Below are 57,671 nucleotides of genomic sequence, written 5' to 3' on the forward strand. Positions count from 1 at the left end.
TGTAAGCATTCTTTGCTGCATCCTGCGTCTTGCGGTCGCCGCCGTTTTTGACGAGGGCATCCGAATCCGTGATATCCAGCGTTGCCGTATCGCCATTGACCCCCGTGAAGGTTGCCTTACCGAACGCAGCCTGCTCGCCATAGATTGTCTTGTACGAAGAATTGATATATTTCTTGTACTGATCCTCATCAATCGTGAATGGCGTAATATTAACGTAGTTCCATTCCGTATCATTGAGGACATAGTTGCGCAGGACATTGCTGGCACTGTTCAGCGTGGATCTGTACGAATACTTGCCAACATTATTGGTTCTCTTGTTGCCATCAAGATAAGCATTGCCATAGCTGCCATTGTCATAAGTAATATCGTCGATATCACCATTAACAAGAGCCGAATGGCTCGTCATCTTGCCGTCATCCAGCTTGACCGTACCATAGACCGTATCGATACCGCTGCGGTTAATCGTCAGAGGTGCTTTATTGACACGGATCATGCCAGTTTTTACAGATGCAACATGGTAGTTATTCGCAATATCAGAATACTTCGTGGAGATGGAATATCCCCTTGCATCATTCGTATAACGATGACCCTCGCTGTCTGTTACGATATTGCCATTTGCATCCAGCTTGTAAGGAGACACATTTCCCTGAATCGTAGTATATGCCTTGAGAGCCTTCAAAATATCATTTTCCGAATCCCAAGAAACAAGACCATCGAGATGAAGCAGATTTCCTGCTGCAAGACCATTATAAATGGTATCGCCATCACCATAGGTGGTATTAATATCATCCGTAAGAATCTGGATGTCTTTTTTCGTGATGACAGCATTGCCACCAGTTTTCTCTACTTCATAATTCTTATTGATTGTATCCTGAAGCGACCCCAGATTAGCAGTGATCTCATAGCCGCCTTTTTTGACATCATTCGTACGCTCTTCACCATTGACCGTAATCAAAGCTTCCGATGTACCATTCACTGTTTCGGTGGCAGGACCGTCGCCATTGATCAGGCCGCTGATTGTAACGGCATTCTCCAGGTCTTTCTTGACCGTATCAACATCGCCATACGTGGCTTCAAAGCCCTTCGTGTTGACGGTCAGCTTAGCCTTCGTGACACTCGCCGTATCAGCAAACTCTTTGCTCGCTGCGCCGCCCTCGAACTGATAGTTCTTAGCCAGGGCATCGTTGAGTTCAACTGTCGTGCTGTAGTTGTCACCAACATCCTTTGTCACTTTGCCAGTCGTTTCGCCTGTCAGAGCAGTCGTATCCGTGATGGCAAGATCATACGTGCCATCGCCGTTGACACCGTGGAATGTGGCCGTGCCGAGGTCTTTTTTCGTGCCGTAGGTCGTCGTGTAGAGCGGCTTGCCGTCAATGCCAAGTTCATCTTTCTGGATTGTTTTCTTATCGACCGTAACGTCGCCATTACCCGTGAACGTGTAGTTGGCATCCATGTTAGTCGTGCCATTTACAGCATGAACATTGCTGAACTCAAGCTCATCTGCGTACGTGCCGGCATCGGCCGTCACGCGGCTGCCTTTGTTTGCTTCATATTTGCCCGTCGTGCTGATGGCATATTCCACTTTGTCCGTATCGAGCTTGTCATTGCCGTAAAGGCCCGTATCTCCAGAGCCAGACTCCGCATAAACGGTCTTGTTGTTCAGAGTGGCATCGCCATACGTCTGCGCTGCGCTGCCGTTCAGGTTTACCGTACGGCGGTTGATTTCAAGATTACCATTGATGAATTCAGCTGCACCATAGCCGTCTTTACTTTCCAGATTGCCGCTGACCGCAATGTCATAAATGGCCTTGTTGTTGTCATCTGCTGTACGCACACCGCCCGTACGGGTAGCTGCAGCAGCTGCACCGGCGCTCTCTGCATTGATCGTGCCCGTGTAATGGCTCATGACGTCGCCTTCCTGGAAGGCATTTTCATAATTATGAACGTCAATGTCGGTGCCATTCTGACCTTTGAACGCTGCCGCTTTCTTAACGGTCAGGTCGTTCTCGGAAAGTTCAACACCATATGTTTTTTCCTTATCGTCAGCCGCAACGTTCATCTTCGGCTGTACCTGGAAGATGTATTTGTTGCCGTCATTTGCTGCCGAATACGTGGAGCTCGTCGCATTCCACTGTGCATTCGTATTGCTGTTGAGGTTCGTGCCAAATTCGTCGCGGTCCGGCGAAGCGGAATAGACCTTCCAGTTGCCGTCCGTGCCCGTCGTGATAGCAGACGCGCCCGTCGTATTATTATGGAAGGAACCGTTCGCGCCGCGGGCGTCGATGATGACAGCATCATTGGCATTCGACGAAGTAATCAGAGCACCATTGCCGTCCGTGTTGTCAGCCAGCGTAATGGCACCATTGCCGTTTGCATCCGTAGAAACAAGACGAATCTTATCTGCATTCTGGATACCGTGTACGGTGATATCATCTGCAGATTCAATCGAAACCAGTCCATCCGTGGCAATATTGCCATTGACGTTGACATGTTTTTCTGCGCCCGTGGACGAAATCTCGACTTTTTTGTCTGCTGTAATCTTCCCTACATCAACATTGCCCTGTGTCGTAATTTTGACATTGCCGTTTGCCAGATCCGCTGCAGCGTTCGTATTGTTGTCGTGAACATAAATGGAATCGAGGACTTTGACATCGCCTGCAGTCGTTTCAATCGAGACGTTGCGCAGGCCTGTACCTACGCCGCTGCCCAGTTTTCCTGTATTGGCAGTCCCCTCTGTACCGACCGTAACATTACCAGCACCGCTGTTGATAGCAAGAGCGGAGTTTGGCAGTTCTGTCTCACGGATAAAGCCGTGAATCGTGCTTGCCCCATTGTGGACATCATCCCAGCCATTCTCATCGGTCCAGCCAATGGCAACGTAAGGCTGTTTCGTTAAGCCGTTGTTATTATTCGGTTCGCTATAGCCATTGCCGCCCTGTACCCAGTTGGTATACATACCATTCTGGTCGCTGCCCTGGCCAATGCCCGAAGAAATGTAGAACGTCGTGCCTTTTTCCGGACCCGTAACCCAGGCAAATTTACGTCCACTTGTACGGTTTGCCGACATATTGGTTGTCTCTTTGCCGCCGGTGAAGTATTCCAGAACTGCCCCACTCTTTTTGACCGCATTGGCCATTGCCGCCGAATTCTCATACTTGTCCGTAATCGTGACAAGATGGGTTCCATTCAGCTGCTTGCCATCTGGGTCCGCCGCGCTATTGCCCTGTGTTGCTGCAAGGTTAGCAAGTTCCCAAGTTTGGGCCAGCGCATTGCTAAGCTGAACTTTTTCAGCAGGTTTTAAGTCGCTATAATTAGCAACTACTTGCTGCCCATAACCATAATATGTCTGCCGGGCGATAGCAAACTTCTTCGTAACACCATTGCTATCCGTATATGTCTTGCCATAGATAGACTGCAGTATATTATCCCAATTCCGCGCTTGCTCCGTCCAATCACTAATTTTCCCTTCATAATAATCAACAAAGTCATGGTCCATGAATGCTTCGTATTTATTCATGGAAGCAACATTCTTGGCAAACGTCACATTGCCGCCCGACGTATTGATACTCAGAGTACCGCCATTCAGCTGCAGACGCGCTTCATTCTGGATATTGACTGCACCGCCCGCCGTTTCAATGACGCGGTTCGCCTCGCCTTCCTGCGTGCTGCCAAAGAAAGTAGCGCCGTTTTTCCCTGTAGTCAGGGAGCCGCCGCCCGTTCTGATGTCCGCATTGATGTTGACACCGCCTTTGTCGTTGCCATCCGAATCTGCATTCAGGACAACGTTCAACGGGCTTGTTGCTTTGATATCCGCATTAATATTGACGTCACCCTGCGACTCCAAGGTAAAAGTATTTTTACCCGTTGTCGTCTGATTGACGTTCAGTGCCGAATCCAGCGTGATATCAGCATTGCCATACTCTCTATCTACGGCCTGAATCTTGACATTATTATTCTGCAATGCCTTGATAATAGACGATGTTTTTAAGTATGTTGTGCCACTAGTGTACTGATTGTCTCCACTTGCAACTTTGGAACTTCCTGTATCATTGATAACAACATTCGTCGGATCGAGCAGCCACTCGCCGGCACTGCCTGTCCCGCCTGCTGCGTCGATGTTTGCTTTATCGCTGATTTCGAGGTAGTCGCCCGACGTTTCAATCAGACCGCCGTCAACATTGCCTTTTGCGAGGAGATTTGCGTCATCTCCTACGTGCGTTTCTGCGCCGATGGCCTTGATCGAGCCTGCACTCTGCCCGGCCTCCATGCCGGATGCATCAATCGTGCCGCCTAGCTCGACAACGCCGTGATCGCCGCCGTCCAGTAAAATTTCGCCTTTTTCATTCTGGCGAAGGGTCTTTGCTTCCATCGTGCCCGTGTTGTTCACAACGGTGCTCATGACATCGCCGGCACTCCTTGCCGTCATGACGAGATAACCGCCATTTGCCGAGAGCGTGCCGCTGTTTAGGGCTTTGGCCTGTGCCAATTTGCCGTCCACGGTGAAGTTAATCTTGCCTGCCGTATCAGCAGAAATACTGAGGTTCTTCGCAGCTGCCAGAGCTGTCGTGCCGCCCGGATTCGTGATTGTGCCGGTGTTTCGGGCATCGGCTGCATGCAGAACGACAAGGCCGCCTTCCGCGCGAATCGTGCCGGCGTTGATGACCTTGGCCTGCGAATCTTCCGGAACTGCCATTGAGATGGCACCGTCACTCGTGCCAAAGTTCATCATATCGGCATCCGAGATTTTCGCGGTCGAAGCCACGAGCGAGCCGACATCGACGCTTGCCCCCTTGCCGAAGAGCACGCCGTTCGGGTTGACGACATAGACATGGCCGTTGCCCGCAAGCGTACCATCGATGACCGAAGCGGCATTTCCTACCACGCGGTTCAGCGCCACGGCGTCCTTACCGGGCTGCTGGAATGTAACTCTTTCATCATTGGCAATGTCAAATCCGGCCCAATCGATAGCCAGGCGCTTGGAATCCTGGTTGATCGTCATATCCTTGTCCTGACGGGTAATTTCCCCTTTACCGGAACGGATATTCTCACCCTGTGGCATTGCGTAGGCGATACCGCCGACCGACATAGCCATTAAAGCAGCGGTAATCGCCGCTGTCTGGCGCTGCCATTCCTTTCTTTTACGCATCGCTGTTTTCATTTTGGTTCCCCTCTTTCGTTATATAGTAAGCATCTTCTTCCTTTCAATAAGCTGGATAAAAAACAGTATGATATAGGCAAAGTCAGACTGTTCCTTCCAAAAAATGATATGGGACAATAGTGAAGACGTCCGCCAAGCTGCAATCGCTTTTCTAAAGCGTTTTGCATGTTTATGCACCAACCAGAACATTTTGTTTTCACTATTCTATTTATATTATAGCACATAATCGAGAATACACAATAACGGATAATAATTTTTAATCATATATATTCTAAATGATATAGACTGAATTTATTAATATAAATAATGCATCATCAAACATAAACAAAGCTATTTTTACGATTTTTCCATTGATTTTTAGGTTATTTTATGCCATTTAATGCTATTATATGTAATTTCAAGACACGAATCTTCAAAAAACAAAAACCGTGTTCAATTCCCAAAAAGACCTTTTGCAGGAGTCTGTTCCGCCTATTAGTTCCTCTTTTTTCCAAGAAAAAAGCAGAGTGTCTGTTATACACTCTGCTTAAATTTTTATGTAATTCTATGCACGTTCATGACGCTATATGCAGTTTTATGCTGCGTATTTCTTAGAAATAGACACCGCCGCGGATCCAGAAATGGCCGCCCGAATGGTTTGTGTCGCTCGTCGGCTCTTCCGAACCGAGTTTCCAAGCGTAATCGGCACGCAGGAACCAGTCTTCATAGCGCGACCAGATGAGGCCGAGGCCGACGCCCTGCAGATTGCGGTGATTCTTGTAGCCATTGCTCAGGCTGCTGTCCTTGTTAAGCCAGATACCGCCGTGTTCGAGATAAGTCGCGAGGTGGAGCTGCTGGTCTTTGGCACCGAGTGGCAGGAGCCAGCGGAGCTCGGCGCGCGTCAGATAGCCCGTATCGCCGGAAGCCTCGCTTGTCGGATAAGCACGCACGCCGTACGGGCCGCCGAGGGCAAAATGCTCCGAAGAATCGAGATTGTTGAACGCGTACTGGCCGCGGGCCGAGAGCAGCAGATACGTGCGGTCGTTGAAATTTTGACGGCGAAGAATGTTCGCGCGAATCTTGTTGTACGTGCCATCCGTTGCACGGTCGCCAGCCAGCCATCGCGTAACCATATCGCTGGAATCAAAAGCCGAGTTCGTGATATGCCCAAATTTATACTCGAAACGCCAATCCGTTGCGCCCTTGCGGTCCTGCTCATCGCCATAAAGGGACCAGACAGCGGCATTGCCTTTCTTGTCCGCATACGTAGAATCCCAAAGACGGTACTCATCCTTGATATCGCTGTGCTCATAGCGCAGGCCCGTGTAGAGGTTGTGGCGCTGGCTGCGCTGGATCGCATAATCGAGACCAAGCGAAGCGATACGGGAATGTCCGACACCGTCGAGCGGTTCAAAAGTATCGCCGAGCTGATACGTCAGGACATTATAGCCAGCTGAAAGCTTCAGACCATCGCGGATGACCGGGATCGTGTAATTTGCACCCCAGTTGAAGAGTTCATTGCCCGTCGTCGTGATGCCTACGGCCAGATGGTCGCCCTCACGGGCAAGGTTCAGAAAGTCGTAGTCAAGGCCGTATTCATTGTAGCCCGTCGAACGGTTGCCGTAATTATCGATGGAAAAAAGGCCCTGCTTGCCGTTATGCGGGTTGAGGTCGAGTGTCACATGGACCGTTCCCGGGGTGTCACCCGTCGTCAGCACAGCCTTGGCGTCCGCACCGGCAAGATCCGAAAGCAGCCAAACCGCACGTTCGAGATTCGTGCGCGTCAAATAATCACCTTTTTTCAAGAAGGCGGTCTCGCGTTTGATGACGCTGTCATGGATTTTCGTGTTGTTCGTGATCGTGATGCCATCGAAACGTCCGACAACAACGGCATATTCGACCACACCGTTTTCGATTTTCTGGACCGGCAGATAGGCGTGGGCCGCGATATAGCCCTTATCGCGGAAATAACGCGAAAGCGTATCCGCTCCGTCCTGCAGGTCTTTAAACGTCAGCAGTTTGCCTTTTTTATCGGCCAAAAGAGCCTTGAGTGAATCCTCGCTGCAGATGTCCTGTCCCGTAATCTTAAAGTCATTGACCTGTACCTTCAGGGATTCCGGCAGATTCAGGCTTGGACGTTCTGCCTCTTCTACCTTCAGGTCTGCATTGCCAAGAGATACTCCGGCCTGATCCAATTCTTTTTTCGTCTGCTGCTCTTCCTGCAGTTTGCCAGCATTTACCAAGACATCACGATGACTGTCAATTTCCTGCTTCTGTGCCTCAGTCGGTACCGGTGCAGCCGAGGCCCAGCCCATATTCATAAAGCCAAAAGCTGCTGCGGCGGCCAGCATGCCAATTTTCTTATTCATACCCGTTTTTGCGTGTCTGCCATGTCTGCAGTGTTTCATATACAACACTCCTCTTTTTGTAAATTCTCTTCATTTGAATGGGAATCACTTTGCTTGCAACAGCAGACTTTGCCTATATTCAAGTACATATTCTCTATGTAAGGCAGAATTTCCTGCTCCTTTATATGAATACATAAAAGAATAAAAACAATCCGCATTCCGCGCAGGACAGACACTCCTGAAAAGCACAAAAAATAAGCTGTCTCCCGCAGGAAACAGCTCAATATTATATATGTAGGATATTAATAGATAGGCAAATTTTGTACATCCATCCGCCTTTCATCAGTCTTTGATATTCGTGATGATGCGGCCGAGACGCGTACCCGAGAAGAGGTTCCACGTCCATTTGATGGCAACGGTGAAGTTGGCATGCGCGCCGGCGAGGCGCAGGAGATGAACGAACATCCATGCGCACCAGGCGAGGAAGCCCGTCATCTGCGGGTTGATCTTCGTCTTGTCGACAACGGCTTCACCGCGGCCAATCGTGGCCATCGAGCCGAGATCTTTATAATGGAAGGTAGCGAGGTCATTCTGACCATGGATGAGTTTCATGATATTGTCATGAGCCGTCTGTGCCTGCTGCATGGCAACCGGAGCAACGGTCGGCAGCGGGCGCTCCGTACCGTGCTGATAATGCGCGCAGTCGCCGATGGCAAAGACGCAGTCGCTGCCTTCTACCTGCAGTTTCTCATTGACGATGATGCGGCCGCCGCGGTCGACTTCGCCGCCGCAGTCCTTGATGAACGGCACGGCCTTGACACCAGCTGCCCAGATAACCGTAGATGTTGGAATCGTGCTGCCATCCTTGAGCTTGAGTTCCTGACCATCGTAATCGACAACCTGCGTGTTCAGCATGACATCGACGCCCTTCTTGCGCAGGACTTTGACAGCATGCTCGCGCAGATTCGGAGCAACCATCGGCAGAACATTCGGCGTAGCTTCGATGAGTTTGACGGAAACTTCATCGAAATCGAGGTGATGGAACTCTTTTTTCTGAATGCCGAAGAGTTCTGTCAACGCACCGGATTCCTCAATGCCCGTCGGGCCACCGCCAACGACGACGAACGTCAGCATGCGGCGGCGGACTGCAGGATCCTTTTCCTTATTGGCACGCTCAAACATATGCAGAACATGATTGCGAATATGCAGGGCTTCCTGCAGGGTCTTCATGCCATAGGAATTTTCCTCAACAGACTTCATGCCAAAGTAATTTGTCGTAGCACCGGCAGCCAGAATCAGATAATCATAAGAAATTTCTCCGTGATTCGTCAGCAGGACCTTGCGTGCCTGGTCAACGCCTTCCGCCTTAGCCATGAAGAATTCAACATTCTGATTCTTGCGGAAAAAAGTACGAACCGGATAAGCGATCTCATCCGTATCGAGAACAGCCGTCGATACCTGATAAAGAAGCGGCTGAAACAGTTGAAAATTATGGCGGTCCACTAACGTTACGTCAACATCTTCCTTAGCAAAAAGCTTGGCCAGCTTAACGCCGCCAAAACCTGCACCGACAATGACAATACGTGGTTTTTTCTGATCTGCCATGATAAGTCCTCCCCTAAGACAAGCTTACGAATAATTGCACAATTGTAGTGAAAGTGAAAAAATTAACTTTATTTGACGAAAAAAGGTATTATAAATGTGCTCTCACTTCACATATCCCTTGCTCCCAATAATAATAATCCGTGAGAACGTGCTTTTTTTAACTTATCTATCTATACAACATTCCGTCGGATCATCTGATTTCTATAATAGCACGTTCCTTATAGAATGCAAGCTATTTTGCGTATTTTTTCACAAAGTTATTATTTCCTTTTATTTCGGCGGTATTTTCTATTTTGTTTTTACTTCTTATTTCTTGTGTATGTCTATTTCATATAGCAGCTATAAAATAAAAAACCTGCCCCAGAGGGCAGGCTGGCAAATCAGTACCGCTTTCGTTTCACCGAGGAATCATAGCCGAGCTGTTCACTGTATTTCATGACTGTACGGCGGGAAAGGATGATATTCTGCTCCTTCAGGAGTCCGCAGATTTTCTGGTCCGAAAGGGGTTTGCGCGGATTTTCTGCAAGAATCAGTTTGGCAATGGCCGCTTTTGCCTGAGCAGCAGCAACCTCCTCTCCACTCTCCGACTTGACACTGCGTGACGTAAAGAAACTTCGCAACGCAGCAATGCCATTTGGCAGTTCCGCATATTTATTGGCCACGGCACGGCTGACCGTCGATTCGTGCACGCCAATCGCATCTGCCACTTCTTTCATCGTCATCGGCTGCAGATAAGCCGGTCCTTTGGCCAGAAACTCCGGCTGCCGGCGCACGATTTCCTCAACGACATGACGGATGGTCGTGCGCCGCTGTTCAATACTGCTGATCAGCCAGGATGCAGCATGCAGACGACTTGTAATGTATTTTTTCGTTTTTTTATCAAAAGCATCTGCCTGACGGTACAGCGCTGAAATATGAAGCTGCGGTACATCGCCGTCCTCGAGTTCCACACGATAGCCGCCTTCCACGCGGCGCACAATGACATCCGGTGTAATATAGGCTGGTTCATCACTGCCGTAAGCAGCACCAGGCTTCGGATTGAAGCGTTTGACGATATCGACGGCCATCTGCACGTCGGCAGGACTTGCCTGCTCCGCAGCAGCAATTTCTTTAATATGGTGCAAAGCCACATCATCGAGGTGGCGGTCAATGACCGCGGCGACCAGGCCATTATAAAGGCCCTGACGCTCGGCCTGCAGGCGCAGACATTCCGAGAGATTGCGCGCGCCCACGCCGGCCGGGTCAAAATTTTGGATAACAGCGAGAACACGGGCGGCCTCCGGCATCTCGATCTGTGCAGCGCGGGCAATTTCTGCCAGCGGTACGGTCAAATAACCGCGGCCGTCAAGAGAACCGACGAGAAAGACGGCAGCCGCCTTTTCCCGTTCATCCTGAAATGTAAAATTAACCTGTTCCAGAAGTTCTTCTTCCAATGTCATATGCAGCGGGGCTGCTGCCTCGACGTGTTTTTCACTATCTTCAGCAAAATAGGCAGGCTGCTTGCCACCGCCATCGAGATAATCTGCCAGAGCTGCGGCATTGCCAGCCTGCAATACTTCCTGCATTCTCTCACCATGTTCTGCCGCATAAGAAGAGGGCTCGTCCATCTCCAGCACCGGATTCTCCAAATATTCTTTTTCAACCACTGCACGCAGATCCTGTGCTGAAAGCTGCAGAATCTGAATGGCCTGCTGCATCTGCATCGTCATGCTCAGATGCTGGGTCATGGTCATATTAAGTGACTGTTCGATGGCAAACGCCCCCTTTCCCCGATTTCTCTCATATTGATTTTTTTATTATATCACGAATAAGGTGTCATTTATATAAAAATCCACTGCCATCTCCAGGAGACAGCAGTGGCTTCTTTATTCAGTATTATTTTTTTGCTTAGGAAATCACGCCTGCTTCTGCGACATGGCAGCGGCGATAGCAGCACCGAGGCCAGAACCGCCGTTTTCAAGGACCGTATCGACATTGGCAGCAGCCTCACCGAGAAGTTCGGAAAGCGCACGCATGATGTTTTCCTTGGCCAGAGGCATCTTCTCGTAAACGGAACCATCGATGGCAATGTGCTGCTTCTTGACGGCTTCATCACCGGCAAGCTGCCAGATGATGCCGACATACGTAGCCGTTACGAGGCGTGCTGAACGCACGACGATGGCCGAGGCGAGTTCCTGCAGGCGCTGCAGGTCGACTTCTTCAAGTTCATGACCTGTCTTGGCCTTGACAATGCGACCAACTTCTGTAAGGCCAGCCGTTTCATCGAGGATGATGTTCGACATATCGATGCTTGTGAAGCCGTATTTTTTGCCCTTTTCACCGAGGAGCTCCGCAATGGCCATGCCGAAGAGCTCGCCCATGTAACGGCCCGAAACCATTTTCTCGAGACGCTGCTCACCCGGTTTTTCCGAAGCGGCATCAAATTCGGCATCAAAACGGTTCGGCGCGAGTTTCATGAAGCCGCCCGACTCGAGATTCAGGATCATCGGCTGCTCTGCCTTGCCCTTGAACGGCTCAAAGTAGCAGGTATTATGGCCCGTCGCGTAAATCGAGCCGATGTACGTATCGGCCTGCTTGTAAGCAGCGGCTAGGAGAACGGCAACCGTATCGTTGATGACGGCCGTCGGCTCAACATTGTCGATGCCCTGACGATGCAGAGCTTCTTTGAGGAGGTCGTTGACGACCTTGCCCTCAACGCCCTTCGTTGCAAATTCCTTCGTCCAGATAATCAGTTTGGCATTATAAAGATTCGTCTGCTCCGACGGGAAGGAGAACGTATGGCCGAGCAGATACTTCGTCTTATGGTCGCCCTCAATGGCTTCATCGACGAGCTCGGCAATGAAATCGAACTGCTCCTCTGCCATCGAGCCCTCACCGACGAAATCATAGACACCCTCGACGCGCAGCGGTTTGGCAACTTTCTTCAGGATTTCAAATTTGCCGTGGCCGTCAAGGCGGATGCGCAGGACACGCACGTTCGTGCCGCCAAAGTCAAGTGCGAGGTATTCGCCCGTTTCTTCGCCAGTCGGCAGGCCGACGTACGATTTGAGCATGCGCAGCGACGATTCATTCGGGTCCTCAAGACCTTTGCGCAGGTCATAGCGGAAGTCAGCCGCGACTTCATGAAGGCGCGTGCCGTCTACCTTGAACTCCTCGACGATGTCTGCAAACTGGTTCTTGTCAAATGCCATGGTTACCTTCCCCTTTATATGTAGATAGAATAAATGATTGACTGTTTAATCCTGATTTTCCGCGATTTCCTCGAGGTAAGCCCAGCGTTCCATCAAATGGTCGAGTTCCGCGGCAAGGCGTGTTTCCTCACGGCCGAGTTCGGCAAGGCGCGTGTAGTCTGTCGCTGCCTGCTGCATCTCGAGCCGCACGACCTTGAGCTCTCCTTCTTTGCTCGCGATGACGCCCTCAATTTCCGCATATTCCTTCTGTTCGCCAAAGCTCAGACGCTTTTTAGTCTGACGCTGCGGACGTTCCGCGGTCTTAGGCTTTTCGCGTACTTCCGCTTTCTGCGGTGCAGGTTCTGCTGCGGCTTTGGCTGCTTCTTCCTCGCGTTCCTTTTCCTTGTAATAACTGTAGCCGCCCGCGTACATGCGCAGGCTGCCGTCCGGCTGATAGACAAAGACTTTATCAGCCAAGCGGTCGACAAAGAAACGGTCATGCGAGACGAAGATAATCGCGCCGCGGAAATCATCGATGAAGGATTCGAGCACGGACATCGTCTCGAGGTCGAGGTCGTTTGTCGGCTCATCGAGCAAAAGAACATTCGGCTCTTCCATAAGGATGCGAAGCAGGAAAAGTCTGCGCTTCTCACCGCCCGAAAGTCTCGCAATCGGCGTCCACTGCAGCTCTCCCGGAAAAAGAAAGCGTTCCATGAGCTCGCTGGCCGAAATGCGCGAGCCGTCCGCCAGTGTAATGGACCTTGCGGCTTCCTGAATGTATTCGATGGCCCGCAGGCGTTCATCCATTTCTACAGCACGCTGCGTGAAATAGCCGATCTTGACCGTCTGACCGATGGTCACGGTACCATGCGTCGGCTGCAGACGTCCGGCAAAAATGTTCAGGAGTGTGGATTTTCCCGTGCCATTGCGGCCGAGAATGGCCACGCGGTCATTGCGCAGGACGGTGTAGGAAAAATCCTTGATGATCGTGCGGCCGCCGACTTCATAGCCGACATGGTTGAGCTCGATGACCGTACGGCCGAGGCGGCTGCCCGCGAGTCCGATTTCCACGGTGCTGCGGTCGAGGTCAACCTTCTTGTTTTTGACTTCCTCATACCGCTCGATGCGCGCACGCTGCTTCGTCGAACGCGCCTGAGCGCCGCGGCGCAGCCACTTGAGCTCGTTGCGCAGGAAATTCTGGCGTTTCTGTTCGCTGGCTTCCTCACGCTCGATGCGCGCTTCCTTCTGTTCGAGGAAAGACGAGTAATTGCCTGTATAGGTGTAGGCACTGCCTTTATCGAGCTCAAGGATTTTTGTCGCCGTGTTGTCGAGAAAATAGCGGTCATGTGTGACCATCAAAAGGGCGCCTTTCTGCCCTTTGAGGTATTCCTCGAGCCATGCGATGGTCTCACTGTCGAGATGGTTGGTCGGCTCGTCAAGCAGCAGCAGGTCACAGGGCTGAATCAGCGCTGTCGCAAGGGCCAGACGCTTCTGCTGACCGCCGGAAAGCGTGCCGGCCTTGGCTGTATAATCGCCGATGCCGAGCTTCTGCAGGACCGTTTTAGCCGTGCTCTCGACCTGCCAGCCATCGAGTTCATCGATTTTTTCCGCATACTTCATGATGCGCTGCTGGATTTTCGGGTCATCCGGAGTCTTCTGCGACTCAGAGAGGGCCAGTTCATATCCGCGCAGGGCGTCCATAAGCGGCGTCATGCCGCGGAAGACTTCCATGAGCACGGTATTTTCCGGATTGAATACCTTGTCCTGTGCGAGATACTCGATGCGCAGGCCGCGCATCGTGACCATCGTGCCTTCATCGACAGGCACGAGTCCCGCAATCGCCTTGAGAAACGTCGATTTGCCCGTGCCGTTGACCCCGACGATACCGACTTTGTCGCCTGCATCCATACTGAGGTTCACACCGGCAAAAAGCTGCTTTTCGCCATAACTCTTTGTGAAATTTTCGAGTGTAATGATCATCTATTATCTTCCTGTTTCCATCAGATACGTCTTTATTATACCGTTTTCATCCTGAAAAGCCTAGTACAGGAAATGAAACGAAATTCTTATCCTTTCTTGTCTTTATGGGGCACTTACTGCGGCATATCGACAATCTCATCGTGCTCCTTCTGGAGATCTTCGGCACAGTGAATCAGGACGCGCGTGATGCGCACGCCGTCAACTTCCTCAACATAGAAGGTATTGCCGCCCGAGGCTGCCATCTGCCCGACGCGCGGCGTCTGGCCAATCTGGTCGTAGAGCCAGCCGCCAATCGTATCGACGTCTTCATCCTCAATGCGGATTTCCAGAATGTCCTCGAGTTCCTCCAAGAGCATCTTGGCATCGACCGAGAAAATGCGCTTGCCGCGGCGTTCAGCCGTCGGACGCTCCTCGTCGAATTCATCCTGAATATCGCCGACAATTTCCTCAACAATATCCTCAATTGTCACCATGCCGGCCGTGCCGCCGTATTCATCGACGACAATGGCCATCTGCGAACGCTGCTTCTGCATGGTCTTAAGAAGAACGCTGACGTCCATGCTCTCCGGCACAATCAGGGCCTTGCGCGCGAGGCGGCGCAGATTCGGCTTGCGTCCTTCCGCCATGACGCGCATGAGGTCTTTGACGTGCAGGAAACCGACGATGTGGTCTTTATCCTCGCGGCAGATTGGGTAACGCGTGAGCTGCTCCTCGAGGATAACATTGAGATTTTCCTCCATGCTGTCCTCAAGATAGAGGCAAATCATATCTGTACGCGGCGTCATGATTTCGCGGACATTGAGGTCGGTGAAATCAAAGACGTTGTCGACAAAATCGACTTCCGTATCATCAATGAGGCCCTGACGGTGGCTTTCCTCCATGAGCAGGCGGATTTCCTCTTCGGTATGAGCATCATCGCCCTCCGAGGCCGTATGAAAGCCCAGACGATGTGCCACCCAGTTGGCCACATGATTGAGCAGCCAGACAAAGGGGTACATCACGCGCTGGAAAATCAGCATGGGCAGTGCAACATTCAGCATGATTTTCTCGACATTCTGGATGGCCATCGTCTTTGGCGTGAGTTCGCCGAGCACGATATGCATGCCCGTGATGATGGAAAAGGCCAAAGCAAGGGAAATCGTATGGCCGATGACATCATCGAGCCCGAGCATATGCGTGACGGGCAGGATGAGCGTGGCCACGGCAGGTTCACCGACCCAGCCTAAACCAAGGGAGGCCAGCGTGATGCCGAGCTGCGTCACGGAAAGCGACGCATCGAGATGGTCCGTGAGCTTCTTGGCATACTTTGCCTGACGGCTGCCTTCCTGAATCAGCGTCTCAAGGCGCGACGGACGTATCTTGACACACGAAAACTCCGCCGCGACAAAGAAACCATTCATCGCGATGAGAAAGAGAACGAGCAATAACTGAAATAATATGGGCACAATGTCCACGTTTAAAGAACCTCCTAGTTCTGATGCAAAAACCTATCCTGTCCGGTCTATCGAGTCTTGCCTATTGATATCGACAGGAACCTTATTTCTGCTTGAAAAATGATTTTTTAGCAAGTGACTTTGACGACTTTTCCGGCTTGCCGCTGCTTGCCGCCCTGACTGGTCTTTTCTTTCTGCCGGCAATCTCCCCATGAGCTTTTGGCAGACGCTCGAAGTGGATGCCAAGTTTTTTCTCGAGCTTCTCGAGTTTTAAGGACTCTTTGACGTCAATCAGCGTGATGACGGCTCCCTTGTGCCCTGCACGGGCCGTACGGCCGGCACGGTGTTTGTAGACCTGCGCACTCTCGGGAAAGTCGAGATTGATAACGTAATCGACATCGGGAATGTCGAGTCCGCGGGCGGCAAGGTCCGTCGAAAGCAGCAGATTGGCACGGCCGCCCTTGATGGCAGCCATGGCCGACTGGCGCGACTGTTTGGCGTCTTTGCCGAGCAGGGATTCGGCGCGGATGCCCTCATAGCAGAGTTTAGAGAGTGTCTGTTCTGCCGCAAATGTCTTATTGATAAAGACAAGGCCCCGTTTGATGGGCAGGGAACGCGTGAGTCTCCGCACGCGCTCGATTTTTTCGCGGAACGGCACCATGACAAAGTAATGGCGGCAGGCCGCAATTTCCTCCGCCGACTGCTCAATTTCGATGAGTTCCGGCTGACCGAGGAACGAGGCCCGCTCTCTGGCTTTTTTCGGGTCCGTTGCCGAAAACATCAGGGCCTGACGGTCCTCCGGCAGGAGTTTCACGACATCGGCCGTCGTCATGTCGTTCTGGTCGTCGAGCAGTCGGTCAAATTCGTCGAGGACGAGCATCCTGACGCCGTGCAGCTTAAGCTTGCCCTTGCGGTTAAGTTCGATGATGCGTCCGGCAGAACCGACGATGAGCTGCGGTTTTTCCTTGAGCTTGTCCATCTGACGCGCAATATTGGCGCCGCCGATGAGGCCCTGCACACGGATGCCGAGACTGGCCTGTTGGCTGAGTTCGCGCGCTTCGCCGGCAATCTGCATGGCGAGTTCATACGTCGGTGCAAGCACGACAGCCTGCACTTCGCGGCGTTCTGGCTCGATTTTCATCAGCAGCGGCAAAAGATACGCAAGGGTCTTGCCTGTGCCCGTCGGCGCCACGCCGAGAATGTCCGTACCCGCAAGAATTTTAGGGATGGTCTGCAGCTGGATGGGCGTTGGGGCCGTGATATTTCTTTTGGCCAGAGCCTCGCAGAGTGTCTCGCTGACACCTAAATCACGAAATGTTGTCATGTTTTCTCCTTATATTATCCTATCTATTTTCTATTTTTATTTCCTGCTTTATTTCAAAAGCGGCCTGCCGTGGTCGTCGTCAAAGGTGGCCGTGCAGCGCGGATAATTCGAGCATCCCCAGAAGACACCGTTGCGGCCATGCAGACTGCGCAGATGGCCCTCGCGGCAGCGCGGGCAGAGATAGGTCTTATCCTGCTCCTTTTGTCCGTCCGGCTCCTGCATATGCTCCATGGGGCTGGCCGAGTACTTCGGCTTGTCCGCCCAATTTTGCCATGCAGACTGCTGCTGGGATTCGTAGCTTTTGCGGTCTTCTTCCATTCTGGCCGCATAATCTGCGGGTGAAAACAGGGAATTCAGTGCTTCAATATCGGCCGCTGTCTCCTGATACCGGCCGGATGCCGCATAATCTGCTGACAGATAAGACGTTCCCGCCGCGTTCATTGCTGCAGGAATCTGCCGCGAAGCTGAACGCTGCTGCCGCGCCAGCGCTGAGGCCGAGACGGCCGCGGGCGCCATATCGCGCGGCGTACGCGCGAGACGTGCTTTCGCGTCTTCAAGGTCAGGTTTGCCGTTCTTATCGTTGCAGGTCATGCGGCATTTCGGGTAATTCGAGCAGCCCCAGAAGACACCGTTGCGCCCCTTGCGCTGAATGAGCACGCCCTGATGGCAGCGCGGGCAAACATTTTCGCCCTTGACTTCCATATGAATATCCTCGGCCTTTTGGCAGAGTTTGCGCGTAAAGTCAATCTGTCCCTGCAGAAATTCCGCAAGGGTTCCTTCGCCTTCTGACATTGAGTGGAGTTTGTCCTCCCAGATGGCCGTGGCATCCGGATACGTCAAATCATCGGGCAGGGCGTCGACTAAGAGATACGCCGCCGGCGTCGGCACGAGGTATTTCTTTTTGCCCTGTGCCTTCAGAAATTTGCGGCGGATTAGGTCATCGATGATGGTCGCACGCGTGGCTTCGGTGCCGATGCCGTAGACATCCTTGAGCTGCTTCTTCGCTTCCGGATTCTTGACGTATTTATGAATTTCCTTCATACCGGCCAGCAGCGTCGAGGCTGTAAAACGAACCGGCGGCTTCGTCATTTTTTCAAGCAGACGGCCGCGCTGCCAGTTGACGATGTCCTTTTTCCTCATGGCTGGCAGCGTTTTTGTGCTCTCATCCTCGTCTTTGCCTTCTTTGCCTTCCTCTTCGGACTCATCGGCAGACGCGGATTTTTTCTTCATGGACTGATACATGACCTTCCAGCCAAGGTCCCGCTCCGTGCGGCCGCTGGCCGTGAAGAGTTCATCCTTATATTGGACCTCAATTTTCGTCTGGTCATACGTGTGGACCGGATAGAACTGGGCCAGATAGCCGCGGGCAATCAAATGATAGAGATTGCGTTCCTCGGCCGTCATCTTCGTGACATCGGCCTGTACCGTCGTCGGGATGATGGCATGATGCGCCGAAATCTTCTTATCGTTCCACGCGCGGCTCTTCTGCTGCGGATTGGCCGCCGGCACCCACGAAGAGACGAGCCCGTCGCCGGCTTTTGCAAGATGCGACAAAATCGTCTTAGCATCGCCAAACTGATTTGTCGGCAGATATTCGCAGTCCGAACGCGGATACGTCGTGAGCTTTTTTTCGTAGAGCTTCTGCGCCGTATCGAGCACAAGCTGCGGCGCATAGCCAAAGCGCTTGCCTGCGAGAACCTGCAGCGTGGAAAGTGAAAACGGCAGGGGCTGCGGCTCCTGCTTCTTTGTCTTCTGATACGAAGAAATCACGGCCTCGTGCGGCTCATCCTTGAAAAAAGCCAATTTCTCATCGGCGATTTTCTTATCGATCAGACGATTCTCGCTGTCGAGCCCCGCCATCGTGTCCTTCGGCTTCCACTGCGCCTCGAATGAACCGTTTTCATGGCGGAACGTGCCTTTGATGAGATAATACGTCACGGGTTTGAAATGCTCAATCTCACGCTCACGGCGCACGACAAGCGAAAGCGTCGGCGTCTTGACGCGGCCCACAGGCAGCACGAGCCCTTCATGACCGGCGCGGCGCGCCGCGAGCGTGTAAGCCCGCGAAAGATTCATGCCGATGAGCCAGTCCGCTCTTGCCCGCGCAAGGGCTGACTGTTTTAAATTGAAGAAATCGCGGTTGTCACGCAGGCTCGCATTGGCCTTTTTGATGCTTTTTTCATCCAAGGCGTTCAGAAGAATGCGTTTCACCGGCTTCTTGTTGCCCAGATAGTCGAGCACCTCGTCGACGAGCAGCTGTCCCTCGCGGTCCGGGTCGCCGCCGTGTACAATCTCATCGGCCTTGTCAATCAAAGATTTGACGATGGCAAACTGCTTCTCACAGTCCTTATCGACAAAGAGCTTCCACTGCTGGGGGATGATGGGCAGGTCCTCTGCGCGCCAGCGCTTGTACTTCTCGTCGTACTCCTCCGGTTCGGCCTGACGCAGGATATGACCAAACAGCCACGTCACGATGCCGTCTTTCGTCATGAGATAGCCATCACGGCGCGCGATGGGTCCCCGCAGACATTTCGCGAGTTCACGCCCCACGCTTGGTTTCTCGGCAATATATAAACGCAACGGTCAAGCAGCCTCCTTTCTCATATTTCCATTATAGATAACACGCTTCCCAATTATTACAATTCATTTTTTACGATAGCAGCTTGTAAATTCCCCAGATTAACACACCGGCCCATAAAAGGACAAAAAGGCTCAAAAAGGCCGCGGCCAGTTTCCCATGCCTCAGAATATAATCGGCCTGCCCCTCACAATCATAACGGACCTGCGGCGGCAGAAAATGCATGAGCGCCGCGATGACGGTCGGCACAATGACGGCATCATCGAGAAGCCCTGCCACCGGAATGGCATCGGGAATCAGGTCAATCGGGCTTAAAAGATAGAGAATCGCAAAAAGCATCATGCCCTTGACCTTGCGCGGCGTCTGCCGGCTCTTGAGCGAGAGCAGCATGACAAGGATATCGTGCCGGAAAAGTCTCAGCACGCCAAATATTCTTCCCATATTTATTTTACTCCTAAAAAAGAATAAACCTTCTATTATTATATACGGTATACGATTTATTTTACCACACAATGGACCAGGCTGCCTGTAAGGCATCTGAATTTACTAGAAATCTTTCCCCGATACAGTGATTTTATTATACAATTATAACATAGGAATTGACAGCAGTATTCCTGTTTGTTATAATAAATTAACAATTTTATAGATAATAATTCTCTTTGGTTCTTTTATCGTTTCACAGGAGGACAATTTTATGAGCAAAAAGACTTTCCCGCTCACGAAGGATGAACTTGAAGAAGTCATCAAAAAGTATCCGACCCCTTTTCACATCTACGACGAACACGCTATCCGCGAGAACATCCGCAATCTGCAGAAAGCATTCGCCTGGGCACCGCGCTTCCGCGAGCAGTTTGCCGTCAAGGCCCTGCCAAACCCGCGCATCGTTCAGATTCTGCATGAAGAAGGTGCCGGCACGGACTGCAGCAGCCTCGCCGAACTCATCATCTCCGATGTCTCGGGTGTCAAGGGAGAGGAGATTCTCCTGACCTCCAACGACACGCCGGCCGATGAATTCCAGAAGGCCATCGAACTCGGCGCCATCATCAACCTCGATGATATCAGCCATATTGAATACCTCGAGAAAAATGCCGGCCTGCCAAAAGTCATCTGCTTCCGCTACAATCCGGGCGACCTTATGGAAGGCAACGACATCATCGGCAAACCGACCGAGGCCAAATACGGCCTGACGCGCGACCAGCTCTTCGAAGCCTACAAAATCGTCAAGGAAAAAGGCGTCAAACGCTTTGGCCTGCACACGATGGTCGCTTCGAACGAGCGCCGCACGGAAGCATTCCTCTTCACGGCCAAGCTCATGTTCACGCTGGCCCGCGAGCTCAAGGAAAAACTCGATATCCATGTCGAATTCGTCAACCTCGGCGGCGGCTTCGGCATCCCATACCGTCCGGAGGAAGAACCTCTGAATCTGCAGGAAATCGGCGAAGGCATCCACAAGCTCTACGATGAGCTCATGGTACCCTATGGCCTCGGCGACGTCGCCATCCTGACCGAGAGCGGCCGCGCCATGACGGGCCCTGCCGGCTGGCTCGTCTCCACGGCCATCCACGAGAAAAAGACGTACAAGGATTACATCGGCCTCGATTCCTGCATGGCCAACCTCATGCGTCCGGCCATGTACGGTGCTTACCATCACATCACGATTGCCGGCAAGGAAAACGAACCGTGCGACCACGTCTACGACGTCACGGGCTCGCTCTGTGAAAACAACGATAAATTTGCCATCGACCGCAAGCTGCCGAAAATCGACATCGGCGACCGCGTCATCATTCACGATACAGGCGCGCACGGCAGTGCCATGGGCTTCAATTACAACGGCAAACTCTGGTGCGCCGAACTCCTGCTGCGTGAAGACGGCAGTATCGAGCTCATCCGCCGTGCTGAGACTCTTGATGATTATTTCGCCACGCTCAAATATCCGGGCAGCATCATGTAAGTTCTTACTTGTGAATACGAAATACATACAAAAAAATCTGGTCTGCAAATGCGGACCAGATTTTTTATTGCGGATTTTTAAATCAGGCAAGCACGCGTGCAAGGCGTACGAGTTCCGGATTCAGGGTCTTCGTGTTGTTGACCGACTCGAAGAGGTTGACGGCTACGACCTTGCCTTCGTTGAAGCCGAAGACGACGTCGGATGCACCCGAGATGATCGCGAGAGCTGCCTTTTCGCCGAGCATCGAAGCCTTCATGCGGTCTTCGACCGTCGGCGAACCGCCGCGCTGGATGTGGCCGAGAACCGATACACGCGTATCGATGCCCGTCTTTTCCTCAACGGCCTTGCCGATCTCGATGGCCGAGCCGGCACCTTCAGCAACGACGATGATGCTGTAGCGTTTGCCGGCATCATACATCTCTTTAATTTCTTCGCACATCGTGTCGATGTTGAATTTAACTTCTGGTACGAGGATGAACTCAGCACCGCCGGCAATGCCGGACATCATGGCGAGCCAGCCCGAGTTGCGGCCCATGACCTCGACGAGCATGATACGGCGGTGAGCCGATGCCGTGTCGCGCAGTTTGTTGATGGCATCGACAATCGTGTTGGCAGCCGTATCGCAGCCAATCGTGTAATCCATGCCCCAGACATCGTTATCAATCGTGCCCGGCAGACCGACAATCGGCATGCCCGTTTCCTTCGAGAGCAGCGAACCGCCCGTCAGGCTGCCGTCACCGCCGATGATGACAAGGCCTTCAATCCCACGCTTTACGAGGTTGTCATAGCCCTTGCGGCGGCCTTCCGGCGTCTTGAACTCCGGGCAGCGGGCCGTGCCGAGGAACGTACCGCCGCGCTGAATGAGGTCGCTGACGCTGCGGCTCGTGAGCTCCACGATGTCGTCATCGAGCATGCCCTGGTAGCCGTTGTTGATACCATAGACTTTTACACCCTCATAAAGTGCCGTGCGGACAACGGCGCGTGCCGCGGCATTCATGCCCGGGCTGTCGCCACCGGATGTCATTACAGCAATCGCTTTTTTGATCATGGGAACATCTCTCCTATTCCATACTTATCCCATTATGCCAGGTCTTTGGCATAACCAAATAGCTTGCTTACTATATCTTTCTTTATTTTACGGAATTCCCCCACAAATGTAAAGGGTTTCATACAAAACAACGCCCCTTCCCGAGGGAAAAGGCGTTGCAAATTACGGATTTTGTTCCTTAATCAGACGGATTGGACTTATTTGACATTCATGATGCCAAGTGCATAGCAGACAATGCCGAGTGCGAACAGACCAAAGATGATCCAGATCGGATTGACCTTGCGTTTCATCAGGGCCATGCAGGCAAATGTCATTAAGAGTGGAATAAGGCCAGGCATCAACTGGTCGAGGATGGACTGAACCGTCGTCGTGACGACTTCACCCTTCGCATTCGTGATCTGCGAGACAACGACCGGGATATTGACGCTTGTCCATTTGTTAACGAGAGCACCCATGACGAACAGGCCGAGGATGGAAGCACCTTCCGTGAGTTTCTGCAGGCGGTTGCCGGCAACATCCTGAACGATATCCGTACCTTTGGAATAGCCGTATTTAATGCCGTACCAGCGTACCCAGAGGCGGACAAAGTTGAAGAGCACGAAGAAGATAATTGGGCCGAGGATGCTGCCGGAAATCGCAAACGAAGCGCCGAGAGCTGCCGTGATTGGACGCAGCGTGCCCCAGAAAATCGGGTCGCCGACGCCTGCAAGAGGGCCCATCATGCCGACTTTGATACCGTTGATAACACCGTCCGGGATATCGGCACCGTTGGCTTTCTTTTCTTCCAAGGCTGCCGTGATGCCGATGATCGGTGCCGTGACGAATGGCTGTGTGTTGTAAAATTCAAGGTGGCGTTTCATGGCCTTTTTGAGTTCCTCACCCGTGTAAAGACGTTTGAGGATTGGCACCATGCCAAAAGCAAAGCCGAGGGCCTGCATACGTTCCATGTTCCACGAGCCCTGCAGGAAATTCGAGCGAATGAACGCCCAGAAAAAATCACTTTTTGTCAGTTTCTTCTCCATCGTATTTTCCCCCATTCGTCAATCAAGTTCATCGTCGAGATCATCATCTGCATCCGAAGAGGATGAAGACGAAGCTGCCGGAGCTGCAGAGAGCTGCGCGTATTTCGGGTTGAGCTGGATGTAAACAATTGCGCAGACAAGGCCGATAACGCCAAGTGCAACGAGGTTGAACGTCGTAAAGGCCGCAATGACAAAACCGAGGAAGAAGAACGGCATGAGGTATTTCGCACCCATCATGTTGATGACCATCGCATAACCTACGACGACGATGAAGCCGCCGGCTACCTGCAGGCCGCCCGTGATAACTGGCGGAATAGCAGCGAGCATGGCTTCAACAGCACCCGTGCCAATGTACATGGCAACGAGCGTCGACGGGATGGCTACGCGCAGAGCCTGAATGAGCAGAGCGCCGAGATGGCAGGCATCGATGCCGCGCAGCTCGCCTTTTTCGGCGAAGCCGTCAGCCCAGTGCTGGAACACGACGGTGAGCGTACGGCAGAGGATGGTGAGCACCTGACCGGCAGCGGCAAGCGGCATGGCAATGGCGATGCCGGCACCGATGGTCTGATGACCGGCGATGACCAGAATCGTCGAAATGACGGAGGCCAGTGCAGCGTCCGGCGCCATGGCAGCGCCGATGTTCATCCAGCCGAGTGCAATCATTTCAAGTGTACCGCCGATGATGATGCCAGTTGTCATATCACCGAGAATGAGACCTGTGATCGTGCAGGCAATGAGCGGTCGATGAGTCTGCAGCTCATCGAGTACGGAGCCCATGCCGGCAACAGCAGATACGATGAAAATCGCGAGAATCTGTAAACTGCTAATTTCCATGATTTACCCCTCCATATTTTGTTACATAAATATTTAAGCGATGTGCTAATAGCCTTTCTTTATCTAATCTTTATCCATGTCGGTCCATGCCGGAAAAGCCCCCTATCTTGTTTTTCCGGCATGTCATGACCGCTGCATGTTTATTTCAGCACATCCATCAGGTTCTGTTTCTTATCTGTATCAACCTTGCGGATTTCGAGCTCAATTCCCATATCATTGAGTTTCTTGAAGGCCGCAATATCCTCATCATCGACCGAGACAGCACTCGTGATCTGATGCTTGCCTTCATGGAAGCTCATGCCGCCGATATTGACGCTCTTGATGGGTACGCCGTGCTCCACAAGATACAGCACGCTCGACGGATTTGTAAAGAGCAGCAGGCAGCGGTCGTTTTCATACTTCGGGTTGTTGTAAACGCGAACGGCCTTCGCGAGGTCAACGACATGGCTCTTGATGCCGGCCGGTGCGACCTGTTTTAAAAGCGTCGAACGAATCTTATCCTTGGCAACTTCATCATCGCAGACAATGATGCGCTGGCAGTTCGTGGCTTTCGACCATACCGTTGCGACCTGCCCGTGAATCAGGCGGTCATCAATTCTTGCTAATACGATTTTCATTAGAGATCCTCCTCCTCTTCATCATCGGCAATCTGGCTGGCATGGAAAAACTGCATACCGCTCTTGCCGGCTTCTGCTGCTTTCTGCATGAGCTCCTGAATGCTGAGACCTTCGTCCATCATCTGCGCACTGCACATCTCGATGAGCATCGGCAGATTGACGCCCGTTACGATGCCATACGCTTCGTTGCCAATGACGAGCCGGCAGGCTGCGTTATACGGGCTGCCGCCAAAAAGATCATTGAGGAACAGCACACCGCCTGAGCAATCCAGCTCCTTGATGGCTTCCTCATACTTCTTGACAACATCGTCAGGTCCTTCGCCCGGCACGAGCGTGACGGCGCGGACATTCTTCTGTTCCCCGCAGATCATCTCACAGGATTTCACCAGTTCTTTTGCAAAAAGTCCATGCGTACCAACTATGATAGCAAACATTTAGCATAACCTCCCCTTATAATAACTCCTTACGATTTTCCCGACCTAATACAATGCAAGATGCGTGCCAACTTTGTGTATCAAAGACTTGATCATCTTTCAGGCCTATGTTTCGTAACTTTTTCCTTTCAGTAGCGTCAAATCAATACTATATCGTTCAAATTAGATACTCTACCTGCCGTGTTTTATCGTGTTTTGATACTGTACTATAAAAAATTGCGCAAAAATAATACACTGCTGTCTATAAAACCAGCAGTGTACTTAGTGTATCGATTTGTTAAATCATCTCAGCCATAAAATAAATTTCATCATCTGCCAAATGCAGCTGCAGTGAGGCCTCAAAAACCGCGGCGGCCTGATGCAGGACTTTGATTTTTTCAGCGGTCAGACTGCCAGCCGTCTTATCATAATGCAGGGGCTTATGCATGACGGCACGTTCCAGAGCACAGCCGCAGTGTACGAGCAGGCGGATGCGCAGGGGATTTGTCAGGGGCTTAGGCAAATTCTCCATCAGCCTATGATCAAATTCCAGCAGCAGCGGCATGACTTTGTCGGGATTCAGATACGTCAGGAACTTGCGCAGAGACTCCTCACAGAGCTTGCGCACGACGGGAGCCCCTTGACTGTGCTCCGGCAGATTGGCGATGCCGCCGACAATTTCCATCAGCGTATTTTCGCCATTCCCATCGATGAGCGCCTCCAAAGGGATAAACGGGATTTCCATTTGCGGCTTTTTGACGCCGACTGCTGCAACAATGTGATGCTCCTCGGCAATTTCCCGCAGATGCTCCTCGAGTTTGACAAGCCCCACGGGAATCACCGTGAGCGGATGGCCGGACTGACCGAGAATATCCTCCACCAGAGCCTTAAGCTTCAGTGCTGTGCCCTGCCCCGTTGAGCAAATAGTAACGATGACGCCATCATCATTTTCTGCCATATCTTCCTCTTTGGTAATGTCACTTGTCTCATAGCCATGGAAACTCAAAAGGGCATCATAGAGCCCTTCAAGGTCCATCCCCGCCAGCTCCGCCTTGCGCATAGCTTCAAGAATCAACGGCGTTGAGACCATATCAATAGTTCTTACCGGCACCTCAAGACGTTCCGCGAGAATCGGACCGAGATTGCACAGAGAGCCCATATCCGCAAGAATCAGGACGCCTTTAAGGCAGCGCATGGCCCGCAGCATCACAAACATTTTGTCGAGGACTTCCTGCGGTTTGACTTCAAGCGGCATATCCACAGCGAGTACGCTGACGTCCGTCGTACCGAACAGACGCTGTGCGACCTCGACCATCGATGTGGCCGTACTCTGTCCATGCGTAGCCACCACGATGACGACGCGGTCTTCCATATCATCGTCCTCAGCCGACTCCAAGAGCAGCGCAATGTACTCAATCTCCACGCGCGGCACTTCCAAATGATAATGCTTGCTGATGAAGCCGCCAATTTCCATTGCGACTTCAAGACACAGAGAATCCTGCGGCACAGCACCTTCAATTTCCGTATAAGAGATGGTATCCTTTGACTTGACGCGCTTGAGAAAAGCCGAAAGGTGCAGGCTGAAGGCATAGAGAAAGCGGTCGTGATAACTGCGGTTCATGCGTTTCTGCACATAAAGTGCCACCTGTTCCGAAAAATCAATCAGGGATTCATCGACAATCTTCAAAAGACGTTCCCGCGTCGTCATGTTGACGGAATTCTTCTTATTATATAGGGTGCGCACGTAGACATTGACATCGGTCGCCACAATCTGCTTGATGAGGTCGCTGCTGATGCCCTCGCCCTTCAGCAGTTCGACTTTTTCTTCAACAACCTGATAGAGATTGAAGGGTTCCACATCATTTTCTTCATTTTCAAGGTGAAAGTCGGGTCCCGGCGGCACGATGATGCACGAGTCACTGCCGAGTTCCTTCGTGACTTCGGTCAGGGCCTGGCGATTGGCCGACAAAGTCAAAAGGCCATTTCGGATCTGCTGCGGCAGCATCTTGAAGTCGACTTCCATATAGTCGGGGCTGTCAATGCCATTTAAGAAAGCCTGTGCACAGAGCAGCTTGATATTGGACTTGAGCTGACCGACATTGCCATTGCCGATGCTGCCGACGAGGGCCTTGATGGATTCCACCCCGACGCGTATCGGCTTCTTGACGCGCTGTGCCTCGTCCTGAAACATCAGCTTGATGATATCGAGCTTCTCAGCCAGCGTGCGTTCGACAAGCGGCGGGATTTTCATGATGTTCGGGATGCGGCGCACAAACGTCTTCGTAAGAGCCGAGTCCGGGTCTTCCGTCGTCGCGCCGATAATAAGGACTTTCGCCCTGCGGTCGCGCCGCGTTTCGCCGAGGCGGTTGAACGTGCCTGTATCCATGAAGTAGAAAATCATTTCCTGCCCTTCCGGCGGCAGACGGTGAATTTCGTCAAGAAAGAGTACGCCGCCGTCCGCTTCTTCAACAAGACCCGCTTTCGACTGCTCGGCTCCCGTAAACGCCCCTTTGACATAGCCAAAGACATGTGAAATCAGGAGCTGCGGATTGTTGTAATAATCCGCACAGTTGAACGTCACAAACGGCGCATCCTCGGCAAAACGGTGCATGGCCTTGCCATATTCAAACATCATATGGGCAAACAGGGTCTTGCCGACGCCGGTCTGACCGACAATCAGCGTGTGCAGGCCGTCGGGCGGGTAAAGAATGGCCGCTTTGGCCTGCTCAACCTGACGTTTGAGGCTGCGGTCCGCGCCAATCAGCCGCGCAAATGGATTTTCAGGAACTTTGGGCTCCTGTTCCTGCACAATTGACTCGACATCCTCAAATTGACAGGGGCCGTGTCCAAGCCCGACCTGCAGTACTTTTTCGAGAGTCTCCCTGTCAAAATAACGGACCGGACGCCCTGCAAACTTCACGATTTTCCCCTGACGGTGCAGTTCATTGAGCTCCTTCGAGACATTATTGCGCAGAATGCCGAGCTCTTCGGCAATCTCCTGTGCATCAAAGCCAACGCGTCCTTTTATCTCATTCTCCGGCAATGCCGCAGATTTTTCCTGAATATACGCATAGATACGTTCCCCTCGTTTCATCTGCTATTTCCCCTTCACATCGCTGCATCATTTCCATATCACATATGTTCCTTTCCATTATAACAGATATCGAAAATTTCACATCCGCCAATTCCGCAAAATCACAATATGACAAATGTCATATTACCATTGCGTCATATTGTGACGCATATCAGCTGATTTTATCTTTGTTTTATCGTATTATAAGAACTGTCAGATAGATAAACAGCCCGCCACGTCAGGGGCTGTAACGAGTGAAAGAGAGGTACTATCATGGAAATCGCATTCTGCCGTATTGATGACCGCCTGATTCACGGCCAGGTCGCAACCGTTTGGACAAAGGTAACGGGCTGCAACCGCATCATGTGCTGCAACGACGATGTTGCACAGGACACGCTGCGCAAAAAACTCTTGCTGCAGGTCGCTCCTCCGGGCATCAAGGCTTATGTTGTGCCAGTCGAGAAAGCTGTCGCAGCCTACAAAAACCCGAAATACGCTCCTTTTAAGACGCTCTTCCTGTTCACGAATCCGCGCGATGTCGTGCGCGCTGTCAAAGGCGGCATTCCGTTTAAATCCGTTAACCTTGGCGGCATGACGTATAAAGACGGCGATACGCTGATTTCGCAGGCTGTCGCGGTCAACAAAGAAGACGCCGCTGCCATCAAGGAACTCGTCGACATGGGCATCGAAGTCGAGATCCGCAAGCTCGCGAACGAGCCGAAAAAAGACGCCATCGAAGCACTCAAAGCAAAAAATCTGCTCTAATGGGGGAAACAGGGCGGCAGTGATACCAGATAATAGATAACAGAGACAAAAAGCTGCCGCTCTCAAATATAAGGGGGAACAAAGAAAATGACGACAATTCAGTTCATTCTTCTCATCCTCGTCGCGGCCGTAGCCGGCATGGGCTCGGTCCTCGACGAATGCCAATTCCATCGTCCGCTTGTCGCCTGCACGCTCGTCGGCCTTGTGCTCGGTGACATCACAACCGGTATTATCCTCGGCGGTACACTTGAAATGCTCGCACTCGGCTGGATGAACGTCGGCGCTGCCATGGCACCTGACGCCGCACTTGCGTCCGTTATCTCCGCCATCCTCGTCATCGTCGGCCACCAGAGCATCGGTGCCGGCATCGCCATTGCCGTGCCGCTCGCTGCTGCCGGCCAGGTCCTGACTATTTTCGTTCGTACGATCACCGTCTTCTTCCAGCACCTCGCCGATAAATTTGCCCTCGATGCCAACGGATTCGGCATCGAGATGTGCCATATCGGCGGCCTCTTACTGCAGGCTATCCGCGTAGCAGTTCCGGCTGCCCTCGTCGCTGCCATTGCCGGCACGGACACGGTCAACGCCCTGCTCGCTTCGATTCCTGAGGTCATCACGCGCGGCCTGCAGGTTTCCGGCGGTTTCATCGTCGTCGTAGGTTATGCAATGGTCATCAACATGATGAATGCAAAATCCCTCATGCCGTTCTTCTTCCTCGGCTTCCTCATCGCCGTATTCACGAATGTCAACCTCATCGGCTTTGGCGCCATCGGCCTCATCGCTGCTTATTTCCACATCAAGGGTCTGCAGCGTGACATCGCCATCGAGCAGGCAGCCCAGACGGGCGGTCCGGCAGCTGGCGGCGACGGCCTCGATGATATCGACGATTCGGATCTCATGTAAGGAGGGGCAGCATCATGGAAAAATCACTCAGCAAAAAAGATCTCGTCAACATCTTTATCCGTTCAAACTTCCTGCTCGGCTCCTTCAACTTCGAGCGCATGCAGGCCATCGGCTTCTGCGTCTCGCTGCTGCCGGCCCTGCGCAAAGTCTATAAGGGCGACAAACCGGCCATGGCCGCAGCCATGAAGCGTCACCTCGAGTTCTTCAACACGCAGCCGTTCCTCGCCACCCCGATCATGGGCATCACGGCCGCCATGGAAGAAAAGAAGGCCAACGGCGCGGACATCAGCGATCAGACGATCTCCGGCGTCAAGGTCGGCCTCATGGGCCCGCTCGCCGGCGTCGGCGACCCGATTTTCTGGGGCACGCTGCGTCCGGTGCTCGCCGCCCTCGGTGCCGGCATTGCCCTGACGGGCAGCATTATGGGCCCGCTGATTTTCTTCCTCGTCTTTAACGCCATCCGCCTTGCCACGAACTGGTACGGCGTCATGTACGGCTACAGCAAAGGCACAGAACTCGTCGATGAAATGGGCGGCAACAAGATGCGCTTCCTCACGGAAGGTTCTTCCGTCCTCGGACTTCTCGTCATGGGCGCTCTCGTCGCCAAGTGGACGACCGTCAATATGCCGCTCGTGCTCTCAAGCTACACGAACAGCGCCGGTGAGCAGGTCACGACGACCGTACAGACCATTCTCGACAGCCTGATGCCTGGCATCGTCCCGCTTCTCATGACGTTTGCCTGCATGTGGCTGCTGAAGAAAAATGTCAATCCGCTCATCATCATCCTCGGCCTCTTTGCTCTCGGCATTGTCGGCTATGCGATTGGCCTCTTCGCTTAAAAAATAGTATCTCTCCATATTTTATATAAGCCCTCAGCAGATCCCTATCCCTGCTGAGGGCTGTTGCTTTCTCATAAAACATTGACTTTTAGCCTTTGCTTCTATTACTATGGAAACAAATATTCAAATACTATGGAAGCAAAGCAATGCTTCAACAGACAATCCCTATCGAGAGGAAGTGAACCAGCCTGTGCAAAGTCCCCACCATCCGCATATCATGACACGGGCCCGCGAGAAACAATGTATCGCCATCCTGCTTGCCGTCATCATCGTCGCCATCACGTTAGGAGGGCTGTACTCCCAGAATCACGACTTCAGTCTCAGACAGGACGAACACCGCCGAAAATTCGGCGCCGTCTACATGACGCTGAACAATCCGTTCTACGAAATTATAGATGAGGAAATCCGCACGGTCGTAGAGGACCACGGCGATGTCCTGCTCTCAAGAGACCCTGCCCTTTCTGTCGAGAAGCAGACCGAAGAAGTCAAAGACCTCATCGCCGACGGCGTTTCCGTCATTTTTCTGAATCCGGTGGATTTTGAACGCATGGGGCCGGCCCTTGAATCCGCCCGGGCAGCGCATGTCCCCGTCATCACGATTGATACCAATGTACAGGACAGTGAGTACGTCGCCTCGACCATCGAAACGGATAATTACGCGGCAGGCGTTGCCTGCGCCGAGCATCTTCTCACCACGGCCCCGAGTGCCAAAATTCTGCTGCTCAAGCACAGCACGGCCCACTCCGCCGTGGACCGCATCGACGGCTTCAAGGAAACCATAGCCGGCCACGAGGGCTTCACCATTCTCGATGAAGAGGAATGTGACGGCCAGCTTGAGCTTGCCATGCCCGCCACCGAAAAAATGCTGCAGCGCCATCCGGAGGCCGATACCATCATGGCCCTCAACGACCCCTCCGCCCTCGGCGCCATGGCAGCCCTCGAATCTCTGGGCAGGCTGCAGGGATTCCGCGTTTACGGCGTCGATGGCGTGCCCGAAACAAAAGAGCTGATTCTTGCCGGCCGCATGACGGCCACGGCAGGACAGTCGCCGCGCCGCATCGGCCATATCGCGGCCGAGCAGGCTTACGAACTTCTACAGGGAAAAAGCATTGACCAGCTCATCCAGCTGCCCACGCATCTCTGGACGCACGATAATCTGACCTCTGCACAAACAAAGGAGTGGGATTAAGCGTGAAACAAAATGCTTATCATCAGGCCAAACGCCTTGCCAAGGCACTCGATGCCAGCGAACTCCGCGCCATGCACGACATCCTGACCATCTACAATGGCATGGCCGTTGTGCTCATCGCCGGCTTCATGAGTATCACACAATTGAAAATCATCCAGACCATGAATGCCCATACATTTTTGGCACAGCTGCCGAGCCTGCCTCTGCCGCCCGCTGCCATCCTGATCGATTCGGCAGGGGCATTCCTGCTGCTCGTCCTGCTCGGCTGGCTTTACCGCGAGGGGCCCCTGCCTGCCGTCATGCGCTATATCTGTCTGGGGCTGGAAATCATCGTCTGCGTCATCATCATGCGCAGTCTGAATCTCGCCTATGACGGCGTTGTCCTGCTCGTCGTGGCGGATCTTTTGCACCGCTATTCCGGACGCCACCAGCTCATCCTGCTCACCGTGGCCATGATGGGCCTTTATGCCATCGTCGACTACAACCTCGCGTCCTTTACCAACCATCTGTCCCCTTTTGACGCCTACACCTCTTACTATGCGGTGGAGCCGCGTGCCTGGATTATCGCCGTTCACCACGGCCTGACTTCCATCAATCTCATTCTCTTCGTCTTTTACCTGACTTTGCTCATCCGGCAGAATCATCAGGAAAAACAGCGCATCGCCAGTCTCAATGCCCAGCTTGAAGAGGCCAACACCCGCCTGCGGGCGTATGCCATCGAGGCAGAATCCATGGCAGAGACACGCGAACGCAACCGTCTGGCGCGCGAAATCCACGATACGCTCGGCCATGCCCTCACAGGCATAGCCGCCGGCCTCGATGCCACGAACATCCTCATGGATATTGCCCCCGACAAAGCCAAGGAGCAGCTTGTCAAAATCAAGGAGATTGCCCTGCGCGGTCTCAAGGACGTGCGCCGCAGCGTCAAGAAACTGCGGCCCGACGACTTGGAACAATTATCCCTCAGGCAGGCCATCGAGCACATGATTGCAGAATTTGCCGATTCGACCGGCATGAAAATAAAATTTGATGTACTGCAGTGGCCGGAACGCCTGCGCCCTGACCAGGAAGAGGTACTTTACCGCGTTGTGCAGGAAGGCATGACCAATGCCCGCCGCCACGGCCATGCCGAGCATCTCACCATTACGATTGGCTCTCGGCGCGGCATCGTCTATCTCGTGCTTGCCGACGACGGCTGCGGCGTCGATACCAGAAAGCTGGAAAAAGGCTTCGGCCTGCGCCATATGCAGGAACGCCTTGCCCTGCTGCATGGCAAACTTCGTTATTGGAGCGACCAGGGCTTTACTCTTGAAGCCATCTTACCGGAAAATGAGGAGGCATCCAGATTCTTATGAATACCAAAAAAATCAAGGTCATGATTGCCGATGACCAGGAACTCATACGCGAGAGCCTGAGCATCGTGCTTGGCACCAACGCCGATATGGCGGTCACCGGACTCGCGGGCAACGGCCGCGAGCTTCTGGAACTCATCAAAAAAAATCCTCCCGACGTCGTGCTCATGGATGTGCGCATGCCGGAACTTGACGGCGTCGAGGCCACCCGCGCCGTCAAAGCCCAATGGCCGCAGGTGCGCATCATCATCCTCACGACGTTTGATGACGACGAATACGTCTTCAATGCCCTCAAATACGGCGCGAGCGGCTACCTTTTAAAAGGTGTCTCCGTGCCGGAGCTCAGCAATGCCATCCGCACGGTCGCTCAGGGCGGCGCCATGATCAATCCCGGCATCGTCGCGAAGGTCGTCAAATTCTTTAACCAGATGGCACAGTCGAGCCTCGCGACCGACCCCGAGTACACGAAGGGCATCGAAGTCCTGAACCGGACGGAGCGCAACATCGCCCTGCTCGTCGGCCGCGGCCTCTCGAATAAAGAAATCTCCGGCAGACTTTCCCTCTCAGACGGCACCATCCGCAACGGACTTTCCTCCGCACTCGCAAAACTCGGGCTGCGCGACCGCACGCAGCTGGCCATTTGGGCCGTGCAGACGGGACTTGCCAACGGCGAGGTCACGCCATGAGTGAGCAAAAACACGGACTGCAAAGATTTCGCCGGCCCCCTCGCTTTCTTTTGGGGCTGCTTTTTGCCTATCTCTTCGTCTTTCTGGCACTCTGCAAGATGGAGCCCCAGCCCATCATCCTGCGCGTCGGACTCTTTGCCGGCAGCAATTGGGACGTTCCCCAAGGCAACAGCTATGCCTACATCGATGAAGTCATCGCGAAATTCGAAGCCGAGCATCCTAATGTCAAAGTCGTCTATCAAAGCGGCATCCGCAAGGAAGATTACAGTGAATGGCTCGCTGGCAAGGCTCTGGCAGGCGAAATGCCGGATCTATTCCTGATTCCGCAAAATGACTTCAATCTTTATACGAACCGCGGGGCCCTTGCCCCTTTGGATACACTAGCCAAAGATGATGCAAATTTCGAGCTTGCCGACTTCTATCCGACGCCGCTTGCCTACGGACGCAGCAGCGAAGCGGGCCCCCTTTATGCCCTGCCCGTCGAATGCGTACCGCGGCTGATGTTCGTCAACCGGACACTCCTCTCACGCGAGGGCATTCCCCTGCCCGATGACGACTGGACATGGGATGATTTCTTGTCCATCTGCCAAAAAGTCACGCGCGATACGGACGGCGACGGCCGCCTTGACCAATTCGGCGTTTACGGCTACACATGGCAGGATGCTGTCATCACCAGCGGGCAGAAACTCTTTCGCGCCGACGGCAAGGCTTCGTACTTTGCCAATCCGCGCATCGAAGATGCCATCCGCTTCACGATTGCCCTGCATCAGACTCAGCAGGGACAGACCGTACAGGAGCGCGATTTTGACCTCGGACACGTTGCGTTCCGCCCGTTCAGCTTTGCGGCCTACCGCACGTATCAGCCCTATCCGTGGCGCATCAAGAAAGCAACGAATTTCGAATGGGACTGCATCCGCCTGCCGCGCGGCCCTGAGGGAAAAAATACCTCCCCGATTCAGACGCTCTTGATGGGCATCAATGCGCAGACGAAGCAGCGACAGCTGGCTTGGGAATTTTTAAAGGCTGTCTGCTACGAAAAGGAAAACCAGCAAAAGCTTCTGACCCTCTCCGCTGCCCTGCCCGTGCACCGCGGCATCATCGAAAATGCAACGTCTGCTGAACTTTTCGGCCCTGCCGCCGACGAAAAAAGCGGCCGCAGCCCTCAGGCTGTCAGCCGCGTCATCGAGGAAGGTTCCCTCCCCGACCGTTTTCCGCAGTACAGCGAAACCATCCTGCTCGCCGACCGCGAAATCCAAAAACTCATTCAGGGCAGTCTCACAGAGACCAACGCCATGAACCGTCTGCCAAAAAAAGTTAACGACCTGCTTCTTAAATAGTCCGGATGAACGAATCAGGCAATGATTCCATGCTTTTTCAGATACGCATAGATGCCATCCTCTTCATTCGAGCAAGTGAATGCCGTCGCTGCCTCTTTGACTTTCTCTGGGGCATTGCCCATGGCCACGCTCGTGCCGGTATAACGGAGCATCTCAAGGTCATTGTAGTTGTCGCCGAAGGACAGCGACTCCTCTGCCTTAAGGCCGTAATGCTGCAGCATAACCTCAATGCCGCTTGCCTTTGTCACGGACTTGTCCATGATTTCGAGCAGAGTGGAAAACGAACGCACGATATTTAAGGAAGGAAACAGCGCCTGCAGCTCCTTCTCGGCCCGCTCGCAGTCATCCGGCTCCATCATCATGAGGATTTTGTGCGGCAGAATACCCTTTTGCAGGCAGGCGGCAAAATCTGCTTTTTCGGCCTTGGCCTCGGTAATCTCCATCTCAAAAACGACGCGCGGGTCCGTTACGTCTTTGACATACCAGTGATGACCGGCATAGTAATTGATGGTCGCATCGGGGAAACGGCTTTCAGCCTCCTTGAAAAAAGCAGCGGTCACGTCTTTTTTCATGACGGTGCTGGCAAGCGTCTCGCCTTCTTTCGTCAGCACGAGCGCCCCGCTGTAGCAGATCAGGGGAATCGTGATGCCCATCTTTTCTGTGATGGGATAGATTGCTTCCGGCATGCGGGCCGAAACCAGTACAAAGGGAATATCTTGTTGCAAAAGCCCCTTGACGGCCTCTTCCGTACGCTTTGTCACATGCTTGTCATCCGTCAGCAGCGTCCCGTCGATGTCCGAGAATACAATCTTTACCATGTCGCTTCCCCCAAATCTTTTTTATACAATCCCTTGTTCATGCCCTGCATGGGCGTTTCAGCCAGCCTGCTGTGCATCTTCGGCAAGGTCATGAATCATTTCGAAGCTGAAAGAGCCGGCAAGGCCGTAATACTTGATGGCCAACGGCAGATTCATGCCGCTCACGACTACTGAGCGTTCCGCGAGACCCGAACGCGCCAGCAGCAGCCGCACCTCATGGTCAGCCGTGCTGCCAAACGTATCCGTCAGGAAGATGAACTGCTCATCCGGATTTTTCCTGAGGTCACGGCTGAGGGCAGCGGCCAGCTGACGTACACTTCTTTCATAATACGGCTGTATAAAGTCGATTGCCGTGACGTCCGGCTGGTCAAAATAATGCGTAAGGGCATCTTTCAAAGCAGAAGCAAGGCATTCGTTGGCTACAAAATAGAGTTTCATGATAAAGTCCTCCTTATTATCTTGATAACCTTTAAAAATTCACCTTGCGCGCTCAGTGGTGTTTTTTCTTTCTGTCTGTATCATAGCAAATACCGCATCGTTCTGCCAGCAAAATACGCCATTTTTTGTTGCAAAAAACGGGAAAATCGGCCATAATTTGTTTTTAACAACATAATTGTAATATAGAAACAAGGAAAAGAACAATCGTCAGACAATATAAGAGGTGGTTTCCCATGCATACCCGCGAACGCCGGACAGCCCTGCTGAGCATCATCAAGGAACGAAAGAAAGTCAACGTTACAAAACTTGCAGAGGAATTAGACGTCACGACCATGACCATACGGCGCGACCTCAAGAGGCTGGCCACAGAAAATATCGTGACGCTCGTACATGGCGGTGCCATATACAACGAAGGAGGCCTCGCGCTGGCCTCGGTCGGCGCGCGGGCGCTTCTGAATCAGCGTGACAAGAATGAGCTTGGCAAATACTGTGCCGGCCTTGTACAGGAAGGCAATGCCATTTACCTCGACTCGGGCTCGACCTGCATGAGCATCGCCGCAGCCCTGTCGGGGCGCAAAAACATTGCCGTGCTGACAAATTCGCTGGCCGTGATGAACATTTTAGCCAGCAGCTCGGGCCTGCAGCTCTTCTCAATGGGCGGCATCTTCGATTACGGCACGAATGGTTTCTTCGGCGACCTTGCCTGCCGCACAATTCGCGGCTTCCGCATCGACCTCGCTTTCTTGGGCGTCAGTTCCCTCTCTTTAGAAGGCGGCGTCATGTCGCCAACGGCGAACGATCAGGCCCTCAAAAAAACCTTGTTTGAAGCCGCCCGCCGAAAAATCGTCGTCGTCGACCACACAAAAATTGGCCGTGAATCTTTCCTGCGCGTCGCCGACCTGCGCGAAATCGACACACTTGTGACCGACAAAAAGGCTGACAAAGATTTCATTGCCGGCGCCCGCCGTCAGGGTGTCGAAATCGTACAGATTTGAAAAAAGAACAGATGCCTGTTTTTCCGGCAGGCATCTGCTCTTTTTTGCTTCTATTATATTTATTAGCAGGAATCAGCCTACGAGCTCGTAGCCGGCATCCTCGATGACCTTGCGGAAGTCCGCTTCGGCGATATCATGCGTAGCCTTAACATCGGCCTTGCCGCCTTCAAGGTCAACCGTAACGTCCGTGACGCCGTCCATCTTGGCAAGGGCATCATGAACGTGTTTCTGGCAGTGTGCACACATCATGCCTTTAATCGTAAGGGTCTTTTCCATTTTAATCTCTTCTTTCTTTGCATTTTGTTCGCTTGCCGCAGGTGCAGCAGCTTTTTCTTTATCAGAGGAAACGGCAGCGGCCGTTTTGTCTGCAGGAATCACAGAAGCGCTGTGCTCCGTCTTGAAGAAGCGCAGGCGCAGGGCGTTCATGACGACGCAGACGCTCGACATGCTCATTGCGGCGGCGCCGATGACCGGTGACAGCTTAATGCCGAAAGCCGGATAAAGGATGCCGGCGGCGAGCGGAATGCAGATGACATTGTAAATGAGCGCCCAAAACAGGTTCTCCTTAATGTTGCGAAGTACGGCCTTAGAAAGGCGGATGGCGCTGACAGCGTCGAGAAGGTCGCTCTTCATGAGCACGGCATCGGCACTTTCAATGGCGACATCCGTGCCGGCGCCAATGGCCATGCCGAGGTCTGCCTGCGCGAGGGCCGGCGCATCGTTGATGCCATCGCCGATCATCGCAACTCTATGGCCTTCGGCCTGCAGCTTTTTGATGTGCTCGGCCTTGTTTTCCGGCAGGACGCCGGCGATGACCTTCGGAATGCCCATACGGCGGCGGATGGCCTCCGCCGTGCGCGCATTATCGCCCGTGAGCATGACGACGTCAATGCCCATCTCCTTGAAGCGTGCGATGGCCTCCTTGCTCGTCGGCTTCTCGACATCGGCGGCAGCAAGGATGCCGATGACATGATCATCCTCGGCAAAAATCAACGGCGTGCAGCCATCGTCCGACAGCGCGGCCAGATGACTTTCATAGGCCGTAAAGTCGATTTTGTTTTCCGCCATGAGCTTGGCATTGCCGGCATAATACGTATGTCCGTCGGCCTGTGCCTTGACGCCGCGGCCAAAGAGCGCCGCAAAATCCGTCATTTTTTTCGGCGCCGCACCTTTTGCCTGCGCGTAATTCAGGACAGCTTCGGCAAGAGGATGCTCACTGCCCTGTTCGAGACCGGCAGCGATGGAAAGAAGCTCCTGCTCCGTCATGCCGACGGCCGTGACGTCCGTGACCTCGGGACGCCCCTCGGTAATGGTGCCCGTCTTATCCATGACGACGGTATCGACCGACTGGGCCGTCTCAAGGGCTTCGCCCGACTTAATCAAAATGCCGTTTTCGGCACCCTTGCCCGTGCCGACCATGATGGCGACCGGCGTAGCAAGGCCCAGTGCACACGGGCACGAAATGACGAGAATGCAGATGGCAATGGAGAACGCAAATTCAACGCTCGCACCCATCGCGAGCCAGATGCCGCCGGCAATCACGGCAATCGTGATGACGGCCGGCACGAAGACACCGGCAATCTTGTCGGCCGTGCGGGCAATCGGCGCTTTTGAGGCGCTGGCCTCATCGACAAGGCGGATGATCTGGCTGATGGTCGTATCCTGTCCGACGCGGTCCGCGCGGAAATGGATGAAGCCCTGCTTATTAATGGTCGCCGACGTGACTTTGTCGCCCTGCTGCTTTTCGACCGGAATCGGCTCACCCGTGATGGCCGACTCATCGATGCTCGTCGTGCCCGACAGCACAACACCGTCAGCCGGGATGCGTTCGCCCGGACGCACGACAATCTCATCGCCCGCCACGAGCTGCTCGACCGGCACAACCTTTTCTGCGCCGCCGCGCACGACCGTTGCCTGTTTTGGTGCGAGGTCCATGAGTTTTTCAAGCGCCTTGCTCGTCTGGCCTTTGGCACGGGCCTCAAGGTACTTGCCGACCGTAATCAAGGTGACAATCATGCCGGCCGATTCAAAGTAAAGATTCGTGCTGTACTCCGCGACCAGCGCCATGTCATTATGGCCAAAGCCCCAGCCCACGCGGAAAATCGCAAAGGCACCGAAGAGCGCCGCGGCCATCGAGCCCATGCCGACGAGGCTGTCCATGTTCGGCGCACCGTGAAAGAGATTGCGGAAGCCCGCAATATAATAACGACGGTTGAGGTACATGATGGGCAGGACGAGCAGGAACTGCGAAAACGCAAACGTGATGGCATTTTCCGGTCCGTCAAAAACCTGACTGACAATCTGCGGCACGGGCAGGCCGAACAGCTTGAAAAACAGCCCATGCATTGAAATATAGAGCGTCGGAATGAGGAAAATAACCGACCAGATCAGGCGGTGCTTCATCTCCGCAATGTTCTTCTTGACGGGGTCTTCCTGTACGGCAGCAGCTTTGGCTGCAGAAGCGCCCTTGACGGCTGCTCCGTAGCCGGCGTCGACCACGGCCTTGATGATAGCCGTAGGATTTGTCTTGGCTTCATCGTACTTGAGCTGCATGCTGTTTGTCAGCAGATTGACGCTGACATCCTGCGTACCCTCGACTTTTTTGACGGCCTTTTCGACGCGTGCAGAGCAGGCCGAACAGGTCATGCCCGTAATCGTAAATTTTTCTTTCTTCATCTTGGATTTCAGCCTCCTTGGTGGCTATATTGGAAAATACAAGTCATTTCATGACTTTCTGCAAAGTCGCGACGAGCTCGTCGACAACTTCGTCATGGCCCGCGCGGATATCATCGACCACGCACGATTTGATATGCTGCGCGAGCAGTTCTTTATTGAAGGCATTCAGGGCCGACTGAATGGCGCTGACCTGCGTGAGGATATCGACGCAGTAACGGTCATCCTCGACCATCTTGCAGACGCCGCGGACCTGACCTTCGATGCGCTTGAGGCGCGAAACAAGGCATTTGTACTCTTTGCTGTCCTTATCGCGGTATTTGTGTCTGACACAGCCGCTGCAGGACTTTTCTTTTTCGTCTTCAGCAGCATCTGCTATTTGACATTTTTTATCTTCACATGCACACATGAAATATACCCCCTAACGGTATTTAATATATACCACGAGGGGGTATCTGTCAAGCAAAAAAATATCTCCCGACCAGCGGGAGAAAAAATCAGCCTTTATCCATCGAGTGGATGATGACGTCCGTAATAATCTGCGTCCAGTTAATGCCATTGCCGCGGCTGCCGCCATTGTCTGATTCGCGCGGCTCCTGTGCCGGCGGATTTTTCGCGCGTTCGGCTGCCAGTCTGGCCGTGCGCAGGTCATCGGCAAGCGCCATGTCCTGTTTATCCGAGTAATTCCATGCCGTCTCAAGCTCACGCACGGCATCGTCGTAACGCCCTTCATCATAATAGATCAGACCTTCGTACTGATGGCTGCGCCAGATGGGGTATGTCTTATTGTCATGCGTGGTATTGTCAGCGGCACTGAGGTCTTCAAGAGCTTCATGCATGCGGTTGAGACCGTAATACGCGCGGCCGCGCAGACAGTAGGCGTAGGCACGCGGATTGCCTTTGACGCTGCGGTCTTCAAGGAGATTCGTCAGTTCGTCGATAGCCCTCGTGTACTCGCTGCGCTGGATATAGCCCATGCTGCGGTCAAAAATCTTGCCGTAATCGTAATTATTTTCGAGCTCCGTGCCGATTTTCTGCTTTTCCTGCCCATTGGCCTTCTTGTATTCCTGCAAAAGCTCCTCATTTTGTTTTTTCAAGGCATCGCGTTCCTTCTGCAGCTTCTCGACCTCCGCTTTATTCGCCATGATAGCCTGCAGATTGATGTTGTCCGTATCGACTTCAGCCGTCAGATGAACGGTGTATTTCCACGTTGTCCCCGAGATCTCCGGTATGGAATCCTCCTTGATGACCTTAAGCACCGCACCCGAAATCATCTTGACATCGTCTTCCGTCAGCTGCAGATTCTTAGTACGCGAATAGCTCTCGACATAGACACCGGCTTTTTCCACGGCCGCGCGCATGGCTTCCTGACGTGCCGCATCGCGCGCAATCTTCGGCGAGTCATTGTCCCCCATGACGTAAACACCGGTCGCTTCAATCGTCTGCGGCGCTGCCTCGGCCGCCGGAGCCCCCGCCCACAGGCAAAAGAGAGCGCAGAGCATAAGGCACATCTGCCCAATCTCTCGTATCATATCAACACCATCCTTCACAATAGTGTACACTGCCAACTACTTATCTACTATTATAAAGAGATTGCCCTGCCTTTCCAATTAAAATCGGTTAAATTTCCGCTGCTTTCCTGCCCCCTGCAAAAAAAATCACAAAATCGAAAAAAAATGATTGACACACAGGCCCAAAATCGATATACTATATCTTGTCAGTTGCGACAAGCGACAGATGCTGATTTAGCTCAGTTGGTAGAGCAGCTCATTCGTAATGAGCAGGTCGTAGGTTCGAATCCTATAATCAGCTCCATATTTCGCTGATTTAGCTCAGTTGGTAGAGCAGCTCATTCGTAATGAGCAGGTCGTAGGTTCGAATCCTATAATCAGCTCCATCTGGAACATCAGGCTTTCGAGAAATCGAAAGCCTTTTTTATTTTCTATAAGCATCCATTGAAAACAGCAGAATCGTCCAGTCATTTTGCCAGTAAAGATGGGAAATCCTTATTTTACAGGCGTTCTTTCTCTTTACTTTTTGCGGAATCGTGAAGGAAATTGTCCAAAATTTAGTCTATCATAGAACCGTAGTCAGAGAGGCGGCAGATATGGCCGCCAAGACTCACTGACAATTTTTTTTGCAAAGTAACGTTCTATGTAAAGAGGAAAAAGATATGGAACTCATTTTGAACCTTCTCCACCCGCGTGAAAAACACGCCGTATACTCGCGCGAACGTCTCGTGCGCACTGCCGTTTTCGCCTTTGCCCTGACGCTTATGGCATCTTCTACTTCCCTGCTGCGTCTGAGCCTTTTCGGCAACGACCCGTTCTCCTGCATGAATCTTGGGTTCAGCCTTGTCTCGGGGCTCAGCTTTGGCACCTGTCTCTCTATTTTCAATGTATTGGCCCTGGTCCTGCTCTTTTTCTGCGGACGCCGCTATATCAGCATCGGGACCTGGATTTATTTATTTGCCCTCGGACCGATGGCCGATGTCAGCTACAATCTGCTCGCGCCATTCCTGACGGTCGGCACAGCTGACCTCATCGGACGCAGCCTGCTGCTCATCTCCGGCATTCTCATTTCCACCTTTGGCGTTTCCCTCTATATGTGCTCGGCCATCGGCATGGGCCCATACGACGCCATCAGCTGGATCGTCGAAGACCGCACAAAGGGCCGTATTCCCTTCCGTTATGCGCGCATCGCGCTTGATGTAACGGCTGTCATCATTGGCTTTGCCTTCGGCAGTATCGTAGGACTCGGCACGCTCATCATGGCCTGTGGCACAGGACCTCTGATTTCCTTCCACAGCCGCCATTTCAGCCGGCCGCTCCTGCAGCATCTGCTGAATGTAAAATAAAAACCCTTCTCATACCTGCTGCCTTCCCATTTGCAGCAGGATTTTTTCTTGCACGGCGAGAATTCATCAACAAAACAGAAACAAAAAGCTTCTATATTATATCGAAAGAAGATGATTCCCATCGGTCTCTCCATCGACATCAAAAAGCCGGAGCCTTCCCCCTTTGAGCAGGAACCCGCGCTCATCGGCTTTTACCACTGGCCGGAAAGCATCCGTGCCATGCATGCCCACGCCGATTACATCGAATTGAACTTCATTCTGTCCGGCAATGCCACGTATATTGTCGGCAACGACCTCTGCCATGCACAGGCCGGCGATATCGTCGTTTATGACAGCGGCGTGCTGCACGACGAAAATCTCGCCCTGCATCAGCTGATTGACACCTGCTGTATTGCCGTACGCGGATTGAAACTCCCGCAGCAGCGTGAAAATACGATGCTGCCATCCAATGTTCAGCCCTGCATTCCCTGCCAGACCATCGCCGGGGAGCTGCGCAGCCTCTTTTCCATTATCAAGCAGAGCCTGCTGCACCCGCACGGCTATCACACGGCCGATATGGCCGCGAAGACCATCGTGCATCTCGTTTACGATGTCATGCAGGAGCGCGCGGCCACGACGACGCGCAAAGAAAATTTTCTTGTGCAGGAAGCCCTTGCTTACATTCACTTGCACTATACTGCAAATCTTCATGTCACCGATATTGCCCGTGCCATACATGTCAGCCCCGACTATCTCACGCATATTTTCCGCAAAATGACGAATTACACCGTCATCCAGTACATCCAGCGCCGCCGCATCGGCAAGGCACAGTCCCTGCTCATCTACACGGATATGTCGCTTCTCGAAATCGCCTCCCGCACGGGCTTTGATGATTCCAATTACTTCAGCCGCGTCTTTCATAAAATCGCCGGCGTCCCGCCCATGCAGTTCCGGCGCCTCTGGCGCGAGGCCTCCAGCCCGCAGGCCGCCAAAAAATAGAGCAGGATAGTTCAAGTTTGCAGCCCTGACCGCACCTATAATAAAGACATAGATGAAATTCCGTTTCTTATCATTTATTATGTATTGAGGGGGACTTACTATGTCAAAGACTGAAGATGTCGCTTTTGCCATTATTTCTGCTGCCGGCGATGGCCGTGCCAAAATCGCGCAGGCACTCAAAGAAGCACGCCGCGGAAATTTCGGCGTTGCCGAAGACTGCCTCAAAGAAGCCGATGAGTATCTGCTCAAAGCCCACAAACTGCAGACCGAAGAACTCCTGCAGAAAGAAGCCAACGGCGAACTCAGCGGCCCGTTCAACGTCCTCGTTTCCCATGCGCAGGATTACGTCATGACGGGTATGGCCATGAAGGAAATGGCTGCCGAGATCGTCAACCTCTACACGCAGATCCGCGCAAAATAAGCAAAACAACACCCGCTAAAAAGACAAACCTCTTTATGAAACAGCAGCAGAAATCTGCTATACTTTTTCATAGGGAGGTTTTTTCTATGCTCGGATTAGTCGAAATACAAAAACAGGAGCCTTCGCCATTTGAACAGGAGCCGGAACTCTGCGGCATTTATCACTGGCACGAAGGCTGCCGCTCCATGCATCAGCATGAGAACCGCATCGAGCTCAACTTCATTTACAGCGGCAATGGCACGCATATCGTCGGCGGCGAAATCTGCAATACCCAGCCGGGCGACGTGCTCATTCACAACAGCCATGTCCTGCACGATGAGAGCATGATGCTCGATAATCAGGTCAATGCCTGGTGCATTGCCATCAAACATCTGAAACTGCCCGGCATGCGGGAAAATGCCCTGCTGCCCGATGGCATGCACCCGCGCGTTCCCTGCCAGAGTGCCGCAAATATCCTAGGGGAACTCTACCCCATGATTCATCATTATGCCCTGCAGCCTCATGGCTACCAGACTGCCAATTCACTGGCCCGCGCCGTGGTGCTCATCGTTCATCAGCTGATTCAGACCAACGCCGTCGCAGCGACAAAAGAAGACAACGAGCTCGTCAAAGAGACTGAAGCGTTCATCGAAGAGCATTATACCGAAAATATCACGCTCTGTGACATCGCCGCCCACGTCCACACCAGTGAATCGTACATCTCGCATCTTTTCAAGAAAGTCACCCAGTATTCTCCGCAGCAGTATGTCCTGCGCCGCCGCATCGGCAAGGCACAGTGCCTGCTCGTCTACACGGATTTGACTCTGACGGACATTGCCTATCGCGTAGGGTTTGAAGACTCGGGATATTTTTCCCGCGCGTTCAAGAAAGTCATCGGCATGCCGCCAAAACTTTATCGCCAAAAATGGCAGGCCTCTTCCATTGGCTCCACGCCATCCGACATCCATATTTAAAAATTCGTCTTTCCCCTCCTGAACTTTCTTTCAGGAGGGCTTTTCTATGCCGTTTTTTGCCTCAATAGCAGGATTGTCCAATTTGACACAATTCAAAGCTGCGGCACGGGCGTATTTACAGAAAAATGATACGTCATGATTGCACAAATCGATTCAAGTTTGTTTCTTCGTATTATCCTATAATATAACCATAAAAGATAAACAACACGCCAAAACATACAAGGGCATGAAACGTTGAAAGGAGATTTTCATCATGAAAGACGGAATGTTACAGCTTGGACTCATCGGTACGGGTGCGATTGGCCGCACGCATATTGACCGCATCAACAACACGCTGCAGGGCGCACGCGTGATTGCCGTTTCCGATGCTTTCCCAGAGGGCGGCAAAAAAGCAGCAGCACAGTTTGGTTGCGAATTCATCGCCGACGGCGAGGCTTTGATCAACGATTCGCGCATCGATGCTGTCATCGTGACGACGGCAGACCCGTACCATGCACAGTACGTAAAAGCTGCAATTAAAGCCGGCAAATACGTTTTCTGTGAAAAACCGCTGGCACCGGAAGCAGAGGTCTGCAAAGAAATCGTTGACCTTGAAATGAAAGGCGGCAAGCGCCTCGTACAGGTTGGCTTTATGCGCCGTTATGATTATGGCTACCGTCAGCTCAAGCAGTATATCTCCGAGAGAAAATTTGGCGAACCCCTGATGCTGCACTGCGCACATCGCAATCCGAGCGTTCCGGAAAGCTACGATACGCCGATGGCCGTCGAGAATTCCATGATTCACGAAATCGACGTCCTGCGCTGGCTGCTCGGTGAAGATTATGTTTCTGCCGAAGTTGTCTTCCCGAAGAAAACGCGCCATGCCCACGAAAAACTCCAGGACCCGCAGATCATGTACCTGACGACGAAATCCGGTGTCCGCATTGATGTCGAAGCCTTCGTCTGCTGCGGCTACGGCTATGATATCAAATGCGAAGTCTGCTGCGAGGACGGCATCATCAGCCTGCCGGAGCCGTCGAATGCCATGATTCGCGCCAACGCTTCCCGCATTTATCCGATTTGCTCCGACTGGTCCGAACGCTTCGTTCAGGCCTACAACACGGAATTCCAGGAGTGGATCAACGGCGTAAAAGCGGACCACATCACGGGACCGAGCGCCTGGGACGGCTATGCCGGCCAGGTCACGGCAGCTGCAGCCTCCAAAGCCCGCGACACACAGACAAAAATCAGCATCGAACTGCCTGAGACGCCGGCTTTCTACAAAAAATAAATAAAGCATTGCAGTCAAAAGCCGCCCTGCGTCTCCTTGACCACGACACAGGGCGGCTTTTCTGAAATACGGATGCTATGATAATTTGCTTACAAGGGAATTGAGAAAAGATAGAATAGCAAATGATTTAAGGGGAGTGAAATAAATGACATCCGAACAAATCAGTCCAGCCGCCAAACGCTTTATTTTTACGGTTATGATTACTTCGACTCTTGGCGGTTTGTTATTTGGCTATGATACCGGCGTCATCAATGGTGCCCTGCCTTATATGGCACAGCCGGACCAGCTCAATCTGACACCGGCACTTGAGGGCTTCGTCGTTTCGGCCCTGCTTTTGGGCGCGGCTATCGGCTCCGTCACGGGCGGCCGCATCGCCGACCTCATGGGACGCCGCAGAATGATTCTGGCTCTCGCCGTCATCTTCTTTTTTGCGGCTCTTGGCTGCACACTTTCGCCAACGGTCTACGTCATGCTGCCATGCCGTTTCATCCTCGGCCTGGCCGTCGGCGGTGCTTCCGTCACGGTTCCTGTTTATCTCGCTGAAGTAGCTCCTGCCGACAAACGCGGCCGCATGGTCACGCAGAACGAACTCATGATTGTCTCCGGCCAGTTTCTCGCCTATATCTGCAATGCCATCCTCGGTACGCTTTTTGATGGCACGGGCCATGTCTGGCGTTACATGCTCTTTTTGGCCACGCTGCCGGCCCTCGCCCTGTTTTTCGGCATGCTGAGAATGCCGGAAAGCCCGCGCTGGCTCGTGTTAAAAGGTAAGGTCAGCGATTCTCTCGCCATACTCAAAAAACTGCGCGGCTCTCAAAATACCGCAATTGCCGAACTCAATGATATTCAGGATAACATCGCCCAACAGGCTGCCATCAAACAGTTCGGGTGGAAGGATTTGAAACGCCCCTGGGTGCGTCATATCCTGTTCATCGGCATCGGCGTTGCCGTCGCGACCCGCTTCACCGGCGTCAACACCATCATGTTCTATGGCACACAGATTCTCACCGAAGCAGGTTTCGGCCGTCAGATTGCCCTGATCGCCAATGTCGCCAACGGCCTGACTTCCGTGCTCGCCACGTTCGTCGGCATCTGGCTGCTCGGCAAGATTGGCCGCCGCACCATGTTTCTCACAGGCATCTGCGGCACGATGTTCGCCCTGATTGTCATTGCCCTTTCTTCTATTTATCTCTCTGGGTCAACGGCTCTGCCTTTCATCGTCCTCTCGATGACGATTTTCTTCCTCGCTTTCATGCAGGCCTGCATCGGCCCTGTTCTCTGGCTCATCATCGCTGAGATTTTCCCGCTGCAGCTTCGCGGCCTCGGCATGGGCATCTGCATTTTCTTCCTCTGGATTGTCGACTTCTGCGTCGGCACGGCCTTCCCGATTCTGCTTTCGGCTATCGGCCTCGGCGCTACGTTCTTCTTCTTCGTCGGCGCCCTGATCATCGCCTTCATCTTCGTCAAGACCTGCGTGCCTGAAACAAAGGGCAAGAGCCTCGAAGAAATTGAGCGCTATTTCCGCAGCCTCTATCCGGATAAAGATGAAAAGCAGAGCACACTCAAAGCCTGAATTCTTCTTCGTATTTTGAATTTCAATCTATCAGCATAAAATCATAAGATTTGGAGGTATCATCATGCAACTTTCCATCTGCACCGATGTTTTCGGCAAAATTCCGTTTACGGAGATGCTCGATAAAGTCAAAGACTATGGTCTCGATGCCATCGAGCTCACGACCGGCGGCTGGGGCGGCTGCTTCTTCGTCCCGTCTGCCGAAGAACTCGTCAAGAATGCCAGCAAGCGCAAGGCCTTCCTGAAGGAAATCGAAGCGCGCGGCCTTAAGATTTCAGCCCTGAACTGCTCGGGCAATCCACTTGTCAACAACGCCATGGGCCGCGCCCACAGCAAGACCATCCACGATACGGCCGAACTCGCCGGCCTGCTCGGTGTCAAGACGATCGTCACGATGTCGGGTCTTCCCGAAGCAGCACCTGGCGACACCACGCCGAACTGGATCACCTCGACCATTTCCTGGCCGGACTTCAATGGCCGCAATTACATGCGCGACGCTGTAAAATACCAGTGGGAAGTGGCGGGCAAATGGTGGCAGGAATACGCTGCCTTCGCCAGGGAAAACGGTGTCGAGAAAATCGCCATCGAGGAATTCCCGTGCCAGCTCGTCTACAATGTGCGCTCGCTCAAGAAACTCATCGAAGTCACGGGGCCGGAGCTCGGCAAAATGATTGGCATGAACCTCGATCCTTCACACCTGATGATTCAGGGAGCTGAGCCGATTGCCGCTGCCCGCGCCCTTGGCAATAAGATTTTCTACGTCCATGGCAAGGATGCCCGCATCGAGCGCGGTCTTGCCGATGTCGACGGCCTGCTCGAGAATCTGCCGGTCGACCAGTCGGCAAAACGCACCTGGAACTATGTCGGCGTCGGCTGCGGCCGCGACCTGCAGTGGTGGAAGGAATTCTTCTCCGTAGTCCACATGATGGGCTACAACGGCTATGTCTCCCTTGAAATGGAAGACCTCACCATGAGCACGGAAGCCGGCCTTGCCACCTCCATTGATGCTCTGAAACAGACCATCAGCCGTTAATCTCTCTTGATTAACGCTCCAACTTTTGACTTCCCAACTTTTATCGCTTTATTTTGTAAAACCCCGCTTTATTTCCTTTCGACAGGGACTCGTTCCCTGTCTTTTCTTTTGCCCGTTTTGCAGCGGACCTATGTTATAATGAAGGAAAGATATTTTTGTTATTTTGCCTGACAGTATAATGACAGGACAGGAGGAACCATCATGAAAATTGCAATGGCCAATGACCACGCCGGCACGAAACTCAAGAACGAGATCAAGGCGTACCTTGAGAGCGAAGGACATGAAGTCAAGGATTTTGGCACGTACGACGAGGAATCGTGCGACCTTTCGGATTTTGTCTATCCGGCAGCCCTTGCCGTCGCGAAGGGCGAATGCGACCGCGGCATTTTTGTCGACGGCGTCGGCTACGGCAGTGCGATGATTGCCAACAAACTGCGCGGCATTTTCGCCGTGGTCTGTCAGGACCCGTTCTGCGCAGCGCTTGCCCGCCAGCATAATGACAGCAATGTTCTCTGCCTCGGCGGCAAGATCATCGGCCCGGCCATCGCCATGGAAATCGTCAAGACCTGGATGCACACGGACCCGCTGACGGCCGAAAAATACCGCCGCCGCGTCAAGAAAGTCCAGGAAATCGACGCGAAGCACTGCGTCGCCGTAAAATAAACCGACACTCGAATAAAACTGCACAAAAAAGAAGGCGTCACCCATGCGGGCGGCGCCTTTTCTATGGAAATATGCTGCAATATATTTCCAAGACTATATGAAATTGGGAAGTGTTTAGGGAATTTAGAAAGTGAATGCGTCCGTCGGAACGTCAATACGGTTGAAACTGCTGGTGTCTCAGTCGTAGAAAGCCGGTTTTTCCTGTGCTGGCTTGATTTCTTCAACTTTGCCGCTCGTCTGTGCACGGACAAGGGCATCGGCCGTGATGGCTGCGAGATAGCCATCCCAGGCATTCGGGCCGCCGATGACTTCTTTTGCTGCGTCGTTGACCCAGTTCTGGACCTCATCATCGTAAGCATCGTGGAAGCGTACGAAGCAGTCCGTATCGATGGTCTGCGTGATCTGTGCGTTCTTGCGATACGTCGGATAAAGCGGCTGCGGCATCTCGATGACACCGTCTTCGCAGACGACATGGCAGTTGATATCATAACCGAACTTGCAGTTGACGAAAACTTCATCTTCTACGACAATGCCGCTCTTCGTCTGCAGGATCATGAGCTGCGGGTCAGCGAGTTCCTTATGCGCATATTTCGTGACTTTCGGCATGATGACCTGAGCCGAAACGAAATCGTCGTTGACGAGCCAATGCGTAACATCGATTTCATGAATGGCCGTATCATGAACAGCCATAGCCGTCGTGTAGCTGTCCGGCACTTCCGGATTGCGGTGCGTGCAGTGCAGCAGAAGCGGCGAGCCGTATTCACCGGAATCAAGGGCTGCCTTGACTTCGTTGTAGCCTTTATCATAGCGGCGCATGAAACCGAGCTGAATCAGGTGTTTGCCGGATTTGACTTCGGCATCGATGACTTCGAGGCAATCCTCAGCCGTCGTGCAGAGCGGTTTCTCGCAGAAAATACGCTTGCCAGCCTTGATGGCCATGAGCAGAGCTTCTTTATGAGCAAAGCCCGGCGTAACGATGAAGACAGCATCGACTGCAGGATCGTTGATGAGGTCTGCTTCGTTCTTGTATTTCTTGCAGTTCGGGCCGGCAATGGCTGCACCCTTCTCGACGAGGGCATCGACCATATCGGCAACAGCGACGACTTCTGCGCCCTGCGTGCGGTTCGTCAGACGATCAATATGACTGCGGCCCATGCCGCCACAACCGATAACACCTACATGTAACATGATAATTCCTCCCAGCTTTATTTTAAAAATTGATATAGCTACTGAAATCTTTTGTGTGGATTCGGACTTCAGCTTATGACTCAGTCAAAATTTCTCTTGATGACGGCTTCGGATTTTTCCTTGCCGATGCGGTAAACATCCTCTGGGTCCATCTTGTAGTATTCCGGACGGAAGAGTTCAAGCGATACGACGTCTTCCTTCCAGCCGATTTTCTTCAGAGTCTGGAAGATGGCATCGAGATCGATGCAGCCATCGCCCGGCCATACGCGGTCTTCATCGAGCAGCGAACCAATCGGGAAATCCTCAGTATCGTTGAGATGAACGATGAAGATCTTCTTGCCATCGGCCTTGGCAAGGTCCTCAAGCTTCGAGCCCATGCCATGGAAGTGGAAGCAGTCGAGCGTGATGCCGACATTGTCCATATCGACATCCTGGATGACGGACCAGGCTTCGCCAAACGTGTTGATGGAAGCAGCCGGATGGCCGATGAATTCGACGGAGATGCGCATGCCGTACTCAGCAGCGATGGCGCCCATTTCCTTGAGGCTCTTGACTGCGGATTTATGGATTTCCTGACGCGTGACTTTCTTGAGGTCGACCGTCGGCACCGTGATGACGGTCTTGCAGCCGATTTTCTTGCCCCATTCGCACATCTGGCGCAGCTCCTGCAGCACCTTCTGATAATCTTCCGGTGTGCGGTTGTTGAAGAAGCACAGCGTGTTGAAAGCCAGTGGTTTGACCTTATGGCTCTTGAACCAGGCGGCCAGATCATCGATCGTATGGTTCTTGAGATAATTCGGAATGCCGTCCATCGTGCGCGGCTCGATCATGTCGTAGCCGTACTTTTCGCAAAGCTCAAGGTCTTTTTCAAGGCTGGATTTTTCGAGGCAGGTTGCCTGATTCATGCTTAATTTCATTTCTTATGCTCCCTTTCTTTATTCTTTGAGCTGTTTTTCTCTCATTTGATGGTTTAAGTATACCGCTATTTTCAGAATATTACTTTCTCGTTTCTGCTTCCTTTCCAGCAAAAAAAAGAGTGCAGGCCGCTCGGCTTGCACTTTTCTGCAAAAAGAGAATGGCTGATGCCAGATCCCTTACTTATGAATGTTGGATGCTAACGTGTTGAGGTTCTTAAATTGATGTTCTCCGACCTTCGCCTTGCGGTAGTTCTGTGGCGACATTCCTGCAAAGCGTTTGAACTGATTGTTGAAGTAGCTGATATTATCGTAGCCAACGCGCACGCTGACTTCTGTAATGGAAAGGTCCGAGGTCATCAGCAGCGTCTGCGCCTCGCCGATGCGCCGCCTGATGATGTACTGGATCGGCGGAAAGCCGAAAAATTTCTTAAACTGATGGGCAAAGCCCGAAACGCTCATATGTGAGCGTTCCGCTAACGCTTCTACGGTCAATTCCTCCATAAAATGACTGTCGATATAATCCTTGCATTCGATGAGCAGCCGGTCCTTCTCACGCGCCGGCTGCTGGCGTTCATGCGGCAGCTGGTAAAGCAGGATCTCGATGAGGGCCGTGAGTACAGCCTGCGTGATTTCACCATTTCGCGGCAGATCCTGGTCGACTTCCGTATAAAGCAATTGAAAAAGACTCTCAATCATTGAAGCGGCCGCTCCCGCATGGATGCGCGGCGAGACATCCTTAGCCACAAGAAAATTATCCGGCAGATTCGGCAGCGAAAGTCCCTTGACACCGCAATTATAGAAACGCAGTCCTTCCTCAGGGTCCGCGCTCTCGTCATGGAGCTTGCCCTGATTGTAAATCAGAATATCCCCCTTCTCTACCTCATAAAGCCGCCTGCCGATACGGATATTGCCGCGGCCGCTGCAGATATACTGCAGTTCAAGATTGTGTTCATGGCAGTGTACGGCCGTCGGCGTGACCGTCTCCCGCTCATCATTGAAGCTGACATAGACAAGCTGTAGATTTTTCCACGAGATACACGGTTCTAAAATATTTTTGTTCTGCTTGTAATAAATAACACCCATTTGACTCACCCTAAATAAAAAAACCGGTCCGCCTTATTTCTGCGAAATCGATGTCCGTTCTCCCTCTTTCTTTCATTCTAACAATCCGCATCACGCATTGACAAGAGATATTCTGCACAATCCTAAGAAAAAAGAAAGTCTCCCCGTGCCAATAGCACAGGAAGACTTTCTAAAGCGGGTATTTATAATAGAAGCATTGAAAGAAATCAGGCTTTCTCTTCGCAGTTTACGCGGTCCTTCTCGCCATGGTGACGGAAGTCATGCTCAATCTGCTCAAGCGAACGGCCGCGCGTCTCTGGTACGAATTTATAGACAAAGCCGAGACCTAAGAGACCGACAGCTGCAAAGATGAAGAACGTAGCCGAAAGGCCGAAGGAATACAGCAGCGACGGGAAGACCGAGCCGATGCAGAAATTCGTGAGCCAGAGGCAGAGGACGGCACAGCCCATGCCCATGCCGCGGATGCGCAGCGGGAAGAGCTCCGACAGCAGCAGCCAGGTAACCGGGGAAAGGAAGCCCTGCTGGAAGAACAGGAACGTAACCGTCAGGGAAAGAACGACAAACGGCAGAATGGACGTGCCTGCAAGAACGTTCGAGAAAATACCGATGGCACAGAGGCAGGCCATCGTGCCAATCTGGCCCGTCATAATGAGCGGACGGCGGCCATGACGCGTCATAAGCCACATACCAAAAATCGTAGCGGCAACCGAAATCGTACCATTGGCGATATTGCCAATAAGGGCTGCTTCCGTTGAGAAGCCTGCCTGCGTCAGAATCTGCGTACCATAATACATGATGGAGTTGACGCCCGAAATCTGCTGGCAGATGGATACGCCCATGCCGATGAAGACGATGCGGCGGATCCAAGGCGTAGCGAGGTCCTTGTAGCTGGCTTTATCAAGATGCTGCTCGGCACTGATGTTATCCTGAATCTCATTGAGTTCGGCAATGGCCTGACGCTCATCGCGGATTTTCTTCAGGACTTTCATGGCATCGCTGACGCGGCCCTGCAGCAAAAGCCAGCGCGGGCTCTCCGGCATCACGAGCATGCCGAACCAGAGCACGACAGCCGGAATGGAAGCAAGTGCGAGCATGTAGCGCCAGATATGGCCGACTTCACCAAACGTGATGCCAAGAATAGCATTTAAGATGAAGGCTAAGAGCTGTCCGGAGACAATCATGAGCTCGTTCTGCGTGACCATGCGGCCGCGCCGGTCAGCCGGAGCCATCTCAGCGAGATAGGCAGGAACTGTGACGGAAGCACCGCCGACGGCCAGACCGAGGATGAAGCGGAAGGCAATGAGGATGCCTGCAGTCGGTGCCAGCGAGCAGCCGATTGCTGCACAGAAGAAGACGACGGCTAAGCAAAGAAGCATCTTGCGGCGCCCTTCTGCATCGGAAAGACGTCCGCCAAAGAACGAACCAATCGCTGCGCCGAACAGCAGGCCGCTGGCGACGAAGCCTTCAAGTGCCGGTGTCAGATTGAGCTGATCCGGACGGGCCATAAAAGCAAGCGCGCCGTTGATGACGCCAGTATCATAACCGAAGAGCAGTCCGCCGAATGTCGAAATGACGGTGACTCGTTTGAGGAACTTTTGATGACTTACCTCTGCCATAATTGCATTACCCCTCTCAATAATCTTGTAATTTCTTTCTTTTCTTTCTATAGAATATAGATGAGCTCATATCGGAAAACCTCAGCGGTTTTTGTTTACATGCTTTATTATAGATGAATTTTCAGAATAATACTTCACGATTTCTGTCTCATTTCGAATTAGAAAACGTTATCTTTACTATCCTTTTATATTATTCTGCAAGACATTGTTCGCAAATTCTCGTTTTCATCCATTTTACGCTCTATATTCCATCACACTTGCTCATTCTTTCGGCCGACCGCAAGATTCTATAGTCAGCATGCTCATACAGTGCGTCACACCTGCTATATCCCTGTACTTTTCAAAAAATTACGCCAAAAAATTGAAGAATATCACCGTTTGCGCATGGTATAATAAACGTAAAGTTAATCAAGAAGGACAACACAGATAACAAATAGTTGTCCAATAGCAGTCAGGAAAGGCGGTTATCACAATGATTAAAGTTGGTATTATCGGCGCAGGTCGTATCGGTCACGTACATGGCGAAAGCATTTCGAAGTTCGTCAAGAATGCAACGGTCAAGACGATTGCAGATCCGTTTATGAATGAAAAGACGGAAGCTTGGGCAAAATCCCTCGGCGTTGAGAAGACGACGAAAGACTACCATGAAATCCTGAACGACCCAGAAATCAAGGCAGTTCTGATTTGCGCTTCCACGGACCAGCATTCCCCGCTCTCCATCGAAGCTCTGCGTGCCGGTAAGCATGTATTCTGCGAGAAACCGATTGACCACGATGTCAATAAGATTAAGGAAGTTCTCGATGTTGTCAAAGAGACGGGCATGAAATATCAGGTTGGTTTCAACCGTCGTTTCGACCACAACTTCAAGGCTATCCGCGATGCTGTTGTTGCTGGCAAAGTCGGCAAACAGCAGATCATCAAGATCACGTCGCGTGACCCGGAGCCGCCTTCCATTGACTATGTAAAAGTTTCCGGCGGTATCTTCCTCGACATGACGATTCATGATTTCGATATGGTTCGTTACCTCTCCGGCGCAGAAGTCGAAGAAGTTTATGCAGAAGGTTCCGTAACGGTTGATCCGGAAATCGGCAAAGCAGGCGATATCGATACGGCTGTCATCACGCTGAAACTCGATAACGGTGCAACGGCTGTCATCGATAACTGCCGTGCAGCTTGCTATGGTTACGATCAGCGCGCTGAAGTATTCGGCTCCAAGGGCTGCGTCGCCATCTCCAACGATTCCGACTCCAACGCTGTTTACAGCTGCAAAGACGGCGTCATCGCTGAGAAACCGATGTTCTTCTTCCTCGAGCGCTACATGATGGCTTATGCAAACGAAGTCAACCAGTTCGTCGAAGCAATCGTCAACGACACGCCGACCCCGGTCAACGCAAACGATGGCCTGCAGCCGGTACTCATCGGCCTCGCTGCTAAGAAGTCCGTCGAAGAGCATCGTCCGGTCAAAGTTGCAGAGATCCGTGCTCAGTACGGCCTTTGATTCAGACCTTACATGTATCATCAATCCTAGTATCTTAGTATCCTAACCTAGTGATTGAAATTCCTTCGTTCCTCTCCATACGGCACCCCCTGCCGTATGTTCCATACCAAATAAAAAAGGACCCTTCCCGGGGTCCTTTTTTTATGGCAAAAATACAGACATTTTTTTAGGCAATACATCTCCTCTTGTTAAAATGTAATGTGTTATATATTGGGTATATTTTGATGTATCTATGATAAAATGTTTGCGTTCTTTCCCTCATTCTGCTAAAATAGAGTCAGTTAATGATAGGATTCATATAAAATATCACGAGCATAGGGGCTGCAGCACACGCTGCGGCACCTCTATCGTTTTAACAGGAGGGGTATCATTGCTTCAATATTTTCCGAATCATCGCTATCGCTCCACATTCAGCAAAAGCGCTGCGCCAAGACTTGAATATGTCTGTCACGTTGGCGAAGATGCTTCCCATATGCCGCGCAGCATGCACGAACACGACCATCTCTGCGAAATCGTACTCGTCTATCAGGGAGCCGGCATCTACATGATCGATGGCAGACGTTATACGGCCCAAAAGGGCGACCTCATCTTCTATAACAGTCATTCCGTTCACGATGAATTCGGCGGCTCCGGCAGCGGCCTTGGCACCTACTGCATCGCAGTCAGCGGCCTGCGCATCGAGGATTTGCCGGACGACCATCTGCTGCCTGAGGGGCTTTCCCCTGTCCAGCCTACAAAAGGCCACTTCAAGGAAATCCTGCATCTCTTTGACTCCATCGAACAGGAGGCAAAGGAACACGCAGAAATTGCCAATTACCTGACCATGGCCCTGCTCACAAAGCTTGCAGCCTTCCTGCGCGAAGAAGGGCTGCCGGAAAAACAGCAGACACCGACGCTTGTCACAGAAGCCCGTGCTTTCATCGACAAGAACTACAAGGAGAACATCCGACTCAACGACATTGCCAAGGCCACGCATACCAATGCCTATTACCTTTCGCATCTCTTCAAGGCCGAAGTCGGGCTTTCCCCGATGAAGTACGTCATCCTGCGCCGTCTCGGCGAAGCTCAGAATCTCCTCATCAACACAGACATG

Annotated in this window: 44 protein-coding genes and 2 tRNA genes (1 of these 46 running past the window's edge); 21 read left to right on the forward strand and 25 right to left on the reverse strand. The window is 52.5% G+C overall.

From position 1 onward, the window contains the following. The 10 genes from ACE419_RS06600 to ACE419_RS06645 form a co-directional block, all read right to left on the reverse strand. On the reverse strand, positions 1 to 5,158 hold a 5,158-nt coding region (locus ACE419_RS06600; RefSeq protein ID WP_435721426.1), incomplete at its 3' end, for a two-partner secretion domain-containing protein. A 590-nt stretch (positions 5,159 to 5,748) separates the two neighbouring features. Further along, a complete protein-coding gene (locus ACE419_RS06605; protein WP_435721427.1) occupies positions 5,749 to 7,545 on the reverse strand; it encodes a ShlB/FhaC/HecB family hemolysin secretion/activation protein in 1,797 nt (598 codons plus the stop codon). 282 nt (positions 7,546 to 7,827) lie between these two features. Then, on the reverse strand, positions 7,828 to 9,090 hold the full coding sequence (locus ACE419_RS06610) for an NAD(P)/FAD-dependent oxidoreductase (RefSeq protein WP_432646886.1): 1,263 nt from the start codon (positions 9,088 to 9,090) through the stop codon (positions 7,828 to 7,830). 380 nt (positions 9,091 to 9,470) lie between these two features. Next, a complete protein-coding gene (gene rpoN / locus ACE419_RS06615; RefSeq protein WP_435721428.1) occupies positions 9,471 to 10,823 on the reverse strand; it encodes an RNA polymerase factor sigma-54 in 1,353 nt (450 codons plus the stop codon). 162 nt (positions 10,824 to 10,985) lie between these two features. Next, positions 10,986 to 12,281, reverse strand: a complete 1,296-nt coding sequence (locus ACE419_RS06620) for a hexokinase family protein (RefSeq protein ID WP_435721429.1) — start codon at positions 12,279 to 12,281, stop codon at positions 10,986 to 10,988. A gap of 45 nt (positions 12,282 to 12,326) precedes the next feature. Further along, the gene (locus ACE419_RS06625; RefSeq protein WP_435721430.1) at positions 12,327 to 14,240 is read right to left on the reverse strand and encodes an ABC-F family ATP-binding cassette domain-containing protein; all 1,914 of its coding nucleotides are present in this window, start codon (positions 14,238 to 14,240) and stop codon (positions 12,327 to 12,329) included. A 113-nt stretch (positions 14,241 to 14,353) separates the two neighbouring features. After that, positions 14,354 to 15,694 (reverse strand): hemolysin family protein, encoded by a 1,341-nt coding sequence (locus ACE419_RS06630; RefSeq protein ID WP_435721431.1) that lies wholly within the window; start codon positions 15,692 to 15,694, stop codon positions 14,354 to 14,356. Between the two features lie 82 nt (positions 15,695 to 15,776). Continuing rightward, a complete protein-coding gene (locus ACE419_RS06635) occupies positions 15,777 to 16,997 on the reverse strand; it encodes a DEAD/DEAH box helicase (protein WP_435721432.1) in 1,221 nt (406 codons plus the stop codon). A 48-nt stretch (positions 16,998 to 17,045) separates the two neighbouring features. Next, a complete protein-coding gene (locus ACE419_RS06640) occupies positions 17,046 to 19,577 on the reverse strand; it encodes a DNA topoisomerase 3 (RefSeq protein WP_435721433.1) in 2,532 nt (843 codons plus the stop codon). A gap of 70 nt (positions 19,578 to 19,647) precedes the next feature. After that, positions 19,648 to 20,016 carry a YkvA family protein gene (locus ACE419_RS06645; RefSeq protein WP_435721434.1) on the reverse strand — a complete coding sequence of 123 codons (369 nt, stop codon included), beginning with the start codon at positions 20,014 to 20,016 and terminating at the stop codon, positions 19,648 to 19,650. A gap of 253 nt (positions 20,017 to 20,269) precedes the next feature. Here ACE419_RS06645 and ACE419_RS06650 point away from each other — a divergent pair, with 253 nt between their 5' ends. Continuing rightward, the gene (locus ACE419_RS06650) at positions 20,270 to 21,526 is read left to right on the forward strand and encodes a diaminopimelate decarboxylase family protein (RefSeq protein ID WP_435721435.1); all 1,257 of its coding nucleotides are present in this window, start codon (positions 20,270 to 20,272) and stop codon (positions 21,524 to 21,526) included. A gap of 82 nt (positions 21,527 to 21,608) precedes the next feature. Here ACE419_RS06650 and pfkA read toward each other — a convergent pair whose 3' ends face one another. The 6 genes from pfkA to ACE419_RS06680 form a co-directional block, all read right to left on the reverse strand. Continuing rightward, positions 21,609 to 22,574 carry a 6-phosphofructokinase gene (pfkA, locus tag ACE419_RS06655; protein WP_432646895.1) on the reverse strand — a complete coding sequence of 322 codons (966 nt, stop codon included), beginning with the start codon at positions 22,572 to 22,574 and terminating at the stop codon, positions 21,609 to 21,611. 197 nt (positions 22,575 to 22,771) lie between these two features. Further along, positions 22,772 to 23,596 (reverse strand): PTS mannose transporter subunit IID, encoded by an 825-nt coding sequence (gene manZ, locus ACE419_RS06660; RefSeq protein ID WP_432646896.1) that lies wholly within the window; start codon positions 23,594 to 23,596, stop codon positions 22,772 to 22,774. 18 nt (positions 23,597 to 23,614) lie between these two features. Next, positions 23,615 to 24,430 (reverse strand): PTS mannose/fructose/sorbose transporter subunit IIC, encoded by an 816-nt coding sequence (locus tag ACE419_RS06665; RefSeq protein ID WP_432646897.1) that lies wholly within the window; start codon positions 24,428 to 24,430, stop codon positions 23,615 to 23,617. A 140-nt stretch (positions 24,431 to 24,570) separates the two neighbouring features. Beyond that, positions 24,571 to 25,047, reverse strand: a complete 477-nt coding sequence (locus ACE419_RS06670; RefSeq protein WP_432646898.1) for a mannose/fructose/sorbose PTS transporter subunit IIB — start codon at positions 25,045 to 25,047, stop codon at positions 24,571 to 24,573. Continuing rightward, a complete protein-coding gene (locus tag ACE419_RS06675; protein WP_432646899.1) occupies positions 25,047 to 25,481 on the reverse strand; it encodes a PTS sugar transporter subunit IIA in 435 nt (144 codons plus the stop codon). The genes ACE419_RS06670 and ACE419_RS06675 overlap by 1 nt, the downstream gene beginning before the upstream one ends. 277 nt (positions 25,482 to 25,758) lie before the next feature. Further along, positions 25,759 to 28,554, reverse strand: coding sequence for a sigma-54-dependent transcriptional regulator (locus tag ACE419_RS06680; protein WP_435721436.1), 2,796 nt, complete (start codon positions 28,552 to 28,554; stop codon positions 25,759 to 25,761). Positions 28,555 to 28,806: 252 nt separating this feature from the next. On the opposite strand from ACE419_RS06680, the gene ACE419_RS06685 reads away from it, so the two are divergent. The 7 genes from ACE419_RS06685 (at position 28,807) to ACE419_RS06715 (ending at position 35,604) form a co-directional block, all read left to right on the forward strand. Further along, the gene (locus ACE419_RS06685) at positions 28,807 to 29,298 is read left to right on the forward strand and encodes a PTS sugar transporter subunit IIB (protein WP_432646901.1); all 492 of its coding nucleotides are present in this window, start codon (positions 28,807 to 28,809) and stop codon (positions 29,296 to 29,298) included. A gap of 87 nt (positions 29,299 to 29,385) precedes the next feature. Beyond that, entirely contained in the window at positions 29,386 to 30,201 is an 816-nt protein-coding gene (locus ACE419_RS06690; protein ID WP_432646902.1) for a PTS mannose/fructose/sorbose transporter subunit IIC, read from the forward strand. Positions 30,202 to 30,215: 14 nt separating this feature from the next. Then, a complete protein-coding gene (gene manZ, locus ACE419_RS06695) occupies positions 30,216 to 31,040 on the forward strand; it encodes a PTS mannose transporter subunit IID (protein WP_432646903.1) in 825 nt (274 codons plus the stop codon). Between the two features lie 190 nt (positions 31,041 to 31,230). Continuing rightward, positions 31,231 to 32,229 carry a sugar ABC transporter substrate-binding protein gene (locus tag ACE419_RS06700; protein WP_435721437.1) on the forward strand — a complete coding sequence of 333 codons (999 nt, stop codon included), beginning with the start codon at positions 31,231 to 31,233 and terminating at the stop codon, positions 32,227 to 32,229. Between the two features lie 2 nt (positions 32,230 to 32,231). After that, positions 32,232 to 33,584: a sensor histidine kinase gene (locus tag ACE419_RS06705; protein WP_435721438.1), complete on the forward strand. Its 1,353-nt coding sequence runs from the start codon at positions 32,232 to 32,234 to the stop codon at positions 33,582 to 33,584. Further along, positions 33,581 to 34,267 (forward strand): response regulator, encoded by a 687-nt coding sequence (locus tag ACE419_RS06710; protein ID WP_432647491.1) that lies wholly within the window; start codon positions 33,581 to 33,583, stop codon positions 34,265 to 34,267. The genes ACE419_RS06705 and ACE419_RS06710 overlap by 4 nt, the downstream gene beginning before the upstream one ends. Beyond that, positions 34,264 to 35,604, forward strand: a complete 1,341-nt coding sequence (locus tag ACE419_RS06715) for an ABC transporter substrate-binding protein (protein ID WP_435721439.1) — start codon at positions 34,264 to 34,266, stop codon at positions 35,602 to 35,604. Before ACE419_RS06710 ends, ACE419_RS06715 begins: the two co-directional genes overlap by 4 nt. Positions 35,605 to 35,618: 14 nt before the next feature. On the opposite strand, the gene ACE419_RS06720 is transcribed toward ACE419_RS06715, so the two are convergent. Beyond that, positions 35,619 to 36,422, reverse strand: coding sequence for a Cof-type HAD-IIB family hydrolase (locus ACE419_RS06720; protein WP_435721440.1), 804 nt, complete (start codon positions 36,420 to 36,422; stop codon positions 35,619 to 35,621). A 57-nt stretch (positions 36,423 to 36,479) separates the two neighbouring features. Continuing rightward, positions 36,480 to 36,860, reverse strand: coding sequence for a PTS sugar transporter subunit IIA (locus tag ACE419_RS06725; RefSeq protein WP_435721441.1), 381 nt, complete (start codon positions 36,858 to 36,860; stop codon positions 36,480 to 36,482). Between the two features lie 233 nt (positions 36,861 to 37,093). On the opposite strand from ACE419_RS06725, the gene ACE419_RS06730 reads away from it, so the two are divergent. Next, positions 37,094 to 37,855 carry a DeoR/GlpR family DNA-binding transcription regulator gene (locus ACE419_RS06730; RefSeq protein ID WP_432647495.1) on the forward strand — a complete coding sequence of 254 codons (762 nt, stop codon included), beginning with the start codon at positions 37,094 to 37,096 and terminating at the stop codon, positions 37,853 to 37,855. A 72-nt stretch (positions 37,856 to 37,927) separates the two neighbouring features. Here ACE419_RS06730 and ACE419_RS06735 read toward each other — a convergent pair whose 3' ends face one another. From ACE419_RS06735 to ACE419_RS06745, 3 genes are all read right to left on the reverse strand, one after another. Continuing rightward, a complete protein-coding gene (locus ACE419_RS06735; protein ID WP_435721442.1) occupies positions 37,928 to 40,531 on the reverse strand; it encodes a heavy metal translocating P-type ATPase in 2,604 nt (867 codons plus the stop codon). A gap of 43 nt (positions 40,532 to 40,574) precedes the next feature. After that, positions 40,575 to 40,937: a metal-sensing transcriptional repressor gene (locus ACE419_RS06740; protein ID WP_435721443.1), complete on the reverse strand. Its 363-nt coding sequence runs from the start codon at positions 40,935 to 40,937 to the stop codon at positions 40,575 to 40,577. 88 nt (positions 40,938 to 41,025) lie between these two features. Further along, on the reverse strand, positions 41,026 to 42,060 hold the full coding sequence (locus tag ACE419_RS06745; protein ID WP_435721444.1) for a hypothetical protein: 1,035 nt from the start codon (positions 42,058 to 42,060) through the stop codon (positions 41,026 to 41,028). 207 nt (positions 42,061 to 42,267) lie between these two features. Between ACE419_RS06745 and ACE419_RS06750 the strand changes: the two genes are divergently transcribed. The 10 genes from ACE419_RS06750 (at position 42,268) to ACE419_RS06795 (ending at position 50,276) form a co-directional block, all read left to right on the forward strand. Continuing rightward, positions 42,268 to 42,343, forward strand: a tRNA-Thr gene (locus ACE419_RS06750). A gap of 6 nt (positions 42,344 to 42,349) precedes the next feature. Next, positions 42,350 to 42,425 (forward strand) — tRNA-Thr (locus ACE419_RS06755). A 276-nt stretch (positions 42,426 to 42,701) separates the two neighbouring features. Then, positions 42,702 to 43,385, forward strand: coding sequence for a YczE/YyaS/YitT family protein (locus ACE419_RS06760; RefSeq protein ID WP_435721445.1), 684 nt, complete (start codon positions 42,702 to 42,704; stop codon positions 43,383 to 43,385). Positions 43,386 to 43,496: 111 nt separating this feature from the next. Next, positions 43,497 to 44,363, forward strand: coding sequence for a helix-turn-helix transcriptional regulator (locus tag ACE419_RS06765; protein ID WP_435721446.1), 867 nt, complete (start codon positions 43,497 to 43,499; stop codon positions 44,361 to 44,363). Between the two features lie 100 nt (positions 44,364 to 44,463). Next, positions 44,464 to 44,784, forward strand: a complete 321-nt coding sequence (locus ACE419_RS06770) for a PTS lactose/cellobiose transporter subunit IIA (protein WP_432645920.1) — start codon at positions 44,464 to 44,466, stop codon at positions 44,782 to 44,784. A gap of 86 nt (positions 44,785 to 44,870) precedes the next feature. Then, complete coding sequence (locus ACE419_RS06775) at positions 44,871 to 45,737, forward strand: AraC family transcriptional regulator (RefSeq protein ID WP_432645921.1); 867 nt, start codon at positions 44,871 to 44,873, stop codon at positions 45,735 to 45,737. Positions 45,738 to 45,990: 253 nt separating this feature from the next. Continuing rightward, positions 45,991 to 47,007, forward strand: a complete 1,017-nt coding sequence (locus ACE419_RS06780) for a Gfo/Idh/MocA family protein (protein ID WP_432645922.1) — start codon at positions 45,991 to 45,993, stop codon at positions 47,005 to 47,007. A 145-nt stretch (positions 47,008 to 47,152) separates the two neighbouring features. Beyond that, positions 47,153 to 48,580: a sugar porter family MFS transporter gene (locus ACE419_RS06785; protein WP_432645923.1), complete on the forward strand. Its 1,428-nt coding sequence runs from the start codon at positions 47,153 to 47,155 to the stop codon at positions 48,578 to 48,580. A 64-nt stretch (positions 48,581 to 48,644) separates the two neighbouring features. Further along, positions 48,645 to 49,613 (forward strand): sugar phosphate isomerase/epimerase family protein, encoded by a 969-nt coding sequence (locus tag ACE419_RS06790; protein WP_435721447.1) that lies wholly within the window; start codon positions 48,645 to 48,647, stop codon positions 49,611 to 49,613. 201 nt (positions 49,614 to 49,814) lie between these two features. Next, complete coding sequence (locus ACE419_RS06795; RefSeq protein ID WP_118175864.1) at positions 49,815 to 50,276, forward strand: RpiB/LacA/LacB family sugar-phosphate isomerase; 462 nt, start codon at positions 49,815 to 49,817, stop codon at positions 50,274 to 50,276. Positions 50,277 to 50,453: 177 nt separating this feature from the next. Here the strand turns inward: ACE419_RS06795 and ACE419_RS06800 are convergent, their stop codons facing one another. The 4 genes from ACE419_RS06800 to ACE419_RS06815 all read right to left on the reverse strand — a co-directional run bounded on the left by ACE419_RS06800 (position 50,454) and on the right by ACE419_RS06815 (position 55,080). Beyond that, positions 50,454 to 51,464 (reverse strand): Gfo/Idh/MocA family protein, encoded by a 1,011-nt coding sequence (locus tag ACE419_RS06800; RefSeq protein WP_432645925.1) that lies wholly within the window; start codon positions 51,462 to 51,464, stop codon positions 50,454 to 50,456. Positions 51,465 to 51,544: 80 nt separating this feature from the next. Beyond that, positions 51,545 to 52,381, reverse strand: a complete 837-nt coding sequence (locus tag ACE419_RS06805; RefSeq protein WP_302609643.1) for a sugar phosphate isomerase/epimerase family protein — start codon at positions 52,379 to 52,381, stop codon at positions 51,545 to 51,547. A gap of 177 nt (positions 52,382 to 52,558) precedes the next feature. Beyond that, the gene (locus tag ACE419_RS06810) at positions 52,559 to 53,464 is read right to left on the reverse strand and encodes a helix-turn-helix domain-containing protein (RefSeq protein ID WP_435721448.1); all 906 of its coding nucleotides are present in this window, start codon (positions 53,462 to 53,464) and stop codon (positions 52,559 to 52,561) included. Between the two features lie 206 nt (positions 53,465 to 53,670). Beyond that, positions 53,671 to 55,080, reverse strand: coding sequence for a sugar porter family MFS transporter (locus tag ACE419_RS06815; protein WP_435721449.1), 1,410 nt, complete (start codon positions 55,078 to 55,080; stop codon positions 53,671 to 53,673). A 472-nt stretch (positions 55,081 to 55,552) separates the two neighbouring features. Between ACE419_RS06815 and iolG the strand changes: the two genes are divergently transcribed. Together iolG and ACE419_RS06825 are read left to right on the forward strand one after the other, a co-directional pair. Then, positions 55,553 to 56,578 carry an inositol 2-dehydrogenase gene (iolG, locus tag ACE419_RS06820; RefSeq protein ID WP_317429889.1) on the forward strand — a complete coding sequence of 342 codons (1,026 nt, stop codon included), beginning with the start codon at positions 55,553 to 55,555 and terminating at the stop codon, positions 56,576 to 56,578. 370 nt (positions 56,579 to 56,948) lie between these two features. Beyond that, a protein-coding gene (locus tag ACE419_RS06825) for a helix-turn-helix transcriptional regulator (RefSeq protein ID WP_432645928.1) crosses the window boundary here: on the forward strand, positions 56,949 to 57,671 show its 5' portion. It continues 117 nt past the right edge of the window; the window shows 723 of its 840 coding nt (coding positions 1–723); its start codon is at positions 56,949 to 56,951; its stop codon lies off the right edge, out of view.

This window comes from Mitsuokella apri (assembly GCF_047974105.1).
GTDB lineage: Bacteria > Bacillota > Negativicutes > Selenomonadales > Selenomonadaceae > Mitsuokella.

What these genes read in the sequence shown, in the direction of transcription:
- ACE419_RS06760 (WP_435721445.1), top strand. Translation starts at nt 42,702, where the DNA reads ATGGAACTCATTTTGAACCTTCTCCACCCGCGTGAAAAACACGCCGTA.
- ACE419_RS06720 (WP_435721440.1), bottom strand. Translation starts at nt 36,422, where the DNA reads ATGGTAAAGATTGTATTCTCGGACATCGACGGGACGCTGCTGACGGAT.
- ACE419_RS06635 (WP_435721432.1), bottom strand. Translation starts at nt 16,997, where the DNA reads ATGACAACATTTCGTGATTTAGGTGTCAGCGAGACACTCTGCGAGGCT.
- ACE419_RS06790 (WP_435721447.1), top strand. Translation starts at nt 48,645, where the DNA reads ATGCAACTTTCCATCTGCACCGATGTTTTCGGCAAAATTCCGTTTACG.
- ACE419_RS06745 (WP_435721444.1), bottom strand. Translation starts at nt 42,060, where the DNA reads ATGATACGAGAGATTGGGCAGATGTGCCTTATGCTCTGCGCTCTCTTT.
- ACE419_RS06770 (WP_432645920.1), top strand. Translation starts at nt 44,464, where the DNA reads ATGTCAAAGACTGAAGATGTCGCTTTTGCCATTATTTCTGCTGCCGGC.
- ACE419_RS06740 (WP_435721443.1), bottom strand. Translation starts at nt 40,937, where the DNA reads ATGTGTGCATGTGAAGATAAAAAATGTCAAATAGCAGATGCTGCTGAA.
- ACE419_RS06645 (WP_435721434.1), bottom strand. Translation starts at nt 20,016, where the DNA reads ATGGGAAGAATATTTGGCGTGCTGAGACTTTTCCGGCACGATATCCTT.
- ACE419_RS06675 (WP_432646899.1), bottom strand. Translation starts at nt 25,481, where the DNA reads ATGTTTGCTATCATAGTTGGTACGCATGGACTTTTTGCAAAAGAACTG.
- ACE419_RS06810 (WP_435721448.1), bottom strand. Translation starts at nt 53,464, where the DNA reads ATGGGTGTTATTTATTACAAGCAGAACAAAAATATTTTAGAACCGTGT.
- ACE419_RS06710 (WP_432647491.1), top strand. Translation starts at nt 33,581, where the DNA reads ATGAATACCAAAAAAATCAAGGTCATGATTGCCGATGACCAGGAACTC.
- ACE419_RS06690 (WP_432646902.1), top strand. Translation starts at nt 29,386, where the DNA reads ATGACGACAATTCAGTTCATTCTTCTCATCCTCGTCGCGGCCGTAGCC.
- ACE419_RS06650 (WP_435721435.1), top strand. Translation starts at nt 20,270, where the DNA reads ATGAGCAAAAAGACTTTCCCGCTCACGAAGGATGAACTTGAAGAAGTC.
- manZ (WP_432646903.1), top strand. Translation starts at nt 30,216, where the DNA reads ATGGAAAAATCACTCAGCAAAAAAGATCTCGTCAACATCTTTATCCGT.
- ACE419_RS06680 (WP_435721436.1), bottom strand. Translation starts at nt 28,554, where the DNA reads ATGAAACGAGGGGAACGTATCTATGCGTATATTCAGGAAAAATCTGCG.
- ACE419_RS06715 (WP_435721439.1), top strand. Translation starts at nt 34,264, where the DNA reads ATGAGTGAGCAAAAACACGGACTGCAAAGATTTCGCCGGCCCCCTCGC.
- ACE419_RS06685 (WP_432646901.1), top strand. Translation starts at nt 28,807, where the DNA reads ATGGAAATCGCATTCTGCCGTATTGATGACCGCCTGATTCACGGCCAG.
- ACE419_RS06735 (WP_435721442.1), bottom strand. Translation starts at nt 40,531, where the DNA reads ATGAAGAAAGAAAAATTTACGATTACGGGCATGACCTGTTCGGCCTGC.
- ACE419_RS06805 (WP_302609643.1), bottom strand. Translation starts at nt 52,381, where the DNA reads ATGAAATTAAGCATGAATCAGGCAACCTGCCTCGAAAAATCCAGCCTT.
- ACE419_RS06780 (WP_432645922.1), top strand. Translation starts at nt 45,991, where the DNA reads ATGAAAGACGGAATGTTACAGCTTGGACTCATCGGTACGGGTGCGATT.
- ACE419_RS06795 (WP_118175864.1), top strand. Translation starts at nt 49,815, where the DNA reads ATGAAAATTGCAATGGCCAATGACCACGCCGGCACGAAACTCAAGAAC.
- ACE419_RS06625 (WP_435721430.1), bottom strand. Translation starts at nt 14,240, where the DNA reads ATGATCATTACACTCGAAAATTTCACAAAGAGTTATGGCGAAAAGCAG.
- ACE419_RS06620 (WP_435721429.1), bottom strand. Translation starts at nt 12,281, where the DNA reads ATGGCATTTGACAAGAACCAGTTTGCAGACATCGTCGAGGAGTTCAAG.
- manZ (WP_432646896.1), bottom strand. Translation starts at nt 23,596, where the DNA reads ATGGAGAAGAAACTGACAAAAAGTGATTTTTTCTGGGCGTTCATTCGC.
- rpoN (WP_435721428.1), bottom strand. Translation starts at nt 10,823, where the DNA reads ATGACCATGACCCAGCATCTGAGCATGACGATGCAGATGCAGCAGGCC.
- ACE419_RS06605 (WP_435721427.1), bottom strand. Translation starts at nt 7,545, where the DNA reads ATGAAACACTGCAGACATGGCAGACACGCAAAAACGGGTATGAATAAG.
- pfkA (WP_432646895.1), bottom strand. Translation starts at nt 22,574, where the DNA reads ATGATCAAAAAAGCGATTGCTGTAATGACATCCGGTGGCGACAGCCCG.
- ACE419_RS06725 (WP_435721441.1), bottom strand. Translation starts at nt 36,860, where the DNA reads ATGAAACTCTATTTTGTAGCCAACGAATGCCTTGCTTCTGCTTTGAAA.
- ACE419_RS06785 (WP_432645923.1), top strand. Translation starts at nt 47,153, where the DNA reads ATGACATCCGAACAAATCAGTCCAGCCGCCAAACGCTTTATTTTTACG.
- ACE419_RS06670 (WP_432646898.1), bottom strand. Translation starts at nt 25,047, where the DNA reads ATGAAAATCGTATTAGCAAGAATTGATGACCGCCTGATTCACGGGCAG.
- ACE419_RS06800 (WP_432645925.1), bottom strand. Translation starts at nt 51,464, where the DNA reads ATGTTACATGTAGGTGTTATCGGTTGTGGCGGCATGGGCCGCAGTCAT.
- ACE419_RS06815 (WP_435721449.1), bottom strand. Translation starts at nt 55,080, where the DNA reads ATGGCAGAGGTAAGTCATCAAAAGTTCCTCAAACGAGTCACCGTCATT.
- ACE419_RS06765 (WP_435721446.1), top strand. Translation starts at nt 43,497, where the DNA reads ATGATTCCCATCGGTCTCTCCATCGACATCAAAAAGCCGGAGCCTTCC.
- ACE419_RS06665 (WP_432646897.1), bottom strand. Translation starts at nt 24,430, where the DNA reads ATGGAAATTAGCAGTTTACAGATTCTCGCGATTTTCATCGTATCTGCT.
- iolG (WP_317429889.1), top strand. Translation starts at nt 55,553, where the DNA reads ATGATTAAAGTTGGTATTATCGGCGCAGGTCGTATCGGTCACGTACAT.
- ACE419_RS06775 (WP_432645921.1), top strand. Translation starts at nt 44,871, where the DNA reads ATGCTCGGATTAGTCGAAATACAAAAACAGGAGCCTTCGCCATTTGAA.
- ACE419_RS06610 (WP_432646886.1), bottom strand. Translation starts at nt 9,090, where the DNA reads ATGGCAGATCAGAAAAAACCACGTATTGTCATTGTCGGTGCAGGTTTT.
- ACE419_RS06730 (WP_432647495.1), top strand. Translation starts at nt 37,094, where the DNA reads ATGCATACCCGCGAACGCCGGACAGCCCTGCTGAGCATCATCAAGGAA.